The sequence below is a fragment of the Streptomyces sp. NPDC028991 genome (genome assembly GCF_055564775.1).
Window position 1 is genome coordinate 1 of record NZ_JBVHVP010000034.1, and the last position, 54,970, is coordinate 54,970.

Here is a 54,970-nt window from a genome sequence, read left to right on the forward strand (position 1 = left end):
ACCGCCGTCAACGGATACTCCACCGGCACCGACGCCAGCAACCCCTCCACCTGCGCACGGTCCGCCACATCACACGCCCGCACCTCAACAACCGCACCCAGACCCTCCAACTCCGCACGGAAGGCATCCACACCCTCCGCCGCCGGACCACGCCGCGACACCAGCAGCAGACGACGCACCCCACGCGCCCCCACCAGATGACGGACCAGCTCCCGGCCCAGACCACCCGTACCACCCGTCACCAAAACCGTGCCCGCACGATTCCACCGCGACGGCATCCGCAGCACGATCTTCCCGACGTGCCTGGCCTGACTCATGAACCGGAACGCCTCACGCGCCCGCCGCACATCCCAAACCCGCACCGGCAACGGACTCAACACACCGGAACCGAACAAATCCAGCAACTCGGCCAGCAGTTCACCGGTACGGTCGGGTCCGGCCTCGCCGAGGTCGAAGGCGCGATAACGCACACCGCCGCCCACCGACTCCGGATCACGCACGTCGGTCTTGCCCATCTCCAGGAACCGGCCACCGGGCGCGGTGATCCGCAGCGAGGCGTCCACGAACTCACCCGCCAGCGCGTTCAGCACCACATCCATCCCACGGCCACCGGTGACCGTACGGAACTTCTCCTCGAAGCCCACATCACGCGAGGACGCGATGTGCTCCTCGTCCAGACCCAGCCCCCGCAAGACCTCCCACTTGCCCTCACTGGCCGTCGCGAACACCTCGGCACCCACGTGACGCGCCAACTGGATCGCCGCCATACCCACACCACCGGCACCGGCATGAACCAGCACCCGCTCCCCCGCCGACAGACCGGCCAGGTCACGGAAGGCGTACAGCGCGGTGAGGAACACCAGCGGCACCGAGGCGGCGGTCTCGTCGTTCCAGTCGGCGGGGACGGTGGTGAGGTAGCGCTCGTCGACGAGGGCGGTGTCGGCGAGGCCGCCGGGCACCATGCCCGTCACCCGGTCGCCGACCGCGAGACCCGTCACCTCGGGGCCCACGGCCGTCACGACACCCGTCGCCTCCGAACCGAGGAGTCCGGCCTCGCCGGGGTACATGCCGAGCGCGTTCAGCACGTCACGGAAGTTCAGACCCGCGGCCCGCACTTCCAGTCGGACCTGCCGCCCCGCCGGTGCCTCCAGCACCTCGGGCGCGGGGAGGAGGGCGAGGCCCTCGATGCGGCCGGGAGTGGTGCTGTCCAGGCGCCAGGGCAGTCCGGGCAGGGGCAGCAGGCCCGCGCCGGTGGTGAGCCGGGCGAGGCGGGGCACCAGGAGGGTGTCGTCCCGTACGGCGAACTGGGTGTCGCCGTCCGCCAGCAGGGCGGGGAGCCGCGCCAGGACACCGTCGGGCGGCGCGCCGGTTCCGGCGTCCAGGTCGAGCAGGGCGAAGCGGCCCGGGTTCTCCGCCTCGGCGCCGCGGACCAGGCCGTGCGCGGCGGCGGCGGCCAGGTCCCGTACCGTGCCGTCGCTCCCGGCGGCGACGGCGCCGCGGGTGACGAACACCAGACGTCCGGTGCCGGAGGCGTCCAGCTCCAGCCACTGCCGGACCAGTTCGAGGGCGTGGGCGGTGAGGGCGTGGGCCGCCGCGGGAGTGTCGATGCCGGGAGTGTCGACGTCGGGGGTGTCCAGCGGGACGAGCACCAGGCCGGGGGCCGGGGTGCGGGCGGCGGCCTCGGCGAGGGCGGTCACCGGGGCGGGCCAGGAGGCGTCGGCGCCGAGCGTGACCGGGTGTACGGCGGTGGTGGCGGTGTCGTCGGGGACGGGCAGCCACTCCAGGCGGAGCAGTCCGTCCTGTTCGCTGCGGTGCAGGGCCGGGGCGTGCAGCGCCGAGGGGGCGCGCAGGCTCAGCGACTCGGCGGAGAGCACCGGGGCGCCCTCGACGTCGACGGCGGCGATGGACACCGTGTCCTCGCCGGTGCGGGCGACGCGGACCCGGACGACGGAGGCGCCGCCCGCGTGCAGGGAGACTCCGGACCAGGAGAACGGTACGAGCTTCTTGCCGTCGCCGAGGCCGGCGAAGCCGACGGACTGGACGGCGGCGTCGAGCAGGGCGGGGTGCATGCCGTAGTACTCGGCGTCGTCGACCTGCGCGGGCAGCGCGACCTCGACGAAGGCCTCGTCGGCGCGGGTCCACACGGCCCGCAGGCCCTGGAACACCGGTCCGTACTCGGTGCGCTCGTAGAAGCCTTCCAGGTCGGCGGCGACGGCGCCGCGGGGCGGCCACACGCCGGCGTCGAAGCCCGCGGTGCGCTCGCCCTCGCCGAGGAGGCCGGAGGCGTGTTCGGTCCAGCGCTGTTCGGGGTCGTCGACGGTCTGGGAGTAGACGGTGACCGGGCGGGCCCCGTTCTCGTCGGGTGCGCCGACCCAGACCTGGACGACGGCGGCGGAGTTCTCGGTGAGGACGAGGGGCTTGGCGAGGGTGAGTTCGTCGACGCGGTCGCAGCCGACCTGGTCGCCGGCGCGGACGGCGAGTTCCAGGAATCCGGTGGCGGGGAAGGCCGCCATGCCGCCGACGGTGTGGTCCATCAGCCAGGGGTGGGTCTGGGCGGAGAGGCGTCCGGTGAACAGGACGCCGTCCGTTCCGGCCAGGGAGACGGCGGCGCCGAGCAGCGGGTGTTCGGCGGAGACCAGGCCCGCGGCGCTGACGTCGCCGGCGGCGGCCATGAGCACCGGCCAGTACCGCTCGTGCTGCCAGGCGTAGGTGGGCAGGTCGGTGCGGCGGGCGCCGGTGCCGTCGAAGCAGGCGGCCCAGTCGACGTCGACGCCGGCCGTGTGCAGCCGGGCCAGCGCGGTGAGCAGGCAGCGCTCCTCGGCCCGGTCCTTGCGCAGCGCCGCCACGGCCACCGCGTCTGTGCCGGTGCCGGTGCCGGTGTCGAGGCTCTGCTGGGCGAGGGCGGTGAGGACGCCGTCGGGTCCCAGTTCGACGAAGGCGTCTGCTCCGGCGTCGGCGAGGGCGCGCACTCCGTCGGCGAAGCGGACGGTGGAGCGGACGTGGTCCACCCAGTACTCGGGGGTGCTGAGCCGGTGCTCGTCGGTGAGGGTGCCGGTGACGTTGGAGACGACCGGGAGGAGCGGCTCGTGGTAGGTGAGGCTCTGGGCGACGCGGCGGAACTCCGCGAGCATCGGCTCCATCAGCGGCGAGTGGAAGGCGTGACTGACCGACAGCCGCTGCGTCTTGCGGCCCTCGGCGACGAACGCGGCGGCCAGAGCCAGGACTTCGCTCTCCGCACCGGACAGGACGACGGAGTCCGGGCCGTTGACCGCGGCCAGGGCGACTCCCCCCGTCAGCCTCGGCACGACCTCGGCCTCGGTCGCCTGCACGGCCACCATGGCACCGCCCGCGGGCAGTCCCTCCATCAGCCGGGCCCGGGCCGCCACCAGCGTGCAGGCGTCCTCCAGGGAGAGCACCCCCGCCACGTGCGCGGCCGCGATCTCACCGACGGAGTGGCCCGCGACGAACTCGGGGACCACGCCCCACGACTCGACCAGGCGGTAGAGGGCGATCTCGAAGGCGAACAGGGCGGGCTGGGTGTAGCCGGTGGTGTCGAGGAGGGCCGCCTCGGGGGTGCGGCGCCCGGCGAACAGGACGTCGCGCAGCGGCCGGTCCAGGTGCGGGTCGAGCAAGGCGCAGATCTCGTCGAGGACGGCCGCGAACACCGGGAAGCGGGCGTGCAGTTCGCGTCCCATGCCGGCGCGCTGGGCGCCCTGGCCGGAGAACAGCACGGCCAGGGTGCGTTCGGTGGTGTGGCCCCGGGCCGCCTCGGTGGTGGTGCCGTCGACGCCGGTGAGCAGGACGGCGCGGTGCTCGAAGGTGGAGCGCCCGGTGGCCAGGGAGTGGCCGATGTCGAGGGGGGTGGCGCCGGTGAGGGCGGTGATGCGGGCGATCTGGTCGTCGAGGGCGGCCTCGGTGCGTGCGGAGACCGGCCACGGCACGACGGCCGGGACGAGCACGGACTGGGGCCCGGACGCGGTGGAGGGCTCCGGTGCGGCGGCCGGTTCGGCCTGTTCCAGGACGACGTGGGCGTTGGTGCCGCTGATGCCGAAGGAGGAGACGCCGGCGCGGCGCGGCCGGCCGGTCTCGGGCCAGTCGGTGCGGTCGGTGAGCAGTCGCACGGAGCCCGAGGACCAGTCGACGTGCCGGGAGGGGTGGTCGGCGTGCAGGGTCTTCGGCAGGGCCCCGTGACGCATGGCCATGACCATCTTGATGACGCCGGCGACACCGGCGGCGGCCTGGGCGTGCCCGATGTTCGACTTGATGGAGCCGAGCAGCAGGGGTCGCTCGGGGTCGCGGTCCTGGCCGTAGGTGGCGAGCAGGGCCTGGGCCTCGATGGGGTCGCCGAGCGGGGTGCCGGTGCCGTGCGCCTCGACGGCGTCCACGTCGGCGGGGGTCAGGGCGGCGCTGTCCAGTGCCTGGCGGATGACGCGTTGTTGCGCGGGCCCGTTGGGGGCGGTGAAGCCGTTGGAGGCGCCGTCCTGGTTGACGGCGGAGCCGCGGATCACGGCGAGGACGGGGTGTCCGTTGCGGCGGGCGTCGGACAGCTTCTCCAGCAGGAGCATGCCCACGCCCTCGGACCAGCCGGTGCCGTCGGCCTCGTCGGAGAAGGCCTTGCAGCGGCCGTCGCCGGCCAGGCCGCCCTGGCGGCTGAACTCCATGAGCGAGCCGGGGGCGGCCATGACGTTGACGCCGCCGGCCAGGGCGAGGGTGCACTCGCCCGCGCGCAGCGCGTGGGTGGCGGCGTGCAGGGCGACGAGCGAGGAGGAGCAGGCGGTGTCGACGGTGACCGCGGGCCCTTCCAGGCCCAGGGTGTACGACAGCCGTCCCGAGGTGGCGCTGGCGGCGATGCCGGTGCCGATGTCGCCGGTGGCGTCGCTCAGGGAACGGATCAGCAGGTAGGCGTAGTCCTGGCCGTTGGTGCCGACGAAGACGCCGGTGGGGCTGGAGCGCAGCCGACGGGGGTCGATGCCGGCGCGTTCGATCGCCTCCCAGGAGGTCTCCAGCAGGAGTCGCTGCTGCGGGTCCATGGAGACGGCCTCGCGCGGGGAGACGCCGAAGAAGCCGGCGTCGAAGTCGGCGACCGAGTCGAGGAAGCCGCCCTGCTGGCTCACGGAGTGGCCGCGGGCGTCGGCCCCCGCGTCCCGCAGCGCGTCCAGGTCCCAGCCGCGGTCGGTGGGGAAGCCGGAGACGGCGTCGGTGCCGGAGGAGACGAGGTCCCACAGGTCCTCGGGCGAGTTGACTCCCCCGGGGTAGCGGCAGCTCATCGCGACGACGGCGATGGGTTCCGAGGCCGCGGCGGCGAGTTCGCGGTTCTGCCGCCTGAGGCGCTCGGTCTCCTTGAGCGAGGCCCGGAGAGCGTCGACTACTTTTTCGCTGGGCGTGGTCATGATGGCTCCGTCAGTCCCGCTCTTCGTCAGGGTTGGCGTTGAGTGCCGCCTGCACCAGGTCGTCGATCTCCATGGCGTCGATCGACACGTCGTAGGTGTCGTCGTCCACGGCCGCGGTGTCCTGGCGGGTGCCGGGTGCGTCCGGGGTCTGTCCGGCGAGTTCCAGCAGCCGGTCCAGGAGACCGCTGTCGCGCAGCCGGTCCAGGGGCAGGCCGGCGAGGGCGGCGCGGACGGCGCGTTCGTCGTCGTCCGCACCGGCGGCACGCGAGGTGCCGCCGGTGCCGCTGGGCAGGAGCTGCTGGAGGATGTGCCCGGCGAGGGCGGCGGGGGTGGGGTGGTCGAAAACGAGGGTGGCGGACAGGGTCAGTCCGGTGGCGGCGTTGAGCTGGTTGCGCAGCTCGACGGCGCCGAGGGAGTCGAATCCGAGATCGCGGAAGGCGCGGTCGGGGCCGACCTGGTCGGTGCCGGGGTGGCCGAGGACCTCGGCGGCGCGTTCGCGCACCAGGGTCAGCACGGTCGTGGCGCGGCGGCCCTCGGGGAGCCGGGCCAGCCGCTCGCGCAGGGCGGATCCGGACTCCCGCGCGTCGCGTCCGCCGTCCGGGGCGGCGGCGAGCGCGGCGTGGGCGGGCATCTCGGCCAGCAGGCGGCTGGGCCGGACGCTGGTGAAGGCGCGCACGAACCGGTCCGGGTCGACGTCGGCGACGACGGCGACCGGGTCGGTGCCGGTGACGGCCTGCCGCAGGGCCAGGACCGCGAGGTCCGGGTCGAGCGGCCGGATGCCGGTGCGGCGGGCGAGGGCGGCGGCACGCTCGCCGCCGGCCATGCCCTCGCCGTCCCAGGCCCCGTACGCCACCGAGGTGGCCGGCAGGCCTTCGGCCCGGCGGCGTTCGGCGAGGGCGTCGAGGACCGCGTTGGCGGCGGCGTAGGTGCCCTGGCCGGGGTTGCCGACCGCGGCGGAGGCGGAGGAGAACAGGGCGAACACCTCCGGTTCGTGGGCGCGGGTCAGCTCGTCGAGGAGCAGGGCGGAGGTGACCTTGGCGCGGAACACGGTGGCGAACCGCTCGGGGGTGAGGCCGTCCACCACGCCGTCGTCGAGGACGCCGGCGGCGTGGATGACGCCGGTCAGCGGCGCGTCCTCGGGCAGCCGCGCGAGGACGGCGGCCAGGGCGTCCCGGTCGGCGGTGTCGCAGGCGGTGATGACGGGTTCGGCGCCCAGTGCGCGCAGGTCCGCGGCGAGTTCGGCGGCGCCGGGGGCGTCGGGTCCGGTGCGGCTGAGCAGGAGCAGGCGGCGGGCCCCGGCCCCGGCGAGCCGGCGGGCGGTGCGGGCGCCGAGGGCGCCGGTGCCGCCGGTGATCAGGACGGTGCCGGTGGGCTGCCAGTCGCGGGGCGCCTCGGGGCGTACGGCGGCGAGGCGACGGCCGAAGACCGCGCCGGGTCGGACGGCGAGCTGGTCCTCGCCCTCTGGGTCGGCCAGGACGGCGGCGAGCCGCTCGGTGGTGCGCCCGTCGAGGGTGACGGGCAGGTCGACGGTGCCGCCCCAGCGCTGCGGGTGTTCGAGGGCCGCGACCCGGCCGAGTCCGTGGACGGCGGCCTGGAGGGGTGCGGCCACGGTCTCGGCGGGCGAGACGGCGGCGGCGCCTCGGGTGAGGCACCACAGCGGGGCGTCGGTGCGGGCGTCGCCGAGGGCCTGGACCAGGGTCGCCGTCAGGGCGGCGCCGAGCGGGGTGCCGTCGGCGGTGAGGCCCGTGCCCGCGCCGTCCGCGCCGGGGGTGCCGCCGGCGAGGGCGAGCAGGGAGACCACGCCCGTGAACGGGCCCGAGGCGTCCAGGTGGTGGCGGATCGCGGCGGCGAGCGGGGCACGGCCGTGGTCGTGGGCCGGCACCTCGATCGTCACGGTGCCAGGGCCGAGGATCCGCAGGACCTGCGCGGTCCACGGGTCCTCGGCGTGCCCCTCGGGCAGCACGGCGAGCCAGGTCCCGGCGGGCGTACCGGCGGCGGTCCGGTTCAGGGGCCGCCAGGCGATGCGCTGGCGCCAGCCGTCCACGGTGGCCTGGTCGCCGTGCTTGCGGCGCCAGTCGCGCAGGGCGGGCAGGACGCGGGAGAGCGCGTCGCCGTCGACGCCCAGTTCGCCGGCGAGGGAGTCGAACTCCTGGTCCTGGACGGCGGTCCAGAAGGCCTCGTCCCCGGCGCTCCCGGCGCCGCGCGTCGCTTCGGCGGCGGCCGGTGCCGCGTCGGCCCAGAGCCGCTGCCGGCGGAACGGGTAGGTCGGCAGGTCCACACGGCGGGCGCCGGTGCCGTCCAGGAGCGCCGGCCAGTCGACGGGCTGGCCGGCGGCGTGCAGCCGGGCCACCGCCGTGATCAGGGAGCGTTCCTCGTCGCGTCCGGTGCGCAGCGCCGGGACGACCGCTGGTGCGGGGCGGTGCTCGTCGGCCAGGGTGTCGAGGGTGTCCTGGGCGAGGGAGCACAGGACGCCGTCGGGGCCGAGTTCGAGGTAGCGGGTGGCGCCGCGGGCCGCGAGGGTGCGGACACCGTCGCCGAAGCGGACCGCGCGGCGCACGTGCTGGACCCAGTACCCGGGGTCGCGCACCTGCTCGTCGGTGGCCGGTTCCCCGGTGAGGTTCGACACCAGGGGCAGCTTCGGCGGGGTGTACGACACGCTACGGGTGACCCGTTCGAAGTCCTGCAGCATGGCGTCCATGTGCAGTGAGTGAAATGCATGGCTGACCCGCAAACGCCTAGTCTTCCGGCCGAGTGCGGCGAACTCGTCGGCGAGCGCGGTCACCGCGTCCTCGTCGCCGGAGACCACCACGGCCTCCGGGCCGTTGACGGCGGCCAGGGAGAGCCGGCCGGTCAGCCGCGGGGCGGCCTCGTCCTCGGTGGCGCGGACGGCCAGCATGGCGCCGCCGGCCGGGAGGGCCTGCATCAGGCGGGCGCGGGCGGCGACGACGCGGCAGGCGTCCTGGAGGGAGAACACTCCGGCGACGTGCGCGGCGGTGATCTCCCCGACGGAGTGGCCGGCCAGCAGGTCGGGCCGTACGCCCCAGGACTCGCACAGCCGGTACAGGGCCACCCCGAGGGCGAACAGGGCGGGCTGGGTCCAGCCGGTGCTGTCCAGGAGGTCCGCCTCGGCGGTGCCTTCCCCGGCGAACATCACCTCGCGCAGCGGGCGGTCGAGTTCCTGGTCGAAGTGGGCCAGGACCTCGTCGAGGGCGGCGGCGAACACCGGGAAGCGGGCGTACAGGGCGCGGCCCGCGCCGGCGCGCTGGGAGCCCTGGCCGGGGAAGAGGAACGCGGTCCGGCCGCCGGGGGTCGCACGGCCGCGCAGCACCGCGCGGTCGTCGCGGTCCTCGGCCAGGGCGGTGAGCGCGTCCAGGAGTTCGTCGCGTCCGGCGACGGCGAGCACCGCGCGGTGCTCGAAGGCCGAGCGGGTGGTGCCCAGGGAGAGTGCCAGGTCGGCCGGCCCGGGCAGGTCCCCGGGGCCGGCGGCGAGCAGCCGGTCGCGGAGCCGTGCGGCCTGGTCGGGCAGGGCGTCCGCGGTGGCCGCGGACAGCGGCACGGGCAGGGGCCGTTCGGTGGCGGGCCCGGTGGTCCCGGCCGGGTCCTCCGCCGCGGGGGCCGGTGCGGGGGCCTGTTCCAGGACGACGTGGGCGTTGGTGCCGCTGGCGCCGAAGGCGGACACGGCCGCGCGGCGCGGGCGCCCGGTCTCGGGCCAGTCGGTGGCCTCGGTCAGCAGCCGTACCGCGTCCGGGTCCCAGGCGACGTGGCTGGAGGGCCGGTCGACGTGGAGGGTGCGGGGCAGGGTGCCGTGCCGCATGGCCAGGACCATCTTGATGACTCCGGCGACGCCGGCGGCGGCCTGGGCGTGGCCGATGTTGGACTTGACGGAACCGAGCAGCAGCGGGTGCTCCGGGTCGCGCTCGCGGCCGTACGTCGCGAGCAGCGCCTGGGCCTCGATGGGGTCGCCCAGGGCGGTGCCGGTGCCGTGCGCCTCCACCGCGTCGACCTCGCGGGCGGTGAGGCCCGCGGCGGCCAGCGCCTTGCGGATGACGCGCTGCTGGGAGGGGCCGTTGGGGGCGGTCAGACCGTTGGAGGCGCCGTCCTGGTTGACGGCCGACCCGCGCAGGACGGCGAGGACCTCGTGGCCGCGACGGCGCGCCTCGGACAGGCGCTCCACGACGAGCATGCCCACGCCCTCGGCCCAGGCGGTGCCGTCGGCGGCGTCGGAGAAGGGCTTGCAGCGGCCGTCCGGGGAGAGCGCCCCCATCTCGCCGAACTCGACGAAGCCGACCGGTGTCGACATCACCGTGACGCCGCCGGCCAGGGCGAGGGCGCACTCGCCGCCGCGGATCGCCTGGGCGGCGAGGTGCAGGGCCGTCAGGGAGGACGAGCAGGCGGTGTCGACGCTGACCGAGGGCCCTTCGAGGCCCAGGGTGTAGGAGAGCCGGCCGGAGAGCAGGCTCGCGGACTGGGCGGTCTCCACGTGCCCGGTCTGGCCGATCGCGGGACGGTAGTCGCCGCTGCCGCCGCCGACGAAGACACCGGTGTCGCCGCCGCGCAGGGTGGCGGGATCGATGCCGGCCCGCTCCAGGGCCTCCCAGGCGGCCTGGAGGACGATCCGCTGCTGCGGGTCGATGACCAGGGCCTCGCGGGGGGAGATCCCGAAGAAGGCGGGGTCGAAGTCGGCGACGTCGTAGAGGAATCCGCCCTCGCGGCTGACGCTGCGGCCGCGGCCGTCCCGGTCGCCGTGCAGGAGCCGTTCGAGGTCCCAGCCGCGGTCGGTGGGGAAGCCGCCGATGGCGTCGGTCCCGGCGCCGAGCAGCTCCCACAGGTCCTCGGGCGAGCGGACGTCGCCGGGGTAGCGGCAGCTCATGCCCACGATGACGATCGGGTCGTCACCGTCACCGTCACCGTCGTCGGTGGCGGAGCGGGTCGCGGACGCGTCGGCGGTGGTGGACCGGTCCCCGTGTCCGGCCAGGAGTTCGTCGAGAAGGTACGCGGCCAGGGTGGCGGGCGTCGGATAGTCGAAGACCAGCGTCGCGGGCAGGGTGAGGCCGGTGACGGTGGCGAGCCGGTTGCGCAGGTCGACGGCGGTCAGCGAGTCGAAGCCCAGGTCCCTGAAGGCGCTGGTGGCCGGTACGGCGCCCGCGTCGGCGTGGCCGAGCACCGGGGCGACCTCGGCGAGCACCAGGTCCAGCAGGCCGCGTTCGCGGTCGGCCCGGTCCAGGTGGCGCAGCCGGCTCCGCAGGTCCGCGGCGGTGCCCGCGTCACCGCCGTCGCCGTCTGCGGCGCGCAGGGCGTCGCCGGCCTCGGGCAGTGCGCTGAACAGCCGGCTCGGGCGGGTCCGGGTGAACGCCGGGGCGAACCGGTCCCACACCACGTCCGCGACGGTCACGGAGGCGGGGGCGGCCGGTTCCTCGGCGGCCTCGCCGGCCAGCGCGGCGAGCGCGGCGAGGGCGCGTCCCGGCTCCATGGCGGGCAGTCCGTTGACGCGCAGGTGGGCGGCGAGCCCGTCGGGCCCGGCGCCCTGCCAGGCGCCCCAGGCGACGGAGAGCGCGTTGACGCCGCCCGCGCGGTGCCGCTGGACCAGGGCGTCCAGGAAGGCGCCCGCGGCGGCGCCCGGCCCCTGCCCGGTGACGCCCCAGACGGCGGAGATGGAGTTGAAGACGACGAACGCGTCCAGGGTCCGCTCCCCCACGGCGGCCGTCAGCGCGTCGTGGGCGGCGTGCACGGCGGTCGTCGAGGGCTCGCCCATGGTGCCGGTGTCGCCGGTGTGGACGACTGCGGTGAGCGGACGGTCGGCCGGCAGGGCGGCGATGGCACGGGCGAGCGGGCCCGCGTCGGCCGGATCGGTGTGGTGGACCGCGGTGAGGACGGCGCCGGCGGCCTCGGCCTCGGTGCGCAGCGCCGTGAAGGCGTCGCCGGCCGGGTCGGTGGGACCGGCCAGCAGCACCCCGGCGGCGCCGTGCGCGGCGAGCCAGCGGGCGACGTGGCCGCCGAAGCCCTCCGGGCCGCCGGTGACCAGGACGGTTCCGGCGGGGCGCCAGACGGTGTCGGGGCGCTGGGCGGCGGCCCGGGTCAGGCGCCGTCCGAAGGCGCCGGAGGCGCGCAGCGCCACCTGGTCCTCGGCGGTGCCGGACGCCGTGCCGGACGCCAGCACGGCACGCAGGCGGTCGGTGGTCCGGCCGCCGGCGTCGTGGTCGACGTCGACGAGCCCGCCCCAGCGCTCCGGCTCCTCGAGGGCCAGGACCCGGCCGAGTCCCCAGAGAGCGGCCTGCCCGGGGTCGGCCGCCCGGTCGGTGCGGCCCACGCGGACCGCGCCGCGGGTGACGCACCACAGAGGGGCGTCGATCCCGGCCTCCCCCAGGAGGCGCAGCAGGAGGTCGGGCCGGGCGGGACCGTCGATCGGGCCGGCGGCTTCCGCGGAGCCGGCGGCGAGCAGGGAGAGGACGCCGGCGTACGCGGTGCCGTCGGCCGCCGCGTCGAGGCGGGCGGCGGCCCCCTCGTCCCCGGCCGGGACGACGAGGCGTACCGCGTCCTCGCCGAGTGCCCCGGCCAGGGCCTCGGTCCACGGGTCGCCGTCGAGCGCGGCCGGGGTCAGGACCAGCCACCGACCGGTGGCGCAGTGAGCGGGGGTGCCGGTGAGGGGCTGCCAGGTCACCCGGTAGCGCCAGCCGTCCACCAGGGCGCGTTCGGACCGGCCGCGGCGCCAGGTGGACAGGGCGGGCAGCACGCCGGAGAGGTCCGCGTCGTCCAGGCCGAGGGTGGCGGACAGGGACTCCAGGTCCTCCCGCTCCACCGCCGACCAGAACGCGGCGTCCACCGGGTCCTGCCCGGCACCCGCGCCGGTGGCCGGGGCGGGTTCGGGCCAGTAGTGCCGGTGCTGCCAGGCGTAGGTGGGCAGGTCGGTGCGGCGGGCTCCGGTGCCGTGGAACCATGCTGCCCAGTCGACGCCGACGCCGGCCGCGTGCAAGCGGGCGAGCGCGGTGAGCAGGGCGCGCTCCTCGTCGCGGTCCTTGCGCAGCGCGGGTACGACCGGACTGCCGGCCGCGTCGCCGTTGGCGCCGTTCCCCGTGTCGTCGAGTACCCGGGCGGCCATGCCGGTCAGCACGCCGTCGGGGCCGATCTCCAGGTAGGCGTCGGCACCGGCGCCGGCGAGGGCGCGTACTCCGTCGGCGAACCGGACGGTCTCGCGGGCGTGCCGCACCCAGTACTCGGGGGTGGTGAGCTGCCCGGGCTCGGCGAGGGCGCCGGTGACGTTCGAGACGACGGGGAGGCGGGGTTCGGCGTATTCCAGGGTCTCGGCGACGCGGCGGAACTCCGCGAGCATCGGCTCCATCAGCGGCGAGTGGAAGGCGTGACTGACCGACAGGCGCCGGGTCTTGCGGCCTTCTCCGGTGAACTGCTCAACCAGTGAGGTCAGTTCGGTCTCGGCACCGGCTATGACCACGGAGTCCGGGCCGTTGACCGCCGCCACGGACAAGCCATCGCCGAGGCGGGCCGTGACCTCGGCCTCGGTGGCCTGCACGGCTGCCATGGCACCGCCGGCGGGCAGGCCCTGCATCAGCCGGGCCCGGGCCGCGACCAGCGTGCAGGCGTCCTCCAGGGAGAACACCCCGGCCACGTGCGCGGCCGCGATCTCGCCAATGGAATGACCCGCGACGAACTCGGGGACCACGCCCCACGACTCGACCAGGCGGAACAGCGCCACCTCGATCGCGAACAGCGCGGGCTGGGTGTAGCCGGTGGTGTCCAGGAGAGCGGCCTCGGCCGTCCCCTCCGGTGCGAACAGCACCTCGCGCAGCGGTCGTTCGAGATCGGCGTCGAGCCGGGCCGCCACCACGTCCAGGGCCTCGGCGAAGGCCGGGAAGCGCCCGTACAGCTCACGCCCCGTCCCCGCCCGCTGCGAGCCCTGACCGGAGAACAGGACGGCGAGCCTGCGTTCGGTGGCGTGGTCGCGGACGGTCTCCACGGGCTCGCCCCCGGGCGTCACGAGCAGGACCGCTCGGTGCGCGAAGGCGGAACGGCCGACGGCCAGGCTGTAAGCGGTGTCGAGCGCCGGGACCTCGGGCCGTGCCTGCGTGAAGGAGGTCAGCCGCGTGTGCTGGGCGGACAGGGCCGCCTCGGAGCGGGCGGAGAGCAGCCACGGTACGACGGCCGGGGGGGCCTCCGGCTCCGCCGACGTGTCCGGCTCGGCGGCCGGTGCGGGTTGTTCCAGGATCACGTGGGCGTTGGTGCCGCTCACGCCGAAGGCGGAGACACCGGCGCGGCGCGGCCGTCCCGTCTCGGGCCAGGCCCGGTGTTCGCGCAGGAGCTCCACCGTGCCGCCGGACCAGTCGACGTGCGAGGACGGGGCGTCCACGTGCAGGGTGCGCGGGAGTTCCCCGCGGCCCAGGGCGAGGACGGTCTTGATGACGCCGGCGGCACCGGCGGCGGCCTGGGTGTGGCCCAGGTTGGACTTGACCGTGCCGAGCAGCAGGGGCCGTCGGGGCTCGCGTGCCTCTCCGTAGGCGGTGATCAGGGCTTGTGCCTCGATCGGGTCGCCGAGGGTGGTGCCGGTGCCGTGCGCCTCGACGGCGTCCACGTCGGCCGGGGTGAGGCGGGCGTCGGTCAGTGCTTGGCGGATGACGCGCTGCTGGGCGCGGCCGTTGGGGGCGGTCAGGCCGTTGGACGCGCCGTCCTGGTTGACGGCCGAGCCGCGCAGGACGGCGAGGACGGGGTGGCCGTTGCGGCGGGCGTCGGACAGGCGCTCCAGGACCAGGACGCCGGCGCCCTCGGACCAGGCGGTGCCGTCGGCGGAGTCGGCGAACGCCTTGCAGCGGCCGTCCGCGGCGAGGCCGCCCTGCGCGGTGAACTCCACGAAGGCGTCGGGGCTGGACATCACCGAGACGCCGCCCGCGAGGACCAGGGAGCATTCGCCGGAGCGCAGCGCGCCCGCGCCCATGTGCAGCGCGACCAGGGCGGAGGAGCAGGCGGTGTCGACGGTGACCGCCGGGCCCTCCAGGCCCAGCGTGTAGGACAGGCGGCCGGACATCACGCTGGCGGTGGTGCCGGTGGCGGCGTGGCCCTGCACGTCGGTGGTGCCGCGGCGCAGCATGGTGGCGTAGTCCTGGCCGTTGGTGCCCACGAAGACACCGGTGGCGCTGGAGCGCAGGCTCTGCGGGTCGATGCCGGCCCGTTCCAGGGCCTCCCAGGCGGTTTCGAGCAGCAGCCGCTGCTGCGGGTCCATCGCCAGGGCCTCGCGCGGCGAGATGCCGAAGAAGGGGGCGTCGAAGAGTCCGGCGCCGTCGAGGAAGCCGCCCTCCAGGGTGGCGGAGCCGCCCCGGGCGAGGGACTCCAGGTCCCAGCCGCGGTCGGTGGGGAAGCCGGAGACCGCGTCGCGGCCGTCGGCCAGCAGGCGCCACAGGTCCTCGGGGGACTCGATGCCGCCGGGGAAGCGGCAGCCCATGCCGACGACGGCCACCGGGTCGTCGTCCGTAGGCCGTTCCGTTCCCGCGCCGGTGCCGTGTCCCGCGGCGGGTTCGGGCAGGTCGCCCAGGAGCTCGGTGAGGAGGTGGGCGGCCAGGTCGCGGGCGGTCGGATGGTCGTAGACGAGGGTGGCGGGCAGCCGCAGTCCGGTGGTGGCGGTCAGGGTGTTGCGCAGTTCGACGGTGGTGAGCGAGTCGAAGCCGAGGTCGGTGAAGGCCCGGTCGGGTTCGACGGCGGCCGGGTCGGGGTGGCCGAGCACGGCGGCGACCTGGGCGCGCAGGAAGTCGAGCACGTGGCGTTCGCGGGCCGCGCCGGTCAGGGCGGCGACCTGGCGGCGCAGGACCGGCTCGGTGTCCGCGAGGACGCCGTGCGCGCCGCCGCCGATGCGGAGTTCGGGCAGGTCCCCGACGAGGGCCCGGTTCGGGGTGAACACGGCCGCGTACCGCTGCCAGTCGATGTCGGCGACGAGGAGGGTGGTGTCGCCGTGGCCGACGGCGGTGTCGAGGGCGGCGAGCGCGTCCTCGGGGCTCATCGGGGTGAAGCCGCCGCGGCGGACCCGGTCCTCGACGCCCGTGCCGTCGCCGGCCATGCCGGTGCCGGACCAGGGGCCCCAGGCCACGGAGGTGGCGGGCAGGCCCTGGTCGCGCCGGTGCTCGGCCAGGGCGTCCAGGTAGGCGTTGGCCGCGGCGTAGTTGGCCTGCCCGGCGGCGCCGAGGACGCCCGCGGTCGAGGAGAACAGCACGAAGTCGGTGAGGCCGAGGTCGCGGGTCAGCTCGTGCAGGTGGGCGGCGGACCGGGCCTTGGCGTCCAGGACGGTGGCGAACCGCTCGGGGGTGAGGGTGTCGAGGAGGCCGTCGTCGAGGACGCCCGCGGCGTGCACGACGGCGGTGAGCGGGTGCTCCTCCGGTACGGCGGACAGGGTCGCGGCGAGCGCGGCGCGGTCGGACGTGTCGCACGCGACGACCGTCACCCGGGCGCCCGTCTCGCGCAGCTCCGCGGCGAGTTCGGCGGCGCCTGGGGCGTCCGGGCCGCGCCGGCCCGCGAGCAGCAGGTGCGGGGTGCCGCGTCCGGCGAGCAGCCGGGCGACGTGGGCGCCGAGGGCGCCGGTGCCGCCGGTGATCAGGACGGTGCCCTCGGGGGCGAACGCGCGGGGCGCCGGTCCCTGGGCGGCGGGGTGGTGGGCGAGGCGCCGCGCGTAGGTGGCGGAGGCGCGGACCGCGAGCTGGTTCTCCTCGCCGGGCGCGGCGAGCAGGTGCGCGAGGCGTCGTACGGCCCGCTCGTCGATGTGCTCGGGCAGGTCGACCAGGGTGAGCCGGCGCTCGGGGCGCTCCAGGGCGGCGACGCGGCCGAGGCCCCAGAGGGCGGCCTGCCCGGGGTGGGCGAGGCGGTCGGCACGGCCGGTGCCGACCGCCTGCCGGGTGAGCAGCCAGACGGGGGCGGTGATCCCGGCGTCGTCGAGGGCGGTGAGGGCGGCGGCGGTGGGCGCGAGCGCGGCGGTGCCGGCGGGGTCGTCGTCCGTGGTGTCGGCGGCGGGGTCGTCGTCCATGGTGTCGGCGGCGGGCGCCTCGGCCGTGTTCCCTTCGGCGGCGGCCGAGGTCAGGGCAGTCAGGGCGAGGACGCCGGTGAACCCGCCGTCGGGGCGTGGCAGTTCGCTCAGGGTCGCGGTGAGCGCGGTGCGGTCGGCGGTGGCCGTGGTGTCGACCGTGACGACGGCGGTGTCCGGGCCGAGGGCCGCCAGGAGTGTGGTCGTCTCGGTGGCGGGGGCGCCGGCCGGGCGCAGGACCAGCCAGGTGCCGGCGGGCCGGTCGGTGGGGGCGCCGTCCAGCGGCTTCCACACGATCCGGTGGCGGCGGCTGTCGGCGGCGGCCCGCTCGGTGCGGCGGCGCCGCCACGAGGACAGGGCGGGCACCAGGGCGGCCAGCGTCTCCTCGTCCAGCCCGAGGTCTGCGCCGAGCGCCGGCAGGTCGCCGCGCTCCACGGCCGACCAGAAGGCGGCGTCCGCGCCGGCGCCTGTGTCGGGCGTGATCGGGGTGAAGGAGGTGTCGGGCCAGTAGCGGCTGCGCTGGAAGGCGTACGTCGGCAGGTCGACGCGGCGGGCGCCGATGCCGTGCAGGGTGCCGCTCCAGTCGACGGCGGCGCCCCGCACGTACAGCCCGGCGAGGGCCGCGGTGAGGCTGGGCACTTCGTCGCGGTCGCGGCGGAGCGCGGGGACGACGGTGGCGGGTGCGGTGCCGTCCGCCCGGCCGCCGTCGCCGTCGAGGATCGCGCGGGTCGCGGCGGACAGGGTGCCGTCGGGGCCGAGTTCCAGGTAGGAGGTGGCGCCCCGGCGGTCCAGGGTGCGTACCGCGTCGGCGAACCGGACGGTGGCGCGGACCTGGCGCACCCAGTACTCCGGCGTGCGCAGTTCCTCGGCGGTGGCGAGGTCGCCGGTGACGGTGGAGACCACCGGCAGGAGCGGCGCCCCGTAGGTGAGGCCGCGGGCGACGCGGGCGAAGTCGTCGAGCATGGGCTCCATGCGCGGCGAGTGGAAGGCGTGGCTGACCCGCAGGGCGCGGGTGCGACGGCCGTCCGCGGCGAGGCGGGCGGCGATGCCGGCGACCTCTTCCCCGTCGCCCGCGATCACCACGGAGCGGGGGCCGTTGACGGCGGCGAGGGAGACGCGGTCCTCCAGGCCCGCCAGGAGCGGCAGCACCTCGTCCTCGGCGGCCTCGACGGCGACCATGGCGCCGCCGGCCGGGAGCGCGGCCATGAGGCGACCGCGTGCGGCGACGAGGGTGCAGGCGTCCTCCAGGGAGAACACTCCGGCGACGTGGGCGGCGGCGATCTCGCCGATGGAGTGGCCCGCCACGCCGTCGGGGGCGACGCCCCAGGACTCCACGAGCCGGTACAGGGCGACTTCGAGGGCGAACAGGGCGGGCTGGGTGTAGGCGGTGTCGTGCAGGAGGGCGGCCTCTTCGGTGCCCTCCGGTGCGAAGAGGACCTCGCGCAGCGGACGGTCGAGTTCCTGGTCGAAGCGGGTGAGGACGGCGTCCAGGGCATCGGCGAAGGCGGGATGGCGCTCGTACAGGTCGCGTCCCATGGCGGCGCGCTGGCTGCCCTGCCCGGTGAAGAGGAAGGCCAGGCGGCCCCGCGCCGGGGCACCGGTGACCAGGGAGGTGTCGGGGGTGCCGTCGCGCAGTGCGGTCAGCGCACGCTCCAGTCCCTGGCGGTCGTCGGTGAGGACGGCGGCCCGGTGTTCCAGGGCGGCACGGGTGGTGGCCAGCGAGTGGGCCACGTCCGCCAGGGGCAGCTCCGGGTGGTACGTCAGGTGGTCGAGGAGACGGGCGGCCTGCTCGCGCAGGGCGTCGGCGGTACGGGCGGACAGCACCAGGGGGACGCCCGCGGGCAGGGTGTCCGGGCCGGCTGCCGCGGGCGCCGGGGCGGTGGCGGGCTCCGGCTGGTCGGGGGCCTGCTCGACGATGGTGTGGACGTTGGTGCCGGACAGGCCGAAGGAGGAGACGCCCGCCCGGTACGGGCGGCCGGTCTCGGGCCAGGGCACGGTCTCGGTGGCCAGGTCGATGGCGCCGGAGGTCCAGTCGACGTGGCCGGAGGGGGTGTCCACGTGCAGGGTGCGCGGGACGGTGCCGTGCCGCATCGCCATGACCGTCTTCATGACGCCGGCGATGCCGGAGGCCATCTGGGTGTGGCCGATGTTGGACTTCACCGAGCCGAGCAGCAGCGGCCGGTCGCCGGGCCGGTCCTGGCCGTAGGTGGCGAGCAGGGCCTGGGCCTCGATGGGGTCGCCGAGGGCGGTGCCGGTGCCGTGGCCCTCGACCACGTCCACCTCGCCCGGGGTGAGTCCGGCGTCGGCGAGGGCCTGGCGGATGACGCGGGCCTGGGAGGGGCCGTTGGGGGCGGTCAGGCCGTTGGAGGCGCCGTCCTGGTTGACGGCGGAGCCGCGGATCACGGCGAGGACGGGGTGGCCGTTGCGGCGGGCGTCGGACAGGCGCTCGACCAGGACCAGTCCGACGCCCTCGGCCAGGCTCATGCCGTCGGCGCCCTCGGCGTAGGCCTTGCAGCGGCCGTCGGGGGCCATGGCGCGCTGGCGGCTGAAGCCGGTGAAGGCCTGCGGGGTGGCCATGACGCTGACGCCGCCGGCCAGGGCGAGGGTGGACTCGCCGTTGCGCAGCGACTGACAGGCCAGGTGCAGTGCCACCAGGGAGGAGGAGCAGGCGGTGTCCAGGGTGACCGCCGGGCCCTCCAGGCCGAAGGTGTAGGCGAGGCGGCCGGACATCACGCTGGAGATGGTGCCGGTGATCAGGTGGCCTTCGGCACCCTCGGAGCCGGCGCCGCCGGCCGTGTAGTCCTGGTAGCTGGCGCCGATGAAGGTGCCGGTGCGGCTGGAGCGCAGGGTCGCGGGGTCGATCCCGGCGCGCTCCATGACCTCCCAGCCGGTCTCCAGGAGGAGCCGCTGCTGCGGGTCCATGGCCAGCGCCTCGCGCGGGGAGATACCGAAGAAGCCGGCGTCGAAGTCGGCCACGTCGTGCAGGAAGCCGCCCTGCGTGGAATACGTCGTGCCCGGCCGGTCGGGGTCGGGGTCGTACAGGGCGTCCGCGTCCCAGCCGCGGTCGGCGGGGAAGCCGGTGATGGCGTCGGCACCGGCCGCGACGAGGTCCCACAGGGCCTCGGGGGAGGTGACGCCGCCCGGGTAGCGGCAGCTCATGGCGACGATGGCGATGGGTTCGTCGGCGGCGGCCCCGGTGCGGACGGGCGCGTCGGTACCGGTGGCGGGCCCACCGGTCAGCTCGCGCAGGTGACCGACGAGGGTGAGCGGGTCCGGGTAGTCGAACACCAGGGTGCTGGGCAGGGTGAGGCCGGTGACGGTGGCGAGCCGGTTGCGCAGGTCGACGGCGGTGAGCGAGTCGAAGCCGACGTCGCGGAAGGCGCGCCGCTCGGACAGCACCTCCGGGGAGGCGTGGCCGAGGACGGTGGCGGCCTCGGAGCGCACCAGGTCGAGCAGGAGGCGGTCCTGCTCGCCGGCGGGCAGGGCGCGCAGCCGGGCGGTGAACTCGCCGCCCCCGGTGGTACGGGCCGCGCTCTCCTCGGTGATCCTGCGGACCTCGGGCACCTCCGCGAAGAGGTCGGTGGGGCGCGAGGAGGTGAAGACCGGGTGGTAGCGGTCCCAGTCGACGTCGGCGACGGCCAGCGTGCCCTCGTCGCCGTCGAGGACCTGCCGCAGGGCGGTCAGGGCCGGCCGGGGGTCCATGAACTCCAGGCCGCTGCGCCGGATCTGGCCGGGGTCGACCCGGCCGAGCTTCACGTCGTCGGCCCAGATCCCCCAGGAGATGGCGGTGCCGTGGGCGCCGCGGGCGCGTCGGTGCTCGGCGAGGGCGTTGAGGTGGGCGTTGGCGGCGACGTACGCGGCGTGCCGGCCGCTGCCCCACATGCCGGCGGTGGAGGAGTACAGCACGAACGCGTCGATCTGGTCGTCGTCGAGGAGTTCGTCCAGGTGTGCGGCGCCGGCGGTCTTGGCGTGCACGACCTTGGCGAACGCGTCGAGGCTGGTCTCCTCGATCGACTGCAGCTCGATGACGGCGGCGGTGTGGAAGACGCTGCGCACCGTGCGGCCCTCGGCGGCCAGCCGGTCCAGGAGCGCGGCGACGGCGTCGCGGTCGCGGACGTCGCAGGCGGCGACGGTCACGGCGCAGCCCCGCTCGGCGAGTTCGGCGACGAGCTCGGCGGCGCCGGCGGCGTCCGCGCCGCGGCGGCTGGTCAGCACCAGGTCGCGGGCGCCCTGGTCGGCGAGCCAGCGGGCCAGGTGGGGGCCGAGGGTGCCGGTGCCACCGGTGACCAGGACGGTGCCGCGCGCAGTCCAGGAGCCGGCGCCGGTGGGGGCGGGGGCGGGGACGATGCGGCGGGCGAGGACGCCGGTGGAGCGCACGGCGAGCTGGTCCTCGCCGGTGGTGCCGGCCAGCAGGGCGGCGAGCCGTGCACCGGCCCGCCGGTCCGGCGTGTCGGGCAGGTCGACGGTGCCGCCCCAGCGCTCCGGGTGTTCCAGGGCGGCGGTCCAGGACAGGCCCTGGACCATGGCCTGGGCGGGCCGGGTGAGGCGGTCGGCGCGGCCGGTGGTGACGGCGCCCCGGGTGAGGGCCCACAGGGGCGCCTCGATCGCGGCGTCGCCGAGCGCCTGGACCAGGACCACGCTCAGCGCGAGGCCGGTGGTCAGCACCGGGTGGGCGGCGCCCGTGTCCTCGGCGTCGGCGAGCAGCGAGACCACGCCGGTGGGGGCGGATTGTGCGCACAGGGCACGCAGCCGGTCCGCGAGCGCGTCCCGGTCGGTGTCGGCGGTGGTGAGCGCGAGGGGCAGCACCTGGGCGCCGTGCGTCGTCAGGGCGTCCGTGACGAAGTCGGCGTACGCCGGGTCGGTGCCGTCGGCGGTGACGAGCAGCCAGGTGCCGTCCAGGGTGGCGTCGGGCAGCGTGCCGAGCGGCTTCCAGGTGGCGCGGTAGCGCCAGGAGCCGGCCGTGGAGCGGTCGCGGCACTCCTTGCGCCAGGTGGACAGGGCGGGCAGCAGCGGGGCGAGGGCGTCGCGGTCCAGGTGGAGCCGGGAGGCGAGGGAGTCGGCGTCCTCCCGCTCGACCTCGGTCCAGAACTCGGCGTCCGCCGGGTCCCCCTCGCCGCCGCCGTTCGGGCGGCCGGCGAGGGCCCACAGGTGCTCGCGCTGGAAGGCGTACGTGGGCAGGGGTGTCCTGCGGGCGCCGGTGCCGGCGTACACGGCGCTCCAGTCGGCGCGTCCGCCGCGGACCCACTGCTCGGCGAGGGAGGTCAGGAAGCGGGCGGTGCCGCCCTGTTCGCGTCGCAGGGTGCCGACGGCGGCGATCTGCCGGCCGGTGTCCTCGGCGGTGGCCTGGACGGCCATGGTCAGCACCGGGTGCGGGCTGATCTCGACGAAGACGGTGTGTTCGGTGTCGAGCAGGGCGCGGACGGTCTCCTCGAAGCGGACGGTCTGCCGCAGGTTGCGGTACCAGTAGGCGGCGTCCGTGCGGGCGGTGTCGAGGAGTTCGCCGGTGACGGTGGAGTGGAAGGGCAGGCGGGGGGTGCGGGGCGTCACCGGGGCGAGCACGTCGAGGAGTTCCGCCTCGATCCGCTCGACCTGCGGCGAGTGGGAGGCGTAGTCCACGGCGATCCGGCGGGCGCGCAGGTCGCGGGCGGTGAACTCGGCCTGGAGGGCGTCCAGGGCGTCGGGGGTGCCGGCCAGGACCACCGCGCGCGGCCCGTTGACGGCGGCGACGGACACCGTGCCGTCGTACGGGGCCAGGTACTCCTCGGCCTCGGCGGCGGACACCTGGACGGACATCATGCCGCCCGCTCCGGCCAGGACGCGGCCGATGGCCCGGGAGCGCAGGGCGACGACGCGGGCGCCGTCCTCCAGGGAGAGGGCGCCCGAGACGACGGCGGCGGCTATCTCGCCCTGGGAGTGGCCGATCACGGCGTCGGGGGTGACGCCGTGGGCGTGCCACAGCTCGGCGAGTGAGACCAGCACGGCCCAGGTGGCGGGCTGGACGACGTCGACGCGGTCCAGGGAGGGGGCGCCGTCCGCCTGGCGGATCACGTCGGTGAGGGACCAGTCGGTGTACGCGGCCAGGGCGGCGGCGCACTCGTGGAAGCGTTCGGCGAAGACGGGCGAGGTGTCGAGGAGTTCGGCGCCCATGCCGGCCCACTGGGAGCCCTGGCCGGGGAAGACGAACACGGTGCGCCCCTCGGTGTCGGCCGTGCCCTGGACGATCCGGGCGGTGGATTCGCCGGCGCCGAACGCGGTGAGGGCGTCGGCGAGTTCGGTGAGGTCCGGGCCGAGGGCGACGGCCCGGTGCTCCAGGACGGAGCGGGCGGTGATCAGGGTGTGGCCGACGTCGCTGGGGTGCGGCGCGGCGTCGGTGGTGACGTGTGCGGCGAGGTTGGCGGCCTGTTCGCGCAGGGCGGCGGGGGCGGCGGCGGACAGGACCCAGGGCAGGGTGCCGCCCGCCGGGAGGGCGGGCTCGGGGGCGGGCGCGGGCTCCTGGACCGGGGGTGCCTGCTCCAGGACGGCGTGCGCGTTGGTGCCGCTGATGCCGAAGGAGGAGACGGCGCAGCGCAGTGGGCGGTCGTTCCGGCTCCACCCGGTGTTCTCGGTGATCAGGCGGACGGTGCCGCCGGTCCAGTCGATGTGGCTGGAGGGTTCCTCGGAGTGCAGGGTGCGCGGCAGCTCGCCGTGGCGCATCGCCTGGACCATCTTGATGACGCCGGCGACGCCCGCGGCCGACTGGGTGTGGCCGATGTTGGACTTCACCGAGCCGAGCAGCAGCGGGTGTTCGGGGTCACGGCCGTGACCGTAGGTGGCGAGCAGGGCCTGCGCCTCGATCGGGTCGCCGAGGGCGGTGCCGGTGCCGTGGGCCTCCACGGCGTCGACGTCGGCCGTGGTCAGGCCGGCGGCGCGCAGGGCCTGGCGGATGACGCGGACCTGGGAGGGTCCGTTGGGGGCGGTCAGGCCGTTGGAGGCGCCGTCCTGGTTGATGGCCGAACCGCGGACGACGGCGAGGACCTCGTGGCCGTTGCGGCGGGCGTCGGAGAGCCGCTCCAGGACGAGCATGCCGATGCCCTCGGCGAGGGTCATGCCGTCGGCGCCCTCGGAGAAGGCCTTGCAGCGGCCGTCCCGGGCGAGGGCCCGCTGCCGGCTGAAGGCGATGAACGGCATCGGGTTGGTCATGACGGTGGCGCCGCCGGCCAGGGCGAGGGTGGACTCGCCGTTGCGCAGCGACTGGCAGGCCAGGTGCAGCGCGACCAGGGAGGAGGAGCAGGCGGTGTCGACGGTGACCGCCGGGCCCTCCAGGCCGAAGGTGTAGGCCAGGCGCCCGGACAGGACGCTGGGGCTGGAGCCGGTGACGGCGTGACCCGCGGAGCCGTCGTCCATGCCGACGCCGTAGTCCTGGTAGGTGGAGCCGATGAAGGTGCCGGTGGGCGTGGAGTGCACCGAGGCGGGGTCGATGCCGGCGTGCTCGAACGCCTCCCAGGTGGTCTCCAGGAGCAGGCGCTGCTGCGGGTCCATGGCCAGCGCCTCGCGCGGCGAGATGCCGAAGAACCCGGCGTCGAACTCGCCCGCGTCGTGCAGGAAGCCGCCCCGCGTGGAGTACGTGGTGCCCGGCCGGTCGGGGTCGGGGTCGAACAGGGCGTCCGCGTCCCAGCCGCGGTTGACGGGGAACTCGGAGATGGCGTCGGTGCTGTCGGCGACCAGCCGCCAGAACGCGTCGGCGGAGCGGACGCCGCCGGGGAAGCGGCAGCTCATGCCGACGATGGCGATGGGCTCGTCGGTGGCGGCGGGTCCGGTGGCGGGCGCGGCGGCGGGGTCGGCGCCGCCCAGGAGTTCGCCGCGCAGGTGGCGGGCGAGGGCGACGGGGTTCGGGTAGTCGAAGACCAGGGTGGTGGGCAGGGTGAGCCCGGTGAGGGCGGCGAGCCGCTTGCGCAGTTCCACCGCGGTCAGCGAGTCGAAGCCGGCGTCCCGGAAGGCGCGCTTGGCGGGCACGCCCTCGGCGGAGGTGTGGCCGAGGACGACGGCGGCCTCGGAGCGCACCAGGTCGAGCAGCAGCCGCTCCTGCTCCTCGGCGGTGAGGCCGCCGAGCCGGCCGGCCAGTTCGGTGGCCGTGCCGGAGGCGCCCGGGGTGCCGGGGGCGCCCAGGGCGGCGACGGTGTCGATCGCGTCGAACAGGCGGCCGGCGCGGGCGGCGGTGAAGACGGGGTGGTACTGCGCCCAGTCGACGTCGGCGACGGTGACGGCGCTCTCGCCGCGTACGACGGCGCGGCGCAGCTCGGCCATGGCGGTGCCCGGCCGCAGGAGCCGCAGTCCGGTGCGCTCGATGCCTTCGGAGACCGAGCGGTGGGCGCTGGCCATGCCGACCTCGGCCCAGGGTCCCCAGGCGACGGAGGTGGCGGCGAGGCCGCGCGAGCGGCGGTTCTCGGCGAGCGCGTCGAGGTAGGCGTTGGCGGCTGCGTAGGCGCTCTGCCCCGCACTGCCCCACACGCCGGCGACGGAGGAGACCAGGACGAAGAAGTCCAGGTCGCGGTCGCCGAGCAGGGCGTCGAGGTGGGCGGCGCCGAGGGTCTTGGCGGCCATCGCCGCGCCGACCTCGTCCAGTGGGGTGGCGGCCAGCGGGGTGGCCTGGCCGACGCCGGCGGCGTGCACCACACCGGTGAGGGGCGCGTCGTCGGGTACGCCGTCGAGCACCGCGGCCAGCGCGCCGCGGTCGGCGGCGTCGCAGGCGACGAGGGTGACCCGGGCGCCGAGTTCCTCCAGTTCGGCGCGGAGTCCGGCGGCGCCGGGGGCGTCGGTGCCGCGGCGGCCGGTGAGGATCAGGTGGGCGGCGCCGGACCGGGCGAGCCAGCGGGCGGTCTCGGCGCCGAGGCCGCCGGTGCCGCCGGTGATCAGGACGGTGCCGGAGGCCGTGAACTCGTCCTCGCGGGGCAGGTCGTCGCCGGGGTGGCGTACGACGCGGCGGGCGAGGGTGCCGTCGGCGCGCACGGCGAGCTGGTCCTCACCCTCGTGGGTGGCTAGCACGCTGACCAGGCGCTGGACGGCCGGGGCGTCGAGGACCTGCGGCAGGTCGACCAGGCCGCTCCACTGCTCGGGGCGCTCCAGGGCGGCTACCCGGCCCAGGCCCCAGGCGGTTGCCCGGGCGGGGTGGGTCAGGGGGTCGCCGGGGCCGGTGGTGACGGCGCCCCGGGTCACGGTCCACAGCGGGGCGGTGACGCCGGTGTCGCCGAGGGCCTGGGCGAGGACGACGCCGAGGGCGAAGCCGGTGGGCAACCCGCCTTCTGGGCGGGCCGGGTCGCCGAGCGGCAGCAGGGAGAGGACGCCGCTGACGCCGGCGCCGCCGTCGGCGGCCTCGGTCTCGACGGCGGCGCGCAGGGTCTCGGCGAGGCGGTCGCGGTCGAGGTGGGTCTCGTCCAGGACGAGGCGCCGGAGGACGGCACCGTGGCCGCGCAGCGCGTCGAGGACCTCCGCGGCCTCGTCGGGGCGCGAGCCGGGTGCGGTGTCCGCGTCGGCGCCGGAGGCGGCCGTGGTGACGGCGAGCCAGGTGCCGTCCAGGACGGGGGCGCCCCCGGTGCCCGCCGGGTGCCAGGCGACCCGGTAGCGGGCGGCGTCCAGGACGGCGCGTTCCTGGCGGGCGCGCCGCCAGGACGACAGGGACGGCAGCAGCGCGTACAGGGAGGCGTGCTCCTCGTCGCGCAGGCCGAGCAGCCCGGCCAGCCCGGCGGCGTCGCCGGACTCGACGGCGGTCCACAGTTCGGCGTCGGCCGGGTCGGTGGCTGCCCCGCCGGCGGTACGGCGGGCGGTGGGCGCGGTGGTGTCCGGCCAGTACGTCTCGTGCTGGAAGGCGTAGGTGGGCAGTTCGACGGTGGTGGCGCCGGTGCCCTGGTGGACGGCGGCCCAGTCGACGCGGACGCCGCGCACGTGCAGGCGGGCCAGTGCGGTGAGGGCGGACTCGTCCTCCGGGCGGCCGGTGCGCAGCAGCGGGACGGCGTCGGTGCCGGAGTCGTCGCCGAGGGTGTCCTGGGCGGCGGCGCACAGCGAGCCGCCGGGGCCGAGTTCGAGGTAGGTGGCGGCGCCCGCCTGGTGGGCGGCGCGTACCGCGTCGGCGAACCGGACGGTGGACCGCGCGTGCCGCACCCAGTACTCGGCGGTGCGCAGGTCGTCGCCCTCGGCCGGGCGGCCGGTGAGGTCGCAGACGACGGGCACGGTGGGCGGGTGGTAGGTCAGGCCCTCGGCGACCTCGCGGAAGGCGTCCAGCACGGCGTCCGTGCGGGGCGAGTGGAAGGCGTGGCTGACCCGCAGGCGGCGGGTGGTGCGGCCCCGTTCGGCGAAGTGGGCGGCGATGCGCCCGGCGGGCTCCTCGTCGCCGGAGACGACGATGGCCGAGGGCCCGTTGACGGCGGCCAGGGAGACGCGGTCCTCCAGGCCCGCCAGGAGCGGCAGCACCTCCTCCTCGGACGCCTGGAGCGACCACATGGCGCCGCCCTCGGGGAGGGCCTGCATGAGGCGGGCGCGGGCGGCGACCAGGGCGCAGGCGTCCTCCAGGGACAGGACGCCCGCGGCGTGGGCGGCGCTGATCCCGCCGACGGAGTGGCCGAGTAGCACGCCGGGGCGCACGCCCCAGGAGCGGACGAGCCGGTACAGGGCGGTCTCCAGCGCGAACAGGGCGGGCTGGGTCCAGCCGGTCTCGTACAGGGCGGCTGCGCCGGGGGTGCCCTCCTCGGCGAACAGGACGTCCTTCAGGGAGCCGTGCGGGGTGTCGGCGGGGGCGTCGACGAGCAGCGGGTCGAGGTGGGCGACGACCTCGTCGAGCGCTTCGGCGAACACCGGGTGGCGCTCGTACAGTTCGCGGCCGGTGCCGGGGCGCTGGCTGCCCTGGCCGGTGAAGAGCAGGGCGGTGCGGCCCGCGCCGCCCGTCTCGCCGAGGACCAGTGCCGGGTCGGTGCGGTCGGCGGCCAGCGCGGCCAGGGCGCGGCGGGCGTCCTCGGCGGTGCCGACGACGACGGCGCGCTGTTCGAAGGCCGGGCGGGTGGTGGCCAGCGACAGGGTGACGTCGGCGGGGGCGTCGGCGGGACGGGAGTCGAGGTGGGCGAGGAGGCGGGCGGCCTGGGAGCGCAGCGCGGGGCAGGTGCGGGCGGAGAGGGCCCAGGGCAGGACGGCCGGGTCGGAGGTGCCGCCGTCCTCGACGGTCTGCGGAGCCTTGGCGGGCTCGCCCTGTTCGAGGACGATGTGCGCGTTGGTGCCGCTGATGCCGAAGGAGGAGACGGCGGCGCGGCGCGGGCGGCCGGTCTCGGGCCAGGGGGTGTGCTCGTGGACGAGGGCGACCGCGCCCGTTTCCCAGTCGACGTGCCGGGAGGGTGCGCCGGCGTGCAGGGTGCGCGGCAGTTCGCCGTGGCGCATCGCCTGGATCATCTTGATGACGCCGGCGGCACCGGCGGCGGCCTGGGTGTGGCCGATGTTCGACTTGACGGAGCCGAGCAGCAGCGGTCGTTCCGGGTCGCGGTCCTGGCCGTAGGTGGCGAGGAGTGCCTGGGCTTCGATGGGGTCGCCGAGCGGGGTGCCGGTGCCGTGACCCTCGACGGCGTCCACGTCGGCGGTGGTCAGCCCGGCGGCGGACAGGGCCTGGTGGATGACGCGCTGCTGGGAGGGCCCGTTGGGGGCGGTCAGGCCGTTGGAGGCGCCGTCCTGGTTGACGGCCGAGCCCCGGACGACGGCCAGGACGCGGTGGCCGTTGCGGCGGGCGTCGGACAGGCGCTCCAGGACCAGCACGCCGACGCCCTCGGACCAGCCCACGCCGTCGGCCTCGTCGGAGAAGGCCTTGCAGCGGCCGTCGGGCGACAGGCCGCGCTGCCGGGAGAACTCGATCAGGGAGGTCGGGGTGGACATCACGGTGACGCCGCCGGCCAGGGCCAGCGAGCACTCCCCCGCGCGCAGCGCCTGCATCGCGAAGTGCATCGCGACCAGGGAGGAGGAGCAGGCGGTGTCGACGGTGACCGCCGGGCCTTCCAGGCCCAGGGCGTAGGAGACCCGGCCGGAGGCGATGCTCGGTGCGGTGCCGCTGCCCTGGTGGCCCTCGAAGCGCTCGTCGGCGAGCGTCGCCGAGTAGTCGCTGTACATGACGCCGGCGAAGACGCCGGTCCGGCTGCCGCGCAGGGACACCGGGTCGATCCCGGCGTGTTCGACGGCCGTCCAGGAGGCCTCCAGGAGCAGGCGCTGCTGGGAGTCGGTGGCGAGTGCCTCGCGCGGGCTCATGCCGAAGAAGCCGGCGTCGAACTCGCCCGCGTCGTGCAGGAAGCCGCCGTGACGTGCGTACGAGGTCCCGGGGTGGTCCGGGTCGGGGTGGTAGAGGTGGTCGAGGTCCCAGCCGCGGTTGACGGGCAGTCCGCCGATGGCGTCGGTGCCCTCGGTGACCAGGCGCCACAGGTCGTCGGGGGAGGTGACGCCGCCGGGGTAGCGGCAGCTCATGCCGACGACGACGATCGGGTCGTCGGCGGTGGCGCGGGCCCGCGGGCCGGCGTCGGGTGCGGCGGTCTCGGGCGCGGTGTCGGTGAGTTCCCGCAGGAGGTGGCCGGCGAGGGCGGCGACGGTCGGGTAGTCGAAGATGACGGTCGCGGAGGTGCGCAGGCCGGTGGCCGCGGCCAGCCGGTTGCGCAGTTCGACGGCGGTCAGCGAGTCGAAGCCCAGCTCCTGGAAGGGCCGTTCGGGGTCGACATCGTGTGCGGACGCGTGACCGAGCACGGTGGCCGTCTGGGTGCGGACCAGGTCGACGACGGCCTCGGCGCGGGCCTCCTCGTCGAGCCGGGACAGCCGCTGGGCCAGGCCGAGGGCCGCCTCGGAACCGGTGCGCACGGTGCGGCGGGTGCGGGTGCGGATCAGGCCGCGCAGCAGCGGCGGCACCTCGTCGTGACCGCGCAGGACGGCGAGGTCCAGCCGGGCGGGGACGACGGCGGCGCGGGGCACGGTGAGGGCGGCGTCGAAGAGGGCGAGTCCCTGCTCGGCGGTGAGCGGGGGTGTGCCGGAGCGGGACATGCGCTCCAGGTCCCGCTCGGACAGCTCCCCCGTCATGCCTCCAGTGGGCACCCAGGGGCCCCAGGCCAGGGAGAGTCCGGGCAGGCCCGCGTCCCGGCGCAGGCGGGCCACGGCGTCCAGGAAGGCGTTGCCCGCCGCGTAGTTGGCCTGGGCGGGGGCGCCGGTGGTGCCCGCGAGGGAGGAGAACACCACGAACGCGGCGAGGTCCAGGTCGCGGGTGGCCTGGTGCAGGTGCCACACGGCATCCGCCTTGGGCCGCAGGACGGCGGCCAGACGCTCCTCGGTGAGGGACTCCACGAGGCCGTCGTCGAGGGTGCCCGCGGTGTGCACGACGCCGGTGACGGGGTGGCCGGCGGGCACGGAGGCGAACAGCCGCCGCACCGCCTCCGGATCGCTCGCGTCGCAGGCCACGAGGGTCACCTCGGCCCCGGACTCCCGCAGTTCGGCGGTGAGTTCGGCGGCGCCGGGGGCGTCGGGGCCGCGGCGTCCGGCGAGCAGCAGGTGCCGTACGCCGTGTGCGGCGACCAGGTGACGGGCGAGTACGGCGCCCAGGCCGCCGGTGCCGCCGGTGACGACGACGGTGCCCTCGGGGTTCCAGGGCACGGTGGCGTCGCCGTCGCCGGGGCGGACCCGGGTGAGGCGGGCGCCGAGCAGGGTGCCGTCGCGGAGGGCGGTCTGCGGTTCACCGGCGGACAGGGCGGCGGCGAGGGCGGCGGGCGCGTCGCCCACGGGTGCCCCGGGGTCGAGGTCGAGCAGGCCGAAGCGGCCGGGGTGTTCGGTCTGGGCGGAGCGCACCAGGCCCCAGACGGCCGCGGCGGCGGGGTCGGTGACGCCTCCCCCGCCCGCGGGGACCGCGCCCCGGGTGACGAACACCAGGCGGGAGCCGCGGGGGGTGTCCGCGGCGAGCCATTCCTGGAGTCGGGTGAGGACGCGTGCGGTGAGCGTGTGCACCGCGGCCGGGACGTCGTCACCGGCGCCCGTGACGCAGGCGAGCACCAGCTCCGGCGTGCCGGTGCCGAGGGCGGGGGCGTCCCCGGTGAGGACGTCGACCGGCGTCCCGGCTGCCGCGAGGGCGTCGCCCAGGTGGTACGGGTCGGCGCCGAGCAGGCCGACGGCACCGGTGCGGGGCTCCCCCGCGGTACCGGGCACCCGTACCCAGTCGAGGGCGAACAGGGCGTCCCGCTCCAGGGCGGAGGCGGCGGCGCCCCGGGCGTCGGGTGCGGAGCGCAGCACCAGGGAGCCGACCGAGGCGACGGGCGCGCCGGTGGTGTCGGCGAGGGCCACGGCGACGGCGTCGTCACCGGCCGGGGTGATGCGGACCCGGGCCTCGGCGGCGCCGCTCGCGTGCAGGGTCACGTCCTGCCAGGCGAAGGGCAGCCCGCCGCGGGCGTCGCCGCCCAGCGGCGCGAGCGCGGTGGCGTGCAGGGCGGCGTCGAGCAGCGCGGGGTGCAGGCCGAAGGAGGGGGCGTCGCCGGCCGGTCCGGCGTCGAGGGCGACCTCGGCGAAGGTCTCCTCGCCGCGCCGCCAGACGGCGCGCAGGCCGCGGAAGGCGGGGCCGTAGGAGAACCCGGCGTCGGCCAGACCGTCGTAGAAGCCGTCGAGCGCGACGGACTCGGCGCCGGCGGGCGGCCAGACGGTGGCGTCGAACTCCTCCGTCTCCCCGAAGGATTGGGCGCCGGAGGCGAGGGTGCCCTCGGCGTGCCGGGTCCAGGGCCTGTCCTCCTCGCCGTCGGGGCGGGAGTACAGGCTCAGGGGGCGGCGGCCGGTTTCGTCGGGGCTGCCGATCCACACCTGGAGCTGGACCCCGCCGTCCTCGGGCAGTGCCAGCGGCGCGGCCAGGGTGAGGTCCTCGACCCGCTCGCAGCCGACCTCGTCACCGGCCCGCACGGCCAGTTCCAGGAACGCGGTGCCGGCCAGCAGCACGGTGCCGCGTACGGCGTGGTCGGCGAGCCAGGGGTGGGTGCGCGCCGACAGGCGGCCGGTGAGGAGCAGGCCGTCGGAGTTGGCGAGGGTGACGGCGGCGGCGAGCAGCGGGTGGTGGGCGGCGCCGAGTCCCGCGGACCGCAGGTCGCCGGGGAGTCCGGTGACGCCTTTGGGCCAGAAGCGGCGGTGCTGGAAGGCGTAGGTGGGCAGGTCGGCGCGGGCGGCTCCGGTGCCCTCGAACCAGCCCTTCCAGCGCAGGGCGGTGCCCCGCAGGTACAGGCCGGTGGCGGCCTCGGTGAGTGCGGCGGCCTCGGGGCGGTCCTTGCGCAGCGCGGGCAGCACGGCGGCCTGGTCGTGTCCCTGGTCGTCCAGGACGGTGCGGGTGAGGGCGGCGAGCGTGGCGTCGGGGCCGAGTTCGAGGAACAGGCCGGTGCCGTGTCCGGCGAGCCAGGAGACTCCGTCGGCGAAGCGCACCGCGTGCCGGACGTGGTCGGTCCAGTGGTCGGCGGAGGTCAGCTGCTCGAGGGTGGCGGGGGCGCCGGTCAGGTTGGTGACGACCGGGATGGTGGGGGCCTGCGGGGAGAGTCCGGCGACGACCGTCCGGAACTCCTCCAGCATGGGCTCCATGAGCGGCGAGTGGAAGGCGTGCGAGACCCGCAGCCGGCGGGTGCGGCGTCCCAGGGCGGCGACGCGCGAGCTGACGTCCTCGACCGCGCCGTGCTCACCGGCGACGACCACGGCCCGGGGCCCGTTGACGGCGGCGACGGAGACCTGTCCGGGGTGTTCGGCCAGGAGCGGCGCGACCTCGTCCTCGGTGGCCTCCAGGGAGGCCATGGCGCCGCCTTCGGGCAGCGCCTGCATGAGCCGGCCGCGCGCGAGGACCAGGGTGCAGGCGTCCGCCAGGGAGAACACCCCGGCCACGTGGGCGGCGGCGATCTCCCCGACGGAGTGCCCGGCGAGGTGGTCCGGGGTGACTCCGAAGGACTCGACGAGCCGGTAGAGGGCCACCTCGAGGGCGAACAGGGCGGGCTGGGCGTACTCGGTGCGATCGAGCAGGGCCGCCTCGGCACTGCCCTCCTCGGCGAACATCAAGGGGCGCAGCGGGCGGCCGAGGCCGGCGTCGAGGTGGCCCAGCACCTCGTCGAGGGCGCGGGCGAAGGCGGGGAAGCGGGCGTACAGCTCACGCCCCATGCCCGGTCGCTGGGAGCCCTGGCCGGAGAAGAGCACGGCGAGCTTGGTACGGCCGCGCAGCTGGGTGGTGCTCAGGCCCGGGGCGTCCTCTCCCGCGGCCAGCGCGGTGAGGGCGGCGACGGCGGTGTCCCGGTCGGTGGCGGTGAACGCCGCCCGGTGCTCGAAGGCGGAGCGGGTGGTGGCCAGGGCGTGGGACACGTCCAGGGCGCGCGGCCCGGGGCGTGCGGCCAGGTGGTCGAGGAGCCGGGTGGCCTGGGCGCGCAGCGCCTCGGGGGTGCGGCCGGACAGCAGCCAGGGCAGCGTGCCGGCCTCGACTGCGGGCGCGGCCGTCCCGTCCTTCGCGGCGCCCTCGGCGTCGGCGGGCCGCTCGGCCGGGGCCTCCTCGACGATGGTGTGCGCGTTGGTGCCGGACAGGCCGAAGGAGGAGACGCCGGCCCGGCGCGGTGCGCCGTTCCGGCGCGGCCAGGGGGCGGGCTCGGTGAGCAGCCGGACGGCGCCCTCGGTCCAGTCGACGTGGCTGGAGGGCCGGTCCACGTGCAGGGTGCGGGGCAGCAGGTCGTGGCGCAGCGCCATGACCATCTTGATGATGCCGGCGATGCCGGCGGCGGCCTGGGTGTGGCTGATGTTGGACTTCACCGACCCGAGCAGCAGTGGGCGTTCGGGATCGCGTCCCTGGCCGTAGGTGGCGAGGAGGGCCTGCGCCTCGACGGGGTCGCCGAGGACGGTGCCGGTGCCGTGGGCCTCGACCGCGTCGACGTCGGCGGCGGTCAGCCGGGCGTTGACCAGGGCGGATTCGATGACGCGCCGCTGGGAGGGGCCGTTGGGGGCGGTCAGGCCGTTGGAGGCGCCGTCCTGGTTGACGGCGGAGCCGCGGACCACGGCCAGGACGCGGTGGCCGTTGCGGCGGGCCTCGGAGAGCCGTTCCAGGACGAGCACGCCGACGCCCTCGGACCAGCCGGTGCCGTTGGCGGCGTCGGCGAAGGACTTGCAGCGGCCGTCGCCGGCCAGGCCGCCCTGCCGGGCGAACTCGACGAAGGTGGTGGGGCTGGCCATCACGGTGACGCCGGCGGCCAGGGCGAGGGAGCACTCCCCCGCCCGCAGCGACTGTGCCGCCAGGTGCACCGCGACCAGTGAGGAGGAGCAGGCGGTGTCGACGGTCACGGCCGGACCGACGGCGCCGAAGAAGTAGGAGAGGCGGCCGGACAGGATGCTGGTGGCGTTGCCGGTGAGCTGGAAGCCCTGCACGTCGTCGTCGGGGCCCACCCGGTAGTCCTGCGGCATGGCGCCGACGAACATGCCGGTACGGCTGCCGCGCACCCCGGCGGGGTCGATGCCGGCCCGTTCGAACGCCTCCCAGCCGGTTTCGAGCAGGAGCCGCTGCTGCGGGTCCATGGACAGCGCCTCGCGGGGCGAGATGCCGAAGAAGTCCGGGTCGAAAGCGGGCGCGTCGTGCAGGAAACCGCCCGCGAAGTCCGTCGGCCCGTCGCCGAGGGCGGTCTCCCAGCCGCGGTCGGCGGGCATGCCGGTGATGCCGTCCTCACCGGCCTCCAGCATCCGCCACAGGTCCTCGGGGCTGCTGACACCACCCGGGTAGCGACAGCTCATCCCGACGATGGCGATGGGCTCGGTGGCCGCCGCCTCCAGCTCGCCCACCCGCTCCCGCGAGCGCTTCAGGTCGGCGCTGGCCCGGCGGAGGTAGTCCCGGAGCTTCTGTTCCTTGTCCATTTCAACGCAACCCATCTGGAAGAAGACCGGCGGACGGCTGGCGGTCCGACGTGGACGGCGGACGACCCGGGCGGCCGTACGGCGCCGGGAGGTCGGGCGTGCCCGAGGGAGGGAGAGAGACCGGGGACACGACCGCGGCGGCGGTCCGGCCGGCTTGGTGTCTCACGCGCCTGCGAGGGCGGGCGGGGTGTCACGTCGCGCGTGGTGGCCCGGTGCCGGTCCCCCCGGCACGCGGACGGACGGACAGGGCCCGGGCCGTTCCTCCGGAGCACACGCCCGGTGCGCGTGCCGAGCACGCAGTTCCGCTGACCATGGGCTCAGTCTGCGACGGCGTCCGCTCTGGAATTCCCTAGTGTGTGAGGGCGGCGGCCGATGCACGGCCGCAGGTACGTCAGGGGGATCCGGCAACGGGACGGCAGGACCACGCGACGCGGTTCACCAGTTGCCCACGAGTCCGGAGGGACCGGAGGCGCCGGTGGCGAGCAGACGGCTGTAGTCCCGCTCCCGGGAGGCCTGGCGCAGGTCGGACTCGACCATCATGCGCATCAGTTCCTCGAAGTCGACCTCGGGTTTCCAGCCCAGCTCCCGGCGGGCGTTGCCGGAGTCCGCGCAGAGGGTCTCCACCTCGGCGGGGCGGACGAGTCCGGGGTCGACGACCACGTGGTCCCGCCAGTCGAGGCCGACGTGCTCGAAGGCGATGCGCGCCGCGTCGCTGACCTTGTGCATGGTGCCGGTGCCCACCACGTAGTCTCCGGGCTCCTCCTGCTGGAGCATCAGGTGCATGGCGCGGACGTAGTCGCCCGCGAAGCCCCAGTCCCGCTCGGCGTCGAGGTTGCCGAGGCTGAGCTTGTCCAGCAGTCCCAGCTTGATCTGCGCGACCGCCAGGGAGATCTTCCGGGTCACGAACTCGGCCCCGCGTCGCGGCGACTCGTGGTTGAACAGGATGCCCGAGACGCCGTACATCCCGTACGACTCCCGGTAGTTGCGGGTGATGTAGTGGCCGAACGTCTTGGCGACACCGTACGGGCTGCGCGGGTGCAGGAAGGTGGTCTCCCGCTGGGGGCTCTCCGCCACCTTGCCGAACATCTCGGAGGAGGACGCCTGGTAGAAGCGGATCTGGCCGCGGCTCGTGCCCCCGGAGGACTTGCTCAGGCCCGACACCATCCGCACGGCCTCCAGCATCCGCAGCACCCCGATGCCGTTCACCTCGGTGACCAGCTCGGGCTGCTGCCAGGACATGGGGACGAACGAGACGGCTCCCAGGTTGTAGACCTCGTCGGGCTGGACCAGGTCCACGGCCGACACCAGGCTGCCCTGGTCCATGAGGTCGCCGTCCACGAAGGACAGCTCGGGGATCAGCTTGGCGATCCGGTCCTTACGGGGGTTGGCCTGCCCCCGGCAGAGCCCCCACACCTGGTAGCCCAGGCCGAGGAGGTGCTCCGCCAGATACGATCCGTCCTGTCCGGTGATTCCGGTGATGAGTGCGCGCTTGGTCATCTTCCCTCTTTCCACCGCCACGGTGAGGACGCGGTCGGGCGGAAGTCCGCGCCCGCGGGGCGGACCGGTCGACACCCCATGCACGAGCCGTCCTCGTCGCAGCCATGCAAGCACGGGCAAGGCTAAGGAATTTGCGAGTCTTCCCGCGCACTCCGTCCAGCCGAAACCTGCCGTAACACATAGGCAAACGGCATATCCCCCGGGGGGCCGGGGCCCCACCCCGAGCAGCTTGTCCGGGACTGCCGTGCGTGCCCCGCACCGATCGGCGGGGAGCCCAGAAGTACAACGACCGCCCGCCCTCGGCACCGGGCGGTCAGCCGCGGTCGGCCAGGCCCATGCGTCGTCCGAAGACCTCCCGCCGGCTTGCCGGGCGGGGCATCATCCGCGGCACGGTGCCCCTCAGCCCCTCAGCCCCGCGCCGCCGAGCCGAGCACCGCAAGGTTCCGGGCCATTGGCAGGGTGGCCTCGTGCTGGGCACCCTGCCTTCGGCCGTCGCCACGCAGCCACGCCACGCCGAATCAGCGCACACCGCCGACGACCGGCGACCGGCGACCGCCGACCGGCGACCGCCGACCGGCGACCGGCGACCGCCGACCGGCGACCGGCGACCGCCGACCGGCGACCGGCGACCGCCGACCGGCGACCGGCGACCGGCGACCGGCGACCGCTATCGGACACGACCCGAGCCCGCCCGGTCCGGCACTGTCAGCGCCGGGGCAGGGCGAGCGCGCACAGGGCGAACACGATGGCGAATGCCGCCTGGACGAGCATGCAGATCGCCAGCGCGCTCGTGTAGGCCTGACCCGTCGGGGCTGTGGAACCGGTCAGGGCCGCGGCGAGCAGACCTCCGGCAACGGCGACGCCGAGGCCCATGGCCGCTTGCTGGGTGGTCTGCAGCACGCCGGACGCTGCTCCCGCGGAGGCTGGAGGAACCTCGGCGATCATCGCTCCGACGAGCGGCCCGAACATGAGTGCCTGACCGACACCGACTCCGACGAGGAGGGCGGCGAACGTCCACGAGTTCAGGCCGGCACCCTGGAGGAACACGGAGGCGGCTGTGCTGCTCAGGAGTGCGGCTTGGGTGAGGCCGCCGATGGCGAGGAGCCTGCGGAACCCGAAACGGGGCGCGAGCTTCCCCGACCAGATCGACACCGTGAGGAAGCACAGGGAGAACGGCAACAGTACGAGGGCCGCGTGCATGGGAGACCATCCGAGCCCGGTCTGCGTGGAGATCGCGTAGAGGAACGTGAACCCGCCGAACGCGGACTGGAGCATCAAGGCCATCACCAGTCCGATCCGGTAGGAGCCGAGTCGAAACAGGGGCGGCGGAACGAGCGGAACGCGGTCACTGCGGTGCAGCCGGACCTGCCACCGCCAGAACGCAGCGAAGAGTACGGGCGTCGCCCCCAGCAGCGCCCAGCACCAGACCGGCCAGCCCAGCGCGCCGCCCTGGGAGATCGGAATCATGAGTGCCAGCAGGGCGAGTCCGAGCAGTGTCGTCCCGATCAGGTCGAGCGACCGGTGGCCGGGCGCACTGGTATCGGGCAGCCAGCGCAGCGCGGCGCCGAACGCGATCACGCCCATGAGCACGCTCATGGCGAAGATCATTCGCCAGGGAGCACCGAGCAGGGGGACGGACAGCAGCACGCCGCCCAGGACCTGACCGATCGCCGTGGCCCCGCCCGCGGTCGCACCGAACAGCGCGACGGCCCGGGCACGTTCGGGCCCCTGGGTGGAAGCCGTGATCGTCGCCAGCACCTGGGGAACCATGGCCGACGCGGAGATCCCGGTCAGAGCCCGCGCGGCGATCAGCACGGTGATGCTCGGGGCCAGGGTTGCGACCAGGGAGAACAGGGTGAACCCGGCCATGCCGAGCAGGAAGAGTCGGCGTCGCCCGTACAGATCCCCGAGCCTGCCTCCGAGAACCATCGGAACGGCGAACCCCAAGGCATACACCGACACCACCAACGACTGCTCGGCAGCCGTGGCCCCCAGAGACGCACCGATGTCGGGCACGGCGATACCCGCCGCCGCGAAACTGACCACCGACAGCAGCAACGCCGACAGTGTCGTCAGGAGCCGGCCCGTCCCCAGCCCCGGAGTCGGAGGCTCGGGCAGCCCCGGTGCGGGCGGCGGCGCGGCGCGGTCGTCCTCTCTGCCAGATTCGCCGGTGAGGGAAAGAGGACTGCCCTTCGGGGCGGAAGAAGTGGTCATGCCGTCGATCATCAAGCGCCGCTTATCCTGGAACCAGGAGTCCATTCATGGGGGTACTGCCACCACCCGGATACCGGGGTTCTCCGTACGGGAGGGTGAAGACATGACAGAGGCCGGGCCCGCCGCGATCCGGCGCGAGGTCGGTGACTTCCTCCGCAGTCGGCGCGAACGGGTGACGCCGCAGCAGGTAGGTCTCCCGTCCACAGGTCGACGGCGGACGCCCGGACTGCGGCGCGAAGAGGTCGCCGTCCTCGCGGGGGTCGGCGTCACCTGGTACACCTGGCTGGAACAAGGCCGGCCCATCAATGTCAGCTCGCATGTCCTGCAGGCGGTCGCCCGAGCCCTGCGACTGGATGACACCGAGACGCGGCACCTGCACCAGCTCGCCGGATCGAGTACGCCGAAAGCCGAGCCTTCCGGATGCGACCCGGGGCTCGTCGCGGCGTTTCAGCCTGTCCTGGACAAGCTCGACCCGTTCCCCGCGTGCCTGCAAACCCCTCTGTTCGACGTGGTGGCATACAACCGTGCCTACCGGTTCCTGTTCACCGACATGGACCTCATCCCACCAGGTGAACGCAACTGCGCGGTGCAGTTCTTCACCGACCCCGACTGGCGCGGCCGCTACGTCGACGCCGACCTGGTCGCCGCCCGGATGGTCGCGAGATTGCGCGCCGAGGTCGGCGCCGACATCGGGGCCCCTGCCGCTGCCGAAATCGTTGACGACCTGCGGGAAAGGTCGGAGGATTTCGCCCGACTGTGGGCTCGTCACGACGTACTGCCCCAGCAGTACGAGACAAAACGCCTCGACAGCCCTCTTGTCGGGCGGCTCCGGCTGAACTTCGTCTCCACCAGTGTTTCGGAGACGGGACACCGGATGACCGTGATGACGCCGGCCGATGAGTCCACCTCCCTGCGTCTGGCCCAGATGGCGGACCACGCTGTCGCGACTACGCGGGTGTAGCGCTGAGCTCTTTCAGGGTGGCCGCTGAGCCTACTGTGCTGCTGATCGCCCCGTTCATCAGTCGAGGCGGCGCCTCCGAACCGTCGCCCGCCATCATCTACGGGAATCCGTACGAGCCCGGCTCGATTGCGGACGCCCAGTACAAGCGCGGCCACGACTTCGCCGCCGCTCTCGCCCAACAGGGAGACGACCCGGGATCCGGCATGGCGGACGACGTCTCTCGCTGGTGCAGGGACCGGATGACGCCATCAACAGGCTTCAAGGACAAGGTCACCACGGCGGTGACGCAGGGCTGCATCGAGGGATCCAAACAGCGCGACCTACCTCCGTCGAATGCGCCGTGAGGCCAACTGAGGCGCTCAGTCACAACGGGCCGGCGTCCCGCAACGCACAAGGCTCCTGCGCCGTCGAGAAGGGTGTTCGCCCTCTCAACTCGTCAGCGCAGTAGCCTCGTTGGTTCCCTGCCCTGCGGGTGGCCGGTCGGTCAGCAGCGGGTTGTCGGGGGCGGCGGTGACAGTGTCGGCTCGCAGCGGCAGCAGCCGGCCGGCCACCAGCCGCTGGGGGACGAAGTGGACGCGGCGGCCGGTGCGGTCGTCGTCGCCGGGGCTGCCCGGCCGGGTCCATTCCAGGGCGGCCCGGCCGGACAGGTGCAGGGTACGGCCGGTGGTGAAGTCGGAGAAGAGCAGGGCGGCCGCGGGGTCGGCCTCGATGTTGCCGAGTGTGTTGAACATGTTGTTGCCCCCATAGTCGGGCCACCACAGTCCTCCCTCCTCGGCGCGGACGAATCCGGGTGGCCCACCGCGGTGCGAGGCGTCGTCGCCACGGGCGGGATGGGTCGTGCCGATCAGGAAGGTGTCGGACCGGCGGATCAGATCGACGTCGTCCCGCGTGAGGGTGATGCCGTGCCGCACCGGCTCCGCGCCGTAGGGCATGACGGGTGCGGGTTCGAGGTGGCGGCGCTGGATGTACTGCGGGCAGTTGCCGTACGCCTGCTCCACGTCGATGCGCAGCCCGCCACTCTCGGTGCGGGACAGAGTGCCGTTGATCCGCAGGCGCCGACGGGCGGCGAACTCGACCACGATCAGCCCCACCGGCTGGTCCGTCGGCAGTTGGTGAAGCGGGTCGCCCTCGGCGGGCAGCGTTCGCACATCGAGGACCGCCGGCGAGGTGACGTGGAGAAACCCGGGCGGACCGGTGAGCGGGGAGATCCACCGTACGCCGGTCGCGTCGCGGGCGGTGATCGCCGCGAAGGTCCTCTCCGCCAGGAACCGCAGCACGCCGCCGCGCAGCTGGGCGGGGGCCAGCATGCCGGAGAGCCGGGCCGCGTCCCCGGCCACGCCCGCACGACGCTGCACGGCCAGCTCACCCTCGTGGAACCCCGCGGTGGTGGTGGGTACCAGGTCGGTCATCGTTCTTCCTCTCAGGTGCTTCCGTGGAGCGCCGAAGGGCGGGCGAGTGGGTGGCCGTCGGCCCGGCCCCGGCCGGGAGACGGGGGCGGGCCGGCGGGGCGGCGGGGCGGGCGCGGGTCAGGCCGCGGTGCGCGGGGTGACCACCGGCCAGTCGTTGTCGACCTTGGCGAGGATGTTGAAGTAGTTGGTCAGGACGTTCAGGGCCAGGTGGCCGACGACCTCGCCGATCTCGGCGTCGGTGGCGCCGGCGTCACGCGCGGCCTGCACAGCGGCGTCGTCGACCTGGCCGTGGCCGCGGGCGATGGCGTCGGACAGGGTCAGCAGTGCCTGGGTGTGCGGGTCGGAGGCCTTGGCGTCCCGGGCCGCCTCCAGCTCGTCGGCGTCGATCTTGGCGATGTTCGCACCGATGTAGGTGTGGGCCGACAGGCAGTACTCACAGCCGTTGTACTCGGCGGTGGCCAGCGCGAGACGCTCACGGACCGGGGCGGTCAGCTCGCCGCCGGCCAGCGCACCGGACAGGGCCAGGTAGCCCGTGAGCAGTGCGGGGCTGTTGGCCATCACCTTGGTCATGTTCGGCGTCAGGCCGAGGGCCTTGTGCACGTCGGCGAGCAGCTCGGCGGCCTTGCCGGTGGCGTTGGCGGGCTCGACGGGGGCGAAACCGGTCATCAAAGGAACACTCCTTCATTTCTTGATTCTGATGATTCTGACGCTTAGGTGCGCCTCCAACCATTAGAAGAACCATGACACGCACCCGCTCTCATGTCAACGGATGGAGAGACTGCAACCGTTAGAACTGCGATAGCCTCGATGGCATGACCACGAACGCCCCGCTGCTGGACGAGCCGCTCCCGGTGGAGTTGATGAACACGATCTGGGCCGACCGGGACGGCGTGCACGACGCACTGCGTGACCCGGACGGCGTGAGGTCCTGGCTGCACGCGGTCTCCCCCCGCGTCGACTCGATGACGCCGGACGACCTCGGCGTCCTCACCGCCGATGAACTCGACCGCCTCGGCGGCCGGCTGATCAGCCTGCGTGACGCTCTGCGCCGACTGGCCGCCGAGGCCGTCCAAGACCCGCGCCCCGCAGCCGCGTCCTGTACCCGCGATCTGCAGGCAGCCGTCACCGTGCTCAACCAGACCGCCGGCAGCACTCCCCACTGGTCGGCGCTGTCCTGGACGCCCGGCCAGGCGCCCTCACGCCACACCCGCACCAGCGGCCAGGTGGCGTGCGCCGCCGCCTCCGTCATCGCCGAGGAAGCGATCGACCTCTTCAGCCAGGACGCCCGGCGTCGGCTGCGCGCCTGCCTGGCCCCGGGATGCGTCCTGTACTTCCTCAAGGACCACCCTCGCAGGGAATGGTGCTCCGCGGCCTGCGGCAACCGAGCCCGCTCCGCTCGCCACTACCGGCGCCACCGGCGCACCGACACCTGACAGGCGCCCACCCCAGTCAGAACCGGGTGTCCTCCACTCCAGACACGGGGCTGGCCCGCCCCTCGCGCCAACCGAGCCGCTCGGTCGCCATTCGAAGCACAGGGGGCGTTCGTCCTCGCGGCACTCCGAGGCGGAGCCGATGTCGGGCAGCGCGCGATGAAGACGATGCTCAGCTCGAGGGCGGTACGCCAACCGCGCTGTCCATCGGAATCGGAGCACTCGGTAGCGGTGCGCGGGGCCCGCGTGCTTCCGGCTTCCCCGCGACGGGCCCGTGTCACCGGGCCGCGCCCCGTCGGCTCGGCCGACGGCTTACGGCAGCCGACCCGGCGAACGTGCCCCGGCGGCCGAAAGTCCATCGGCCCATCCAATGCCGTGTCCCGCGGGGTTTCATCGGAGATGGGTCAAGGCCGCGGCCGCGACCGACGCCCCCGCGGGACACGTTCCGTCCTGTGACGCTCCAGGTTCCGGAATGGTCGTGGTGCCGACCAGGCGATCGACATCGCGCACCGCGACGAAGATGAAGCAGATCCGTTGAAATTCGGCCTGAATGGCCTTGTGCTGCCCCACCGGCACCTGGGAGACGCGCCCGTTCTTCGTCATGGTCCGCGCGTATGACAGGGGCAGATCCAGTGCGAGGCTGACGTTCTGGCCTGCCAGGTTCCACACGCACTTGGGCCCGTGCTTGCCGGATTCCTGTTTCCCCCTGCCGCCGATTCCGAGGGCGGCGAGGTCTCGCGCGTCGAGTGCCAGGCACGGCCGCGACGCCAGTTGCGCCTGGGTGTACTTACTCGGTTGTGGTACGGCGGAGGTGGCCGGCGCGGACGAGGGCAGGGTAGACGAGGACGGCGTAGACGAGGGCGGCGTAGACGAGGGCCTTGGCTCGGCCTGCCCGCTCGAGCACCCGGCACCGAGCAGGCCGAGGGCAGCGACGAACACCAGCCCGGCCGCTTCTCGGGAGAGCCTGCTCGTGGAACGCTGCCCGGGATCTGGTCGCGACATGAGTGCCTACCCTTCAGACAGACGTGGCCGGCTCGACGCCAGCGGAGGCGGAGCCGAGCCCCGAGGACAGACACGGCGTGATCGTTGCTCTGGGGGACGTATGTATCTCCGTCCGATGGCCCGCGGCGTCAGGGGGCGCTCACGTTGCTCGTGAAGCCGAACCACGACAGGGACGCGACGCTGCCGAGCGAGGGGCACAGCTCCCGCAGCTTGGCTGGGTCGGTCTTGGGGGGCTCGGGGCTCATCCGGTAGCAGCCGAGCTTCCGGAGGGTACGCACCGTCCGTGCCACCTGGCCGGCGGACTTCTTCGCATCGGCGTACTCGCCGGGGAAGTCCTGCTCGATGCGCCGGGACATGGCGTTCGCGATCTCCTCGGCCGCGGTGAGATCCTCCCCGCACCCGGAGTCGTCCCAGGGGGGACACCGTTGCACGCCGGCAAGCCGCTCAGGCCAAACACGGTCTTGTAGAACGGCATCATCTCGGAAGGGCGTGCAGGATCGTCGGAAGGACCGGCTCCGGACGGCGACTCCGAGGCTGACGAGGCCGATGAGGCTGACGAGGCCGAGCCTGGTGAGGTGCCGGAGGACGACGCCCGAGACGGTTCCCGGTTGTCGTCCGCCTTTCCGCCCCCGCCCCCGTCCCCGCAGGCGGACAGCGTCAGGATTGTCGTGACGACGGCGGACAAGGTGATGGCGTACCGGCGCGTGGTCATTGATCTCCCCGTCTCGTTGGCCGCAGGGCTGAGACGCGACACGCTCAGCGGCCGGAGCAGTTGCAGCCATGACTCAAGCGCCAGACGAGTTGTTCAGCCACCCGGTCCACAGGGCTGAACAACGGGCCGGCCACCTTCAGCAAGCCGATCGAGGGCCGAGGAAGCCCGACCACGCCGCAGGCCGCGAGCCCAGTGCTCGTCCTGCCCTGCGCTCATCCCGCCAGCTCGCGCAGGCCACGTCGACGCGGCCTACGCGGCTGGCACGCCGACCACTGTGAAGATGGCCTGGCGTGACGCGACTTGAATACTCCAGGCGGGGGGGCGGAACCTCGTAGGTGACGAGGGAGCCGGCCACCCGCGGCATATCCGGCCGGGCCGTGGGGTGAAGCCCGTCGAAGTCCTCTGGCCGCCCGCGCGGTCGGCGATGGCTCACGTCGCCGTCGGCAGCGACTGCGGACCTGGCTCACGGGCCACGCCAGAGGTTGGCGAAGGCCGCGTTCTCGATGGTCCGCCTCTGGCGTACGGCCTCGAGCTCCATCACCGCGTCGTGCACGGCGGCCACGACCGTCGTCACCGCCTCGTCGGTGAGGCCGGGTTCGCCGGTGCTGCCGCCGTCGATGCCCACGACCGAGGCGAGAGCCGTCAGGACCGGCTCCTTCCTTTCCCAGCGGTCGGCCGCCCGGCGGTGGCCGGGCGTATCGACCGGTTCCAGGCGTTCCGAACCGAAGGGCAAGCGGCCCCGGCGCCTCCGGACCAGCTCGCCGCTCTCCTCGAGTACGACCTGGTACCTGTCCGCGAGGTCACGGCCCCGGCGCCACAACCAGTCCTCAATCCGCTCGTAGGGCGGCTGCCGGGTAAGCCGTGCCGCAGCCTCGTCGAGGGCCCGATCGTCCGGCGCCGGCGGGCCGCTCGGCACGATGCGGTCGCCATCCACGGTCGCGGCCCCCGCACCGATGAGATCGATCAGCTCGGCCCCCGCGAGTGCCAGCGACAGGTCCCCCTGTCCCACGGCACGCTCCGGCCCCGAGTCCATGGCGATGATGAACAGGTCCTTCGCCGTGGTCATGAAACGGCTCCCCTCGGAGACATCGACAGAGGTGCGTCCCTACCGACCCTGCCCCCCTCATCCGGGGCCGGCTCGAACGTCACGATCAGTATCACCCTTCGTCCGGGCGGCCGGCCGAGGTATCGAGAGCGAACACACGCGCGGCCGACCCCTCACACACGGCCACGGGGGCCATCCACCCGCCATCCCGCCCTGCGCTCGCGGTCAGAAAGTCGGCGGTGAGGAGACAGCACCCCGCTCGGCGGCGACCGGCTCGCCATCGACGTCACCACCGGGGACCGGGCCGTACTGGAGGTCACGACGGCCGCTGCCACGCCGCCCTGCGTGCACCCACCACAGACGCGGCCACCTACGAACGTACGGCTCACCACCGGGACACACGCCCGTGTGCGCTGGCTGCCACAGCCGCTGGCCAGCGCCCCGGCCCTGCTCACCCCCCGTCGCACCGGTCTCATCGGCCCTGCGGGACCTGCCGGGGACTGTCCGGGCGATCACGCTCGAACTCGAGTGACTGCGGACGCAACGACAGCCAGCCGTGACCGTGACGGGTCGGTCGATTGGGCTCGGGGCAGACGTGTTGACCTCAAGTGCGCTTGAGGGAGGAGTCTGCCGCCATGGACACCAACGAGATGCAGCGACAGTTGCAGGCCCTGACCGACCGCGCTGAGATCACCGATCTGATGGACCGCTACCTGCGTTCCCTGGACGACGGGGTTTTCGACGAGGAATGGGCTCGCGCGTTCCACACCGAAGACGTCACCGCGGAGATGCCCATTGGCACCGTCCATGGCCGCGACGCCCTGCTGGCCCGTATCCGGCGAGGAATGGCGCTGTTCGACCGGACCGTGCATCTGGGCACCAACACCGTCATCGAGATCGCCGGTGCCCGGGCCACTGTCCGTGGCGCCCAGCTGAGCACCCACGTCCTGGCGGATGGCTCAGGCAGTGTCTTCATCTCCGCCGGCCATGCCGACGCCGAACTGGTCAGGACGGCTGACGGCTGGCGGATCTCCGCCTCGACGCTGCGGGTGGCGTGGACCCAGGGCTCTCCTCCGCGGCTGCCGGACGAGTTGGCCCCAGCACCCACTGCCCAGAGTTCCGCGATCACGTGCGGAGCCGGATGACCAGGGCTGCTGCGATGGTCCAGAAGAACCTGTGTCCGGTCCGCCACTCGTCCAGCGATCGGTCGCCCTCTCCTTCGGCGGCGGCGTGTTCCCACGTGACACCGTGGAAGGTGGCCGGCTCGACGCACACGAACCATCAGCCCACTATGGTCGTGTGCATGCAAGCCCAGCAGCCTGACCAGGCCCCCGTATCGCCGCCCGTGTCCGCACCGCCCACCACTCCGGCCCGTAACCGGGGCACGCTGGTGGCCGGTCTTCTGGTCGGGCTGCTCGTGGGCGGCGGAGGCGTGGGGGTGGCCTGGGCTCTGACCGGTGACCCATCGGACGCGGGCGGCAATGCCAGGGCGGACGCCCGAGGCGCGTGCGACGCGCTGGCAGGCATGGACGAGTCGAAGCTCTCGGCGAAGGGGAAGGCGGGAGAGCAGGCGCTGTACCGCTTCGCGGGCGCGTACGACCTGGCCGCTGCCGCCGCCGCGGGCGACTCGTCGTACGAGCCGCTCGCGAAGGCCGTCACCCGGGCGCACAACCGCCACCGCCAGGTCTTCGAGGTCGACGCCGGGGTAGAGAGGGAGCTGGCCACAGCCCGCGGTATCTGCGCGGACCTCTGACCACTCCCTCCCGGGCGGGTAGCGGCGGGGCTCTTACACCTCGATCGTGCCAGAAGGCGCCTCGCGGCAGCCGGACACGTGCCGCCGCCAGTGTCGCCGTTGCCATGAGTGAGGTCGCGCGACTTCGTCGGTCGTCGGTGTCCTCGCCGATGGATCAGCCGGCTTGGGGCGTTGCGCCCTCGCCACAAGCCGGGTGCTACTCCTGGTACTGCGTCAGGTCGATGCCGAACACCGCAAGGTCATAGCCGTGAACCGGGTCCTGTACGGTGCCCTCCGCCTGCATGCCGAGCTTGTCGATTACGTTCACCGAGGCGCCGTCGCCCGTACGGCATACGGCGACCACGCGATCGAGGCCACGATCCTGCAGGGCGAACTCCAGTGTGGCGTGTGCCGCTTCGGAGGCGTAGCCCTGCCCCCAGAACACCCGCCCGAGCCGCCAGCTGATCGCCACCTGACCGGCCACCTCGGCCGGCCCGTCGGCGACGGAGAGGCCCACGGCTCCCGCCAACTCACCGGAGCCCAGGAACTCGACCGCGAACATCCCGAACCCCTCCTCGTCCCACTCCTCCTCCCACGCCTCGATGTCCTCGGCGGTCTGCTCCAGAGAGCGCGGCCTGCCGTCGCCGATACCCTGCAACACCGCCGGATCCGCATGGATCTCGGACAGGGGGACAAGGTCATCGGCCAGCCATCGGCGCAGGAGAAGACGAGGGGTTCGGATCTCGGTCATGGTGCCATCCTGCCGCCGCGGCGGCGGGAACGCGAACGGCGGCTGCGCATCCAGGCGGTCAGTGGGTCGACAGCAGACCGTGTCAGTCGTCGAGGGCGTCGAGCACGGGCCGCAAGTCGACGAACTTGAAGTTCGTGGCCTCCCGGTCCGTCTGGCCCGGCTTTTCGTCACCGTCCTGGACGACGAGCAGGCCCTTCGGGTACTTCCTCCCGAGTGGCTCGTTGAGGACGGCGGCGCCGTCGCTCTCCTCAGCACCGTCGAGGCTTTCGGAGGCGCCGATCACCCGGAAGCCACCTTCGTACTCGTTGTCGTCGTCCAGTTCGCGGTCGTATGCCGCGAAGCTGTTGTCGCCCTGGCTGGAGGCGAGCAGGTAGCCGTCACCGTCTTTCTGGTTGAGCAGGGTGAGTCCCTCGACATCAGCCGACAGGCGCCTGCCGCCATAGCCGGGGTCCTCGCCCGGGGTGCACTCCTCGGTCTCCTCGTCGTAGGTGCCGGGCACTCCGTACTCGCGGACCTTGTCGATGAGTTTCGGGGTTCCGCGGAGGTCGGCGTCCAGTCGCCAGATGCCGACGTCCTCCTGCCCCGCGTAGAGCGTGCCGTTCTCCGGATCGACGACCATGCCCTCGACCTGGGGCAGTTCGTCCGGCTCTCCGCACGGCGCCCAGGTCTTGCCGTTCGGCAGCCTGAACGTGGAGGGCAACTGGATGGTGCGAACCTTGCGGTAGGAGACCGTGCCGTCGGCGTTCCCCGTCAATTCGAGCAGGCTGAGCGCGGTGCGCTCCCGCCGGCTGACCACCGCGTACGAGCGGCCGCTGGACGGCTCGGTCCAGGTGGCGAGTCCGTAGGCGGTCCGCTGTTCGTTGATCTCCTGCTGGGAGGAAGAGTAGATCGTCGGCGCTGAGGGGGCGGTGACGTCGGTGAGCGGGGTGTCCGCGTTGCCGCCGTCGATGCGGTAGATCCGCAACCGGTCACTGCCACGGTCGCTGGTGACGGCGAGGTCGACCTCGGCTGAGCCGATCCTCATACCGTGCACGAGGTCGACGTTGTTGAAGCGGCCGGGAGCATCGTCCGGTCCAGGTGCTTCAGGCGCGGCCACGGATTGCACCTCGCGGGCGTGCAGATCGTAGACGCGCAGACCGCCCTCCTTGGCGGTGGCGACCACCAGGCTCCGGTCCGGGGCAGCCGGGTTGCGCCAGATCGCCGGGTCGTCGGCGTCCGCGTTGCCACCGGCCTCGTCGTCGTACTCGGGAGGAGTCTCCGCGATCGGCTTCACGCCGGGCAGGTCGCCGGTCGCCACGGCCGCGTGCGGTATGACCATGGCGAGGGCGACGAGAGCCGTGAACAGCGTGAAGCGGCCGACGGCGGTACGGCCTCGGACGGACTGAGCCATGAAGTGTGGTCCTTTCATGTCGCGAACATGATGGACTCACCCTCACGTGGTCCTGTGAAGAGTTGCCGAGGAGTAACAGAACGAAGGACCGACCTGGAGATGAACAACACTCGCCGTAGCGGGTCGTGCGCGCCTGCCTGGGTTTGCAACGGCTTCGTCCCCGTCGGGCTGTCCTCGGACGTGAGGCGACGGCATGGACGGCCGCCGGGACGGCGAATACGGCCCAGCGACCACGGCACCAGCGACCACGGGCACGCCCTGCGGGGCGAGTCCGATGCGCATGTCACGACCGGCCCCGCCTACGCTCCTTGCTCCTTGCTCCTTGCTCCTACAAGAAGCGCTCCCCCGCCTGGGCCACAGGGCGGCGGACGCTGACCGGCACCGCGCTAACGGGTGGCGAGCCGCTCCAGCAGGGCGGCGCTGCGTGCCAGCAACTCCCGCTCCTCTTCCGTGAGTTCGTCTTCGATGGCTTGCGCGAGCCAGCCGACCCTGCGGCCGCGCTCCGCTTCCAGCGCGGCCCGGCCCGCGTCCGACAGCTCGACCAGCGACTTGCGGCCGTCCGTGGGGTGCGCCCGGCGCGTGATCAGGTTCTGTTCCATGAGAAGCCCCACCGCCCGGGCCATCGACTGGGGGCGTACGCGCTGGTCGGCGGCGAGGTCGCTGGTGGTCATGGCGCCGTCGCGGTCGAGTGTGCCGAGCACGGCGACCTGACCCAGGGGGATGTGGTCCTCGTGTTTGACGCGTCGGGTGAGCTTGCTCATCGCGGTGCGCAGTTCGGCGGCGATGGCAGCGGCTTCCGGGGTGGGCATAGGGCATTTTACCCCCTTGACCAGCAAAGCTGTTCACCTGTGCTGAGCAGCAAACCTGCACAGCAAAGGTGCACAGCAAACCTGCACAGTGTAACTGAGCAGCAGAACTGAGCAGCATTGCTGTAGAGTCTGGGCCGTCGGGCTCAGCGCCACCGTTGCCGCAGCCGGGCCACGGCACACGACGACGGGAAGGAACTCCCATGTCCTCAGCAGCAGTCGGAACCGTCAACGCAGCCATCGAGACAGTCACCGCCCGCCGGATCATCGACAGCCGCGGTAACCCAACGGTCGAGGTCGACGTCGTCCTCACGGACGGGTCCCTGGGGCGCGCGGCTGTCCCCTCTGGCGCCTCCACCGGTGCCCGGGAGGCCGTGGAACTGCGCGACACCGATTCCACGCGCTGGCACGGCAAGGGCGTCGACCGCGCGGTGGCTCACGTCAACGGGGAGATCGCGGCGTCCGTGCACGGCCGGGACGCGGCGGACCAAGCGGGTCTCGACGCTGCGCTGGTCGCCCTCGACGGCACCGTCACGAAGTCCCGGCTCGGCGCCAACGCGATCCTCGGCGTCTCGCTCGCTGCCGCCAAGGCCGCCGCGGCGGCCCACCGCCAGCCCCTCTACCGCTACCTCGGCGGTGCCGACGTCCACCTTCTGCCGCTGCCGATGATGAACATCGTCAACGGCGGCGTCCACGCCGACAATCCGCTGGACTTCCAGGAGTTCATGATCGCGCCCGTGGGCGCGGACACCTTCGCCGAAGCCGTCCGCATGGGCAGCGAGGTCTTCCACACCCTGCGCCGCGACCTGCTGGACGCCGGGCACTCCACCGGCGTCGGCGACGAGGGTGGTTTCGCGCCCGCGCTGCGTACTGCCGAGGAGGCGCTCGACTTCGTGATGACCGCCATCGAGCGTACGGGCTACCGCCCCGGCACGGACATCGGCCTGGTCATGGACCCGGCGTCGTCGGAGTTCTTCCGCCACGGCGGGTACGACTACGCGGGCGAGGGAGTGCGCCGCACCCCCTCCGAACAGGCCGATTACCTCACCAAGCTCGTCGACGCCTACCCGGTCGTCTCCATCGAGGACCCGATGGCGGAGAACGACCTGGACGGCTGGCGCGAGCTGACCGCCCGCGTCGGCGACCGTTGTCAGCTCACCGGCGACGACGTGTTCTGCACCAACGAGACGCTGCTGCGCGAGGGCATCCGCACCGGTGTCGGCAACTCGGTCCTGGTCAAGGTCAATCAGATCGGCACCCTGACCGAGGCACTGGCCACGGTGGCCACGGCCCACCAGGCGGGCTGGACGGCTGTCATGTCGCACCGCTCGGGCGAGACGGAGGACACCACCATCGCGGATCTCGCGGTGGCGACCGGTTGCGGGCAGATCAAGACGGGGTCGCTCTCCCGCTCCGACCGCACGGCGAAGTACAACCAGCTCATCCGGATCGAAGAGGAACTGGGTGACTCGGCGCGGTTCGCGGGCCGCTCCGCACTGCGTAGGACGTGACCAGCGGTCGTCGCTGCCGTGACCGGGCCTCCCCCGCGGGCTCGGGCAGAGCGCGGCGGTGGCACAGTGGAGGGAGTGTTCCGCCCTGTGGAGGTAGCCCCGTATGCGTCTGCTGCTCGTCCGTCATGGTCAGACCCCGTCCAACCTCAAGCACCTGCTGGACACCGACGCGCCGGGGCCGGGACTGACGCCTCTGGGGCAGGAGCAGGCCGCCGCGCTGCCGCAGGCTCTGGCGGCGGAGCAGATCGACGCGCTGTTCGCCTCGACGCTGGTGCGCACTCAACTGACCGCCGCGCCGCTGGCAGCCGCGACGGGACTGGACGTCCGGGTTCGGGACGGGCTCAGGGAACTGGCTGCCGGAGACCTGGAGATGCGCGGCGACGACGACGCTGCCGCCGCCTACCTGTCCACCGCGTTCGCCTGGTCGGCTGGTGACACCGGCCGTCGGATGCCCGGCGGTGAGAACGGCGTGGAGGCCTTGGGCCGCTTCGACGCGGTCGTCGCCGAGGCGGCGGGGACGGGAGCGGAGACGGTGGCCATGGTCAGCCACGGCGCGATGATCCGTACCTGGGTGGCCGCCAGGGCGGACAACCTCGATGTGTCATACGCCTCCAGCCACCCGTTGGGCAACACCGGCGTCGTCGTGCTCACCGGCTCGCCCGACCGGGGCTGGCAGGTGCTCATGTGGGAGGGCAGCCCACTCGGTCCGGAAGGAAACTTCCCCGAGGACAGCGGCCCGGCCGGCGAGGCGGCACCCCGCCCCTGAGGGGCCGCCTCCTCCTTCACACGATCGCGTGCGCACCGCAGCCCAGCAGGAGCCCTGCCGGGTTGCCCGCAGGCCTTCTGTTGCCTGCCGTCGACGCCCTGGATCGAGCGGTCTCCGGCTGTCCGGCCTCGCCAAGCCGGGAACGGCTCGAAGTGGCGCCGAGTCCTCACCCGACTTCGCGACGTGCCACATGGTTGACGGCCGCCGCTCTCTCAGCCTTCCTCGTCGTCGTAGGCCGGCGTGCTGCCGCCGACGGCGTGGTGATCGAGCAGGGTGCGCCACCACTGGTGCCCGGGCGACTGAGGGCACGTGTGGTGTGGCGGCAGGGAAGAAGAGGACGGGACGGTGACCGGGGAGCCGTCCTGCGGCGGGATGATGCCGGCATCGAGGTCCGGCGGACACCGGATCCACCGGTCGGCGAAGTTACCCGTGCGTTCCGCACACCGGAGTGGTGACAGTTGCGACTGTCCCCGCCGCGGCGGCCCGTGACAGCGTCTTCTCAGGCCGACGACCGGTGGAGGGAGAAGGCGTGAACAAGGGCTACGCCGTTTACTGCGACGCAGACCCGCACTTCTACGACGCGCCGCACCGCACCACCGCCGGTACGCGGAGCGCCGGCACCCGGTACTCGGTGGCCGACCTGCCGGTGCCGCCGGGATGGCAGCGCGGCGAGAGCGGCGACTGGCTCGCACTGCGCCCCGTGGACGCCGTACTGCCCCCGCAGGGCTGGAAGATCCACCTGTCCGCCTGCCTGAGCAACGCCGAATCCGTCCTGGCGCGGACTCGGGAGTACTGCCTCGACCGCGGTATCGCGTTCAAGTTCGTGCCGAGCCGCTACCTGTTGCACCAGCGCAACGCCAAGTACGCGGACCGTGCGGGCAGCGGGAAGTTCATCACGGTGTACCCGGCGGACGAAGCACAGTTCGAGCGTGTCGTGGGCGAGCTGGCCGCCTTGCTGGACGGCGAGCGCGGGCCGCACATTCTGAGCGACCTGAGGATCGGCGGCGGCCCGGTGCATGTGCGCTACGGCAGCTTCACCCGCCGCAACTGCTACGACGAGGCGGGGGAACTGCGTCCGGCCGTGGCGAATCCCGCCGGCGAGCTCGTGCCCGACGTCCGCGGACCGGTGTTCCGCGTACCCGACTGGGTGAGTGTGCCCGCCTTCCTGAAACCACACGTCGACGCGCGGACGACGGTCACGATGGCCGACATCCCGTACACCGTCGAGTCGGCGATCCACTTCTCGAACGGCGGCGGTGTCTACCGGGCCCGGGACAGCCGTACCGGTGAGGCCGTCGTCCTCAAGGAAGCCCGTCCGTACGCCGGTCTGGCGGCCGACGGAGCCGACGCGGTGACGCGGCTGGACCGTGAACACCGCGCCCTCGAACGGCTGTCGGGGCTGGCCTGCACGCCCGAGGTGCGGGACCGCTTCGCCGTGGGCGAGCACCACTTCCTGGTTCTGGAGTATCTGGACGGCAAGCCCCTCAACACCTTCTTCGCCCGGCGCCATCCGCTCATCGAGGCCGACCCGGACGATCGGCGGCTGGCCGAGTACACGGAGTGGGCGCTCGACGTCCACGACCAGGTGGAGCGGGCCGTCAGCGCGGTGCACGCACGAGGTGTGGTCTTCAACGACCTGCATCTGTTCAACATCATGATCCGGGACGACGGACGAGTGGCCCTGCTGGACTTCGAGGCCGCCCACCGCGTCGACGAACCGGGCCGGCAGACGGTCGCCCACCCCGGGTTCGTGGCTCCTCCCGGACGACGGGGCACCGCCGTGGACCGGTATGCGCTGGCCTGCCTGCGCCTGGCCCTCTTTCTGCCGCTGACCAGCCTGCTGGCCCTGGACCGGCACAAGGCGGAGCATCTCGCCGATCTGATCGCGGGACAGTTCCCCGTGCCGCGCGCCTTCCTGGACGCGGCGGTCGACGAGATCACCGACGCTCCCGCCGCGCAGCCGGCGACGCGACGATCCGACCGGCGGTTCGTCCCGGTCGCGCCGGGCGACTGGCCGCGCAGCCGGGACTCGATGACGGCGGCCATCCGCGCTTCGGCCACCCCCTCGCGCGATGACCGCCTCTTCCCGGGCGATGTCGCCCAGTTCGCCACCGCGGGCGGTGGACTCTCGTTCGGTTACGGAGCGGCCGGGGTGCTGTACGCCCTGGCCGAGAGTGGGGCGGAGCGCGACGAGAACGAGGAGCAGTGGCTGCTCGACCGGACGAAGGAACCGCCCTCGGGGATGCCGCTCGGCTTTCACGACGGGATCGCCGGTACCGCTTGGACCCTCGACCGCCTGGGTCACCGGGCACGGGCACTGGACCTCACTCGGTTCCTGGTCGAGCACCCGCTCGACCGGCTCACCACGGACCTCCACAGCGGGACGGCCGGGGTGGGACTGGTCCTGGACAGCCTCGCCGCCGCCACCGGCGACACCGCCCTGCGCGACGCGGCGATGCGGTGTGCCGAGCTCGGCGCCCGCGATCTGGAGGCCGACGCGTCCGAGCGCCGGCCCCGGGCCGGGCTGCTGTACGGCGCGACGGGCAGCGCCCTGCTGTTCCTGCGCCTGTACGAACGCACGGGTGACACCGGTCTGCTCGACCTGGCGCGGGACGCGCTGCGCAGGGACCTCTCGCACTGCGTGCGCGGCGCGGGCGGTGCCCTGCAGGTGGACGAGGGCTGGCGCACCATGCCGTACCTGGGCGCCGGGAGCGTGGGCATCGGCATGGTGCTCGACGACTATCTGGCGCACCGCGCCGACGAACGGTTCGAACAGGCGCGGGCCGAGACCGTACGGGCGGCGCAGGCCATGTTCTACGCCCAGCCGGGACTGTACCGGGGTGTCGCCGGCATGGTGCTCTTCCTCGGCCGCACGGCCGCCACCGGGCCGGGCACCGGTGTCGACGCGGTCCGGCGGCAGATCGACGCACTGACCTGGCACGCCATGTCGTACCGCGGTCACCTCGCCTTCCCCGGCGAGCAGATGATGCGCCTGTCCATGGACCTGTCCACCGGTACGGCCGGGTGTCTGCTGGCCGTCGCCTCCGTCCACGGCGGCCGGCCCACCGGTCTGCCGTTCCTCCCACCGCCGCGGGATCAGCGGCGCCCATGAGCCGGTCCCGGCAGGGGCCGTGAAGAGAACATCCGTTGTCAATGAGAGGAAAAGGTCATGAACCTGTTCGAGCTGCAGTCGCTGGAGACCCCGAAGGAAGAGGCCATGGGCGACGTGGAGACCGGCAGCCGCGCGAGCCTGCTGCTCTGCGGTGACAGCAGCCTCAGCGTGACGACGTGCAACTGACGCCGTCTGACTGACGTCGTCTGAATCGGCCGCCACGCTGATCGCGGCGCGCCGTTCTCCGCTACCGGGGGCCGGGGCGTCCGCCCGGGCGGAGGGAACGTGGCACGACAGTCCGGGGGGGGCCAAACAAGAGGGAAGGAAAAACAGGGGGGAAGAATCCCGTCCCTGGGTAGGCGCTTCCCA

General features: G+C 74.0%; 22 protein-coding genes and 1 pseudogene. 10 read left to right on the plus strand and 13 right to left on the minus strand.

Annotation, left to right across the window (positions count from 1 at the left end):
- The 4 genes from ACZ4V1_RS33660 to ACZ4V1_RS33675 form a co-directional block, all read right to left on the minus strand.
- A partial coding sequence (locus tag ACZ4V1_RS33660; protein WP_468344200.1) for a beta-ketoacyl synthase N-terminal-like domain-containing protein occupies nt 1-5,390 on the minus strand: 5,390 nt, incomplete at its 3' end.
- A 10-nt stretch (nt 5,391-5,400) separates the two neighbouring features.
- Nucleotides 5,401-34,263 (minus strand): type I polyketide synthase, encoded by a 28,863-nt coding sequence (locus ACZ4V1_RS33665; RefSeq protein ID WP_468344203.1) that lies wholly within the window; start codon nt 34,261-34,263, stop codon nt 5,401-5,403.
- 435 nt (nt 34,264-34,698) lie between these two features.
- Nucleotides 34,699-35,760, minus strand: a complete 1,062-nt coding sequence (locus ACZ4V1_RS33670) for a GDP-mannose 4,6-dehydratase (RefSeq protein WP_468344206.1) — start codon at nt 35,758-35,760, stop codon at nt 34,699-34,701.
- 705 nt (nt 35,761-36,465) lie between these two features.
- Nucleotides 36,466-37,974 (minus strand): MFS transporter, encoded by a 1,509-nt coding sequence (locus ACZ4V1_RS33675; protein ID WP_468344209.1) that lies wholly within the window; start codon nt 37,972-37,974, stop codon nt 36,466-36,468.
- Between ACZ4V1_RS33675 and ACZ4V1_RS33680 the strand changes: the two genes are divergently transcribed.
- Together ACZ4V1_RS33680 and ACZ4V1_RS33685 are read left to right on the plus strand one after the other, a co-directional pair.
- Nucleotides 37,973-38,935 (plus strand): helix-turn-helix transcriptional regulator, encoded by a 963-nt coding sequence (locus tag ACZ4V1_RS33680; protein ID WP_468344212.1) that lies wholly within the window; start codon nt 37,973-37,975, stop codon nt 38,933-38,935. The two genes, ACZ4V1_RS33675 and ACZ4V1_RS33680, sit on opposite strands and share 2 nt — an antisense overlap.
- Nucleotides 38,936-38,970: 35 nt before the next feature.
- Nucleotides 38,971-39,279, plus strand: coding sequence for a hypothetical protein (locus ACZ4V1_RS33685; protein WP_468344215.1), 309 nt, complete (start codon nt 38,971-38,973; stop codon nt 39,277-39,279).
- Between the two features lie 84 nt (nt 39,280-39,363).
- Here the strand turns inward: ACZ4V1_RS33685 and ACZ4V1_RS33690 are convergent, their stop codons facing one another.
- Together ACZ4V1_RS33690 and ACZ4V1_RS33695 are read right to left on the minus strand one after the other, a co-directional pair.
- Entirely contained in the window at nt 39,364-40,344 is a 981-nt protein-coding gene (locus ACZ4V1_RS33690; RefSeq protein WP_468344217.1) for a pyridoxamine 5'-phosphate oxidase family protein, read from the minus strand.
- 117 nt (nt 40,345-40,461) lie between these two features.
- Nucleotides 40,462-41,010, minus strand: coding sequence for a carboxymuconolactone decarboxylase family protein (locus ACZ4V1_RS33695; RefSeq protein WP_468344220.1), 549 nt, complete (start codon nt 41,008-41,010; stop codon nt 40,462-40,464).
- Between the two features lie 146 nt (nt 41,011-41,156).
- Between ACZ4V1_RS33695 and ACZ4V1_RS33700 the strand changes: the two genes are divergently transcribed.
- A complete protein-coding gene (locus ACZ4V1_RS33700) occupies nt 41,157-41,777 on the plus strand; it encodes a CGNR zinc finger domain-containing protein (RefSeq protein WP_468344223.1) in 621 nt (206 codons plus the stop codon).
- A 387-nt stretch (nt 41,778-42,164) separates the two neighbouring features.
- Here ACZ4V1_RS33700 and ACZ4V1_RS33705 read toward each other — a convergent pair whose 3' ends face one another.
- From ACZ4V1_RS33705 to ACZ4V1_RS33715, 3 genes are all read right to left on the minus strand, one after another.
- On the minus strand, nt 42,165-42,776 hold the full coding sequence (locus ACZ4V1_RS33705) for a DUF3558 family protein (protein ID WP_468344226.1): 612 nt from the start codon (nt 42,774-42,776) through the stop codon (nt 42,165-42,167).
- A gap of 128 nt (nt 42,777-42,904) precedes the next feature.
- Nucleotides 42,905-43,132, minus strand: coding sequence for a hypothetical protein (locus ACZ4V1_RS33710; protein ID WP_468344229.1), 228 nt, complete (start codon nt 43,130-43,132; stop codon nt 42,905-42,907).
- Nucleotides 43,133-43,951: 819 nt separating this feature from the next.
- The gene (locus ACZ4V1_RS33715) at nt 43,952-44,554 is read right to left on the minus strand and encodes a GOLPH3/VPS74 family protein (protein WP_468344232.1); all 603 of its coding nucleotides are present in this window, start codon (nt 44,552-44,554) and stop codon (nt 43,952-43,954) included.
- Between the two features lie 249 nt (nt 44,555-44,803).
- Here ACZ4V1_RS33715 and ACZ4V1_RS33720 point away from each other — a divergent pair.
- Both ACZ4V1_RS33720 and ACZ4V1_RS33725 read left to right on the plus strand, forming a co-directional pair.
- A pseudogene (locus tag ACZ4V1_RS33720) lies at nt 44,804-45,151 on the plus strand (hypothetical protein); the annotation flags it as partial.
- Nucleotides 45,152-45,168: 17 nt separating this feature from the next.
- Nucleotides 45,169-45,678 carry a nuclear transport factor 2 family protein gene (locus ACZ4V1_RS33725; protein WP_468344235.1) on the plus strand — a complete coding sequence of 170 codons (510 nt, stop codon included), beginning with the start codon at nt 45,169-45,171 and terminating at the stop codon, nt 45,676-45,678.
- Here ACZ4V1_RS33725 and ACZ4V1_RS33730 read toward each other — a convergent pair.
- Nucleotides 45,659-45,808 (minus strand): ASCH domain-containing protein, encoded by a 150-nt coding sequence (locus ACZ4V1_RS33730; protein ID WP_468344238.1) that lies wholly within the window; start codon nt 45,806-45,808, stop codon nt 45,659-45,661. The two genes, ACZ4V1_RS33725 and ACZ4V1_RS33730, sit on opposite strands and share 20 nt — an antisense overlap.
- A gap of 28 nt (nt 45,809-45,836) precedes the next feature.
- Here ACZ4V1_RS33730 and ACZ4V1_RS33735 point away from each other — a divergent pair, with 28 nt between their 5' ends.
- Complete coding sequence (locus tag ACZ4V1_RS33735; RefSeq protein ID WP_468344241.1) at nt 45,837-46,286, plus strand: hypothetical protein; 450 nt, start codon at nt 45,837-45,839, stop codon at nt 46,284-46,286.
- A 196-nt stretch (nt 46,287-46,482) separates the two neighbouring features.
- Here the strand turns inward: ACZ4V1_RS33735 and ACZ4V1_RS33740 are convergent, their stop codons facing one another.
- From ACZ4V1_RS33740 to ACZ4V1_RS33750, 3 genes are all read right to left on the minus strand, one after another.
- On the minus strand, nt 46,483-47,016 hold the full coding sequence (locus ACZ4V1_RS33740; RefSeq protein WP_468344244.1) for a GNAT family N-acetyltransferase: 534 nt from the start codon (nt 47,014-47,016) through the stop codon (nt 46,483-46,485).
- A gap of 82 nt (nt 47,017-47,098) precedes the next feature.
- Nucleotides 47,099-48,406: a phytase gene (locus ACZ4V1_RS33745; RefSeq protein WP_468344247.1), complete on the minus strand. Its 1,308-nt coding sequence runs from the start codon at nt 48,404-48,406 to the stop codon at nt 47,099-47,101.
- A gap of 386 nt (nt 48,407-48,792) precedes the next feature.
- The gene (locus ACZ4V1_RS33750) at nt 48,793-49,215 is read right to left on the minus strand and encodes a MarR family winged helix-turn-helix transcriptional regulator (protein ID WP_468344250.1); all 423 of its coding nucleotides are present in this window, start codon (nt 49,213-49,215) and stop codon (nt 48,793-48,795) included.
- Between the two features lie 200 nt (nt 49,216-49,415).
- On the opposite strand from ACZ4V1_RS33750, the gene eno reads away from it, so the two are divergent.
- The 4 genes from eno to ramS all read left to right on the plus strand — a co-directional run bounded on the left by eno (nt 49,416) and on the right by ramS (nt 54,787).
- Nucleotides 49,416-50,723, plus strand: a complete 1,308-nt coding sequence (gene eno / locus ACZ4V1_RS33755; protein ID WP_468344253.1) for a phosphopyruvate hydratase — start codon at nt 49,416-49,418, stop codon at nt 50,721-50,723.
- A 103-nt stretch (nt 50,724-50,826) separates the two neighbouring features.
- A complete protein-coding gene (locus ACZ4V1_RS33760; RefSeq protein WP_468344255.1) occupies nt 50,827-51,489 on the plus strand; it encodes a histidine phosphatase family protein in 663 nt (220 codons plus the stop codon).
- A gap of 529 nt (nt 51,490-52,018) precedes the next feature.
- Nucleotides 52,019-54,601, plus strand: coding sequence for a class III lanthionine synthetase LanKC (lanKC, locus tag ACZ4V1_RS33765; RefSeq protein WP_468344258.1), 2,583 nt, complete (start codon nt 52,019-52,021; stop codon nt 54,599-54,601).
- A 57-nt stretch (nt 54,602-54,658) separates the two neighbouring features.
- Nucleotides 54,659-54,787: a mycelium formation morphogenetic lantipeptide SapB gene (gene ramS / locus ACZ4V1_RS33770; RefSeq protein WP_018849360.1), complete on the plus strand. Its 129-nt coding sequence runs from the start codon at nt 54,659-54,661 to the stop codon at nt 54,785-54,787.
- Nucleotides 54,788-54,970 lie beyond the last annotated feature (183 nt).

Bases quoted from the DNA above. Each gene is read 5' to 3' on its own strand.
- ACZ4V1_RS33665 (WP_468344203.1), bottom strand. From the start codon at position 34,263: ATGGACAAGGAACAGAAGCTCCGGGACTACCTCCGCCGGGCCAGCGCC.
- ACZ4V1_RS33670 (WP_468344206.1), bottom strand. From the start codon at position 35,760: ATGACCAAGCGCGCACTCATCACCGGAATCACCGGACAGGACGGATCG.
- ACZ4V1_RS33680 (WP_468344212.1), top strand. From the start codon at position 37,973: ATGCCGTCGATCATCAAGCGCCGCTTATCCTGGAACCAGGAGTCCATT.
- ACZ4V1_RS33675 (WP_468344209.1), bottom strand. From the start codon at position 37,974: ATGACCACTTCTTCCGCCCCGAAGGGCAGTCCTCTTTCCCTCACCGGC.
- ACZ4V1_RS33690 (WP_468344217.1), bottom strand. From the start codon at position 40,344: ATGACCGACCTGGTACCCACCACCACCGCGGGGTTCCACGAGGGTGAG.
- ACZ4V1_RS33695 (WP_468344220.1), bottom strand. From the start codon at position 41,010: ATGACCGGTTTCGCCCCCGTCGAGCCCGCCAACGCCACCGGCAAGGCC.
- ACZ4V1_RS33700 (WP_468344223.1), top strand. From the start codon at position 41,157: ATGACCACGAACGCCCCGCTGCTGGACGAGCCGCTCCCGGTGGAGTTG.
- ACZ4V1_RS33705 (WP_468344226.1), bottom strand. From the start codon at position 42,776: ATGTCGCGACCAGATCCCGGGCAGCGTTCCACGAGCAGGCTCTCCCGA.
- ACZ4V1_RS33710 (WP_468344229.1), bottom strand. From the start codon at position 43,132: ATGTCCCGGCGCATCGAGCAGGACTTCCCCGGCGAGTACGCCGATGCG.
- ACZ4V1_RS33715 (WP_468344232.1), bottom strand. From the start codon at position 44,554: ATGACCACGGCGAAGGACCTGTTCATCATCGCCATGGACTCGGGGCCG.
- ACZ4V1_RS33725 (WP_468344235.1), top strand. From the start codon at position 45,169: ATGGACACCAACGAGATGCAGCGACAGTTGCAGGCCCTGACCGACCGC.
- ACZ4V1_RS33735 (WP_468344241.1), top strand. From the start codon at position 45,837: ATGCAAGCCCAGCAGCCTGACCAGGCCCCCGTATCGCCGCCCGTGTCC.
- ACZ4V1_RS33740 (WP_468344244.1), bottom strand. From the start codon at position 47,016: ATGACCGAGATCCGAACCCCTCGTCTTCTCCTGCGCCGATGGCTGGCC.
- ACZ4V1_RS33745 (WP_468344247.1), bottom strand. From the start codon at position 48,406: ATGGCTCAGTCCGTCCGAGGCCGTACCGCCGTCGGCCGCTTCACGCTG.
- ACZ4V1_RS33750 (WP_468344250.1), bottom strand. From the start codon at position 49,215: ATGCCCACCCCGGAAGCCGCTGCCATCGCCGCCGAACTGCGCACCGCG.
- eno (WP_468344253.1), top strand. From the start codon at position 49,416: ATGTCCTCAGCAGCAGTCGGAACCGTCAACGCAGCCATCGAGACAGTC.
- ACZ4V1_RS33760 (WP_468344255.1), top strand. From the start codon at position 50,827: ATGCGTCTGCTGCTCGTCCGTCATGGTCAGACCCCGTCCAACCTCAAG.
- ramS (WP_018849360.1), top strand. From the start codon at position 54,659: ATGAACCTGTTCGAGCTGCAGTCGCTGGAGACCCCGAAGGAAGAGGCC.